Consider the following 57,671-nt stretch of genomic DNA (forward strand, 5'->3'; position numbering starts at 1 on the left):
GAGCCGCTGGCGTGAAGCTCCACTGGCCATCCGCACCGGCGACGGTGCTGCCCAGCAGCGTGGTGCCATTGTACAACTCAACGACCGCATTGGCCGCAGCCAGCCCGCTGAGGGTTGGCGTGGTGTCCTGCGTGCTGGAACCCTCAGGCAGCACTTTCAGCGTGCTGCCGCTGTCATCGGTGATCTCCAGCGTACTGGTAGTTGGCGGCACGCCCGCATTGACGGTGAATTCAACATCGGGGGAGGCCGGGCTGACGTTGCCCGCCGCGTCGGTCAGCGTGACGCTCAGCGAATGGCTACCGTTACTCAGGGTTGGCGTGGTAAAGCTCCAGCTGCCATTGGTGCCCACGGTAACGCTGCCAATCAGCGTGGTGCCGTCATAAATTTTGACGATGGCATTCGCCTCACCGTTACCGGTTAAGGTCGGGGTGTTGTCATCGGTGGTACCGCCTGCGGTGATAGGGCCTGTGGTGCTGCCGACGTTATCGCTGATCACCACATTGCTGGCACCCGCTGGCGCCTGGGTATCAACCGTGAAGGTGATTGGGCTGGAAGCCGGACCGACGTTACCCGCCGCATCGGTCACGGTAGTGGTGAGGCTGTGGTTGCCTTCGGTCAGCGTCGGCGAGGTGAAGCTCCATGTGCCATTGCTGCCGACAGTTGCCGTGCCCAGCACGGTGCTGCCATCACGCACCGTCACAGTGCTGCCCGGTTCGGCGGTGCCGCTGAGCACCGGCGTGGTGGTATTGGTGGCGCCACCGGAAGCGATCGGTTGCAGCGTGCTGCCATCGTTATCGCTCAGCTGTATGCCGCCAGCCGCCGCTGGGGCGACGGTATCGATAGTGATGGAAATTGTCGGCGTTTGCGTCACGTTGCCGCCGGTATCAGTCACCGAGGCGTGAAGAGCATAAGAACCATCAGCCAAAGTGCCTGGAGTAAAGGTCCACTGACCATCACTGCCCGCCACCACGCTACCCAGCACGGTTGTGCCGTTGTACAGCGTGATAAGCGCCCCGGCGGTGGCGAGGCCACTCAGCGTTGGCGTGTTGTCGTGGGTGCTGGCACCGTTGCTAAGCTGCACCAGCGTGCTACCGGTATCATCGGTGATTTCAAATGAGGTGGTGGCTGGCGGAATACCGGCCTGAACATTGACTTCATATGCAGGCGACGCGGGACTGACGTTACCGGCGGCATCAGTCAAGGTAACCGTTAAGCTGTGGCTACCGTTGCTCAAGGTTGGCGTGGTGAAACTCCAGCTGCCATTTGCTCCCACCACCGCCGTGCCGAGCAGGGTTTGCCCGTCATAAACGCTCACCACTGCGCCTGCTTCACCGCGCCCACTCAGGGTTGGCGTATTGTCATCGGTGGAGGAGCCGTTTGGCACATTGCCTGAGTTATTGCCGGAGTTATCACTCAGTGACAGCTCCGTAGCAGCGGCAGGCGCCTGGGTATCCACGGTAAAGGTGATGGTGGTCGGCGTACTGGAATTACCCGCCGCATCGGTGGCAGTGATGCTCAGCGTATGGCTACCCTGGCTCAGCGCTGGGCTGGTAAAGCTCCATGCGCCATTGCTACCGACGGTAACGCTGCCAAGCACCGTATTGCCATCACGAATGGTGATGATGCTGCCCGCTTCTGCGGTACCGCTCAGCTGTGGCGTGGTGTCATTGGTGGCGCCGCCGTTGGTGATCGGCAGCGCAGTAGCGCCGCTGTTGTTCACCACGGACAAACCCGCCACGGCATCCGGCGCTACGGTATCAACGGTGAAACCTACGGGATTTGACGCCGCGCTGGTATTGCCAGCGGCATCGGTTGCGGTCACGCTCAGGCTATGCTGGCCATCCGTCAGCGTAGGCGTGGTGAAGCTCCAGCTACCATCGGCACCTGCGGTCACTGAGCCGATCAGCGTATTGCCGTCATAGATGCGGATGATGGCACCCGCTTCTGCGGTTCCGCTTAACGTTGGCGTATTGTCGTCGGTGATGCCACCTGCACTGATCGTGCCCTGATAGGGGCCAACGGCGTCCGTAACCACCACATCGCTCACTAGGGCTGGTGGTGTGGTGTCGGGATTGGTCGGGTTAGTGGGATTGCCACCGTTATCTCCAGGTGAGGCATTTCCGCCACCGCCGCCAGAGCCAGCAAACAGCGCGCCGATACCGGCCAGCGCTGCACCACCGATACCGAAGGCGGCAATGGTGCCGTCATTGGTGGTGTTTTCCGCTAACAGACCTTCGGTGCTGTCGATAGAGACATACTGGAAACCTTCTGTACCGGGATCTTCCACCCACCACATCGCGCCGCGATCGTCCTGCAGGACCAGATCGCTATCGCCATTCGGGCTATAAAAACCATGAATAACAACCACTTCACCAGACTTTGTGGTGACAACTAAATCATTACCATTGCGTGTGAAAGACTTAATATCAGACTGATTAAGATGCAGCTTCACTACACTAGGAGCGGTTAAATTAACTTGATTTCCACTCAGCTCAGAAGCAATGGTCCCACCTTTGGGGGTTACTGAGATATTATTCATGTTATTGAGATCCCGCGCAGTTCTATAAAAATGCCCGGCATCCGCGGACACCGGCTTTTACAGTGAATAATCAGTGAGATTATTCACTTCTTCTCTGGAGCGACCTCATACAGGCTAATGATGAAATCGCGTTGAGTTTTGTTAAGCCGCCATCCTGATAACGCATTGGTTTTATTTCTTAAAATCACCACGGGAAAAATAGTTTTATTCTCAATCGGCCGGGCAGTAATTACGTGAAACGCGTGCAGCCCAGGCTTTGACATATTTTTCTTCCCCGAGGGATGAAACCAACCCAACTAACATCAGGATTACGCTATAAAATCATTGAGATAGATGCTCTGCCAGAAATAACCCTGCATGCCATAAATTGCTTTACGCGACAGCAGGTCGACCTGTTGTTGATTTTCAACGCCCTCAACAATCACGCCGTTGCATAATTCGTTGAGGTGGTCGAGCAGAATGTCAAAGGTGCGACCGTCGCCAAATTGCCAAAAAAAATCTTTGTCAATCTTGACGATTTCAAATATTCCGCTATCGAGCATGTTCAGGTTGGAATAACCCGGACCAAAGTCATCGAGCCATAAAGGGGCGGGCGTCACTTTCGCGACACCTTTTAACAGCAGCAGATCGGCGCTATTAAAGCGCGCGGTGAAGAATGCGGATATTTCCAGACGCAGCAGCGTCAGTTGAGCCAGTTTTTCTTGTATTTCATCATCTTTAAAGATGCTGGCTACGATATCTCTATCAACATTCACACTGACAATCTGATCAAACCCTTTCTGGTATAGCTGAATAAGTTTTTCGATCTGGTGGAGGAATAACTGCCATTTAATGTCAGCAGAAAGCTGACTGAAGAACCCTGCATCCCTGTTGGGGTTACGCTTATTATTGATATCTGCGTCATCGGCAAAACGCGTTAACAATTCCCTGGCAATCACCTGACCGGATAAAGCGTAAACCGGCTCCAACATGAAGATAAACTTCGGTTGATTGCTCATTTCATGGTCCTTACTGCAACTGCCTGATAGCGCTAAACTGTCAGGATTTCTCATGTAAGAAGTAAGGGAAACATTGATAAAACTTAATGCCTTAACTGAAGGTTAACGTACAACTTACACTTTGAAAAATAGATTTCAGTAAACAGTGCTGACAACTTCAATCGTTTAAACCAATCAATAACGTAAGTAAATTTCTCTAAAGTTCATAAAAACTTCGGATTATTCCTAGAAAAATTTAAGTTAGTACCAGTCTTGACAGATCAAGAAACAACGAAGCATTTGAAATAAAACAAAAATAATTAAATCAATATGGGTTGATTTATATTTTTATCCTAAAATGCGAATTCATTCATTTTAAATCAATGATTCCAAAAGGTGCCAAAAAACGATAATTACAATGGTTACTATTCAACCCTTAATGTTTAAATTTTTATTATACATCCCAATCAATACATAACAGATTGGCTGTCAGATGGTTGATGAATCAGTACTTACTGCAGGGTTATTATTGATAATAGCGATGCCAGCCGGCGGGCTTTCTTAGCAAAAATAAGAAGATAGAGAAGAACCTATTAATGACGTTTTTTGGGTGGGCGGTTATAAATAGGTCAAGAGTGATCATCTTCACAGATTAATTAAATAAGTGGCGATGAAAAAGAAAAAAGGCAGGAATGGTTAAAACCGGGCCTCTGGCGAAGCCCGGTTAATGAGCAGTTAATTACTCATCTTCAAGATAAGTATAACCGTACAGGCCGCTTTCAAATTCTGACAGGAACTGCGCACGCAGCTCTTCATCAATATCGGTCTGCTGTGTGACCTGATCGCGGAACAGCGTCATCAGATCGTTCGGATTCAGCTGCACATACTCCAGCATATCCGCCACGGTATCGCCCTCATCGGACAGCTGCACTTCAACGCTGCCATCCGGGAATGCAAACACATCCACCGCTTCGGTATCACCGAACAGGTTGTGCATATTGCCGAGGATCTCCTGATAGGCACCGACCATAAAGAAGCCGAGCATCGGTGGATTATCGATGTCGTATTCTGGCATCGGCATGGTGGTGGCAATACCGTCGCCATCAACGTAGTGATCGATGGTGCCATCGGAGTCACAGGTGATATCCAGCAACACCGCGCGACGCTTAGGCATTTTGTTCAGCCCTTCCAGCGGCAGCACCGGGAACAGCTGATCGATACCCCACGCATCCGGCATCGACTGGAACAGCGAGAAGTTGACGTAAATCTTATCCGCCATCCGCTCCTGCAGCTCATCAATGATCGGACGGTGCGCACGGTTGCTGGGATCGAGATGCTGCTGAATATAGTGGCAGATGCTCAGATAGAGCTGCTCCGCCCAGGCGCGCTGACCGAGATCGTAAGTTCCTGATGAATAACCCGTATGGATATCGAACAGATCCATCTGGCTATCGTGCAGCCATTCACGCAGCGAACGACGCACATCGGGTTCATGCATCTCTTGCCACGTATCCCACAGGCTCTGGATCGGACGCGGTGAATCGGCATCCGGTGCCACTGGCGTGCTGAATTCGTTTCGTTCCACACCAATGATATTGGACACCAGCACCGTATGGTGCGCGGTTACCGCACGCCCCGATTCAGTGATCACCGTTGGGTGCTCAAGACCGTTCTCTTCACAGGCGTCGCCAATCGCCCAAATCACGTTATTCGCGTACTCGTTCAGGCCATAGTTGACCGAGCAATCGGACTGCGAACGCGTACCTTCATAGTCGACGCCCAAACCGCCGCCGACGTCGAAGCATTTGATGTTAACGCCCAGCTTCGCCAGCTCAACATAGAAGCGCGCCGACTCACGTACGCCGGTGGCGATGTCGCGGATGTTGGACATCTGTGAGCCGAGATGGAAGTGCAGCAGCTGCAGGCTATCGAGACGACCGGCCTTGCGCATGATGTCGACCAGCTGCAACACCTGCGACGCTGCCAGACCAAACTTGGATTTTTCGCCACCGCTCGACTGCCACTTGCCTGAACCCTGCGAGGCCAGACGCGCACGAATACCGAGACGCGGCACCACGCTCAACCGCTCAGCTTCTTCCAGCACCAGGCGCACTTCGGTCATCTTCTCAATCACCAAATAAACTTTGTGACCGAGCTTCTCACCAATCAGCGCCAGACGAATATATTCACGGTCTTTATAGCCGTTACAGACGATCACCGAGCGGGTTTTACCGGCATGGGCCAGTACCGCCATCAGTTCCGCTTTCGAACCGGCTTCTAAACCTAACGGCTCGCCGGAGTTGACCAGCGACTCAATGACACGCTTATGCTGGTTAACCTTGATCGGGTAAACCAGGAAGTAATCGCCTTTATAGCCGTAGGACTCACGCGCACGTTTGAAGGCGGCGTTAATCGAACGCAGACGATGCTGGAGAATCTGCGGGAAGCAGAACAGCGCAGGCAGACGCTGACCGTCGGCTTCGCGCTCTTTAACCAGTTTTGCCAGGTCAACGCGCACTTCCGGCTGATCCGGATCGGGACACACGCTGATGTGCCCCAGTTCGTTGACGTCGTAATAGTTATTTCCCCACCAGGCAATATTGTAGGTACGCAGCATTCTGCTCGCTTCCTGATCGTTCATTGCCACCTCCTGCATGGAGCGGAGTGAACCCTGTTCGCCAGCTGACGAACCCTTGATATTCTTCATGTCGTCAGACATCGCGAACCTCAATTTTCCGTTGAAATATGAAATCGTTACCGCGTTTTGTCATGGTAACGCCAGGTGAAAATTGTCCCATCCTGCTTACTGCCCCTTTAAGGTTGCATGACTCTAAGTGTAAAACACCGCGCCGAAGTCGGTGAAATCAGGGCAATAGCCGGAGATTTGCACGTTCATTAGCGAGTGAAACGCAGTAATAGATGTAGGGATAATTTAACCGATGCTCGTGTCGGGATAATGAACAGAACGTCGACAGGATAAAAGAACAGATGTGGAATGGGAAAGGAGAGCCAGCGCGCCGACACAGCGCAGTGAACCAATGAGAGAGAAAGAGTGGTTCATTACTTTAATCACCTCCATCGCCGGCTAACAGCCTGCGAGAAACGGCTTGGGTGAAAGTCAGAATAAATGACATCTGACGGCGCGACGCACAGTGACGTCATCCTTTACGCTGAAACAGCAGCGGCGTTTTATACAGCCACACGGGTTAAATTGCAAAATCTTTGTCAGGTAACTGCGTGCGGTGTCAGGAAATTATTCCACTTGCGATGTTGCGGAAAATGCGGGAACGGAAAAAGCACTGGAAAAGTGCTCACTGAGTAACCTAGAATAGCCGTCCAGATGGTTTTCCATCTAAACTGATTAACATCCAGGCGGTGTCTGTCTGGCGCATTAAAACTTCTTACTGCTCGTGGCTTTGCCTGAAGGGGCGTTAAGTCGATTTCATCATTAACGCTATGCAGTCGTATTCAAACCATTGTTAAGGTAAAGAACAGAATGGCTAAACACCTTTTTACATCTGAGTCCGTATCAGAAGGACATCCTGATAAAATCGCTGACCAAATTTCCGATGCCGTGCTGGATGCCATCCTGGAACAGGATCCCAAAGCACGCGTGGCCTGCGAAACGTACGTTAAGACCGGTATGGTGCTGGTTGGCGGTGAAATCACCACCAGCGCATGGGTTGATATTGAAGAGATCACCCGTAATACCGTACGTGAAATCGGTTATGTCCATTCCGATATGGGCTTTGATGCGAACTCTTGCGCGGTACTGAGCGCGATTGGTAAGCAATCGCCAGACATCAACCAGGGCGTTGACCGTACCGATCCGCTGGAGCAAGGCGCCGGTGACCAGGGCCTGATGTTCGGTTATGCCAGCAACGAAACCGATGTGCTGATGCCAGCGCCGGTCACCTATGCGCACCGTTTGGTGCAGCGTCAGGCTGAAGTGCGTAAAAGCGGTTCACTGCCATGGCTGCGTCCGGATGCGAAAAGCCAGATCACCTTCCAGTACGATGACGGCAAAATTGTCGGTATCGATGCGGTTGTGCTGTCAACGCAGCATGCTGAAGAGGTGACCACCGCCGATCTGCGCGAAGCCGTGATGGAAGAGATCATCAAGCCGGTTCTGCCGACGGAGTGGATCAACGCCAGCACCAAATATCACATCAACCCAACCGGCCGCTTTGTTATCGGTGGTCCAATGGGTGACTGCGGTCTGACCGGTCGTAAAATCATCGTGGATACCTACGGCGGCATGGCGCGTCACGGTGGCGGCGCATTCTCGGGCAAAGACCCGTCAAAAGTTGACCGTTCTGCCGCTTACGCTGCACGTTATGTGGCGAAGAACATCGTTGCAGCTGGCCTCGCTGACCGTTGCGAAATTCAGGTTTCCTACGCGATTGGCGTGGCTGAGCCAACCTCCATCATGGTTGAAACCTTCGGCACTGAGAAAGTCTCAACCGAGCAGCTGACGCTGCTGGTACGCGAGTTCTTCGACCTGCGTCCATATGGCCTGATTCAGATGATGGATCTGCTGAAACCGATCTATAAAGAGACCGCAGCATACGGTCACTTTGGCCGTGAGCACTTCCCGTGGGAGCAGACCGATAAAGCGGCTCAACTGCGTGAAGCGGCGGGCTTGAAGTAATCGCGGCCTCTACGGGCTGATGCCCTCACCTTGGCCCTCTCCCACAGGAGAGGGAAACGCTGCAAGATGTATGACTGAAAATGAGCTCGCTTAGGCGGGCTTTTTTTATGCCTTTTAATCGTCAGGCGCATTTTTCTATGCCGTCTACACTTCTTACGCTGTGTTTACAACATAGTGATAACGATTACATTTTGAAATCCTTTAACAATCGGCAATTTAGAGATTTTTCAGCGTAGTTATTACTGTGAAAATGCGTTATTTTCAGCGTCGTCTGATAGCCGGTATTTAGTGCAATGTCAGAAACTTAAAGGGTGCTATACCTTACTGGTTACGTAACTATTTCGGGCGGAAAATGCTGGATTGCAGGGTTTCAGCGTGTGTAACCGATTACACTGATGTGATCGCTCTCACTTTTTTCCGCCGACAGGTTTCATAACATTGATAACAACAACGATGGATAAACTTTGGAGGCATCATGCCTGGTAATAATCACAAAAGCAGAACATCAAATAAGGTCATGACCTTGTTTGTCTGCTTTTTAGCGGCCCTGGCCGGCTTGCTGTTTGGATTGGATATCGGTGTTATCGCCGGTGCTCTGCCTTTCATCGCAAAAGATTTTAACGTCACCGCACATCAGCAGGAATGGATCGTCAGCTCGATGATGTTTGGTGCGGCGGTGGGTGCTGTGGGTAGCGGCTGGATGTCATCGCGTCTGGGCCGTAAAAAAAGCCTGATGGCCGGTGCCATTCTGTTCGTCATTGGTTCGCTGTGGTCTGCGGGTGCAACCAGCCCGGACATGCTGATCGCTGCGCGCGTGGTGCTGGGCCTGGCCGTGGGTGTCGCGTCTTATACCGCTCCGCTCTATCTCTCTGAAATCGCGCCAGAGAAGATTCGCGGCAGTATGATTTCGCTCTACCAGCTGATGATCACCATCGGTATTCTGGCCGCTTATCTCTCTGATACCGCCTTCGCCGACGCCGGCGCATGGCGCTGGATGCTGGGCATCATCACCATTCCTGCCGTGTTGCTGCTGATTGGCGTGTTCTTCCTGCCGAACAGCCCACGCTGGCTGGCCGCGAAGGGGGATTTCCGCAGTGCGGAACGCGTGTTATCGCGTCTTCGTGATACCAGCGAACAAGCAAAACGTGAACTGGATGAGATTCGTGAAAGCCTGAAGATCAAACAGTCTGGCTGGCAGCTGTTCCAGAGCAACAGTAACTTCCGCCGCGCGGTGTTCCTCGGCGTGCTGTTGCAGGTGATGCAGCAGTTCACCGGTATGAACGTCATAATGTACTACGCGCCGAAAATTTTCGAAATCGCTGGCTTTGCCAACACCACGCAGCAAATGTGGGGCACGGTGATTGTAGGTCTGGTGAACGTGCTGGCTACCTTTATCGCTATTGGTCTGGTGGATCGCTGGGGCCGTAAACCAACGCTGCTGCTGGGCTTCCTGGTGATGGCCGTTGGTATGGGCGTGCTGGGTACAATGTTGCACATCGGCATCCACTCGCCAGAAGCGCAGTACTTCGCGGTCGCGATGCTGCTGATGTTTATCATTGGTTTTGCGATGTCTGCTGGTCCGCTGATTTGGGTGCTGTGTTCAGAAATCCAGCCGCTGAAAGGCCGCGATTTTGGTATCACGGTTTCCACCGCGACCAACTGGATTGCTAACATGATTGTCGGCGCCACCTTCCTGACCATGCTGAATACGCTGGGCAACGCGCCAACCTTCTGGGTGTACGCCGGTCTGAACGTGTTCTTCATTCTGCTGACGCTGACGCTGATTCCAGAGACCAAAAACGTCTCGCTGGAACACATCGAACGCAATCTGATGTCAGGCAAAAAACTGCGCGATATCGGTCAGAAGTAATCCCGATAAGCGAATTCAAGGGCTGCCTGCTGGCGGCCCTTTTTTGTTTGATTCAACTGTCGCAACCTTTTATTCTGCCCCACATGAAAACACCGCGCCTTCCCATCGCCTTACAACAAGCCGTTATGCGCTCGCTACGCCATTTTTTACAGCTGGCCAACGAGAAGCTGGAGCGCCGCTTTGATGAGCCCTCGCTGATCTACCAGCAGCGCGGCACGGCGGCGGGCACCGCATGGCTGGAAAAGTGGGAAATCCGAATCAATCCGGTGCTGCTGTTGGAAAATCAGCAGGCGTTTGTTGATGAAGTGGTGCCGCACGAACTGGCGCATTTGCTGGTGTGGAAAACCTTTGGCCGCGTGCCGCCGCACGGTAAAGAGTGGAAATGGATGATGGAGAGCGTGCTCGGCGTGCCGGCGCGTCGCACCCACCAGTTTGAAATCGACTCAGTGCGCAGCAATACGTTCCCCTATCGCTGCCGCTGTCAGCAGCACCAGCTGACTGTGCGTCGCCATAACCGCGTGCTGCGCGGCGAAAGCGAGTATCGTTGCGTACACTGCAAATCTCTGCTGCAGCCCGGTGAGTTTTCAGCAACATAGCTCAGCAACATAGTCTAATCTCATATCCCATGCGTCATCATTCTGTTACCCTGCCGCCCTTTTTCAGGACCAGGTTAATTTTTGGAATATGTCTCGCAAAACGCTGCTGTTTCTTACCTTATTAGTTGCCCCACTTAGTGCTTATAGCCTCAGTTTCACTCACTATCATCAAAACAATTTTAATCAGGCCAAAGCCTATGCGGCGCAGATCAACGCCGATGCGCCTGCGGACTTTTACTGCGGCTGCAAAATCAGCTGGCACGGCAAAAAAGGCGTGCCGGATTTATCCAGCTGCGGCTACAGCGTGCGTAAGAATGCCAATCGCGCTGAACGCATTGAGTGGGAACATGTGATGCCAGCGTGGGAATTCGGTCACCAGCGTCAGTGCTGGCAAAACGGCGGACGCAAAAACTGCAGCAAAGACGCGGATTACCGCCGCATCGAAAGCGATTTGCATAACCTGCAGCCGGCAATTGGCGAAGTGAACGGCGATCGCAATAACTTCCAGTACAGCCAGTGGAACGGTGGCGATCAACAGTATGGCCAGTGCAGCATGAAGGTTGATTTTAAGCAGAAGCTGGCGCAGCCGCCCGAGCGCGCACGCGGTGCGATAGCACGCACCTACTTCTATATGCGCGATCAATATCAGCTGCGCCTGTCACGCCAGCAAACCCAGCTGTTTACCGCCTGGGATAAGCAATATCCGGTGACGAAGTGGGAGTGCGAGCGCGACAACCGCATCGCTAAAGTGCAGGGAAATCATAACGCTTATGTACAGCAGGCTTGCCAGCGCTAAAAGCGCTACCCTACACTAGCTTTTTTCGATTGCGCCGTGTCAGCTGACACGGCATAACGCTGGCAGGAACCGCATGCGTATACCTCGCATTTATCACCCCGAATCTCTTGAAGTAAACAGTGAAGTCTTCCTTGATGAGGACGCCGCTAACCATGTCGGGCGCGTGCTGCGCATGACCGCTGGTCAGCAAATTGAGCTGTTTGATGGCAGTAATCTGACTTTTAACGCTGAAATCACCCAGGCTGATAAAAAGCGTGTAAAAGTAAGGGTCCTTGCCAGTCAGGCTGATGACCGTGAATCGCCGCTGCATCTGCATCTTGGTCAGGTGATGTCGCGCGGCGAAAAAATGGAATTCACTATCCAGAAATCGATCGAACTTGGCGTGAATGTGATTACGCCCTTGTTTTCTGAGCGTTGCGGCGTAAAGCTGGATGCCGAGCGACTGGCGAAAAAGATTCAGCAATGGCAGAAAATCGCAATTGCCGCCTGTGAACAGTGCGGCCGCAATCGCGTGCCGGAAATTCGCGAGCCGATGACATTACAAGCCTGGTGTGCGGAAGCCGATGAGGGTTTAAAACTCAATCTGCATCCGCGCGCCAGTCACAGCATTAACACGCTGCCGCAGCCGGTGGAGCGCGTACGTTTGCTGATTGGACCGGAAGGCGGCTTATCCGCCGAAGAAATTGCCATGACGGCGCAACAGGGTTTCACCGATATTTTGCTCGGACCACGCGTGTTACGCACCGAAACTACCGCGCTCACCGCCATTACGGCACTTCAGGTGAGGTTTGGCGACCTCGGTTAAGCGATACTTTTGGTTGAATACCCCTTGAGGAGAGAATAATGATCAAGCTTGGCATCGTTATGGACCCCATTTCGTCCATCAACATTAAAAAAGACACCAGCTTCGCCATGTTGCTGGAAGCACAGCGCCGTGGTTACGAAATTCATTACATGGAGATGAGCGATCTCTCCCTGCGCGGCGGCGTGAGCTATGCGCGCACCCGTCTGCTGAGCGTTGAGCAGAACTACGACAACTGGTACACGTTTGGCAGCGAGCAGCTTATCCCGCTGGCCGATCTCAACGTGGTGCTGATGCGTAAAGATCCGCCGTTCGACACCGAGTTTATCTACGCCACCTACCTGCTGGAGCGTGCTGAAGAGCAAGGCACGCTGATCGTCAACAAACCGCAAAGCCTGCGCGACTGCAACGAAAAGCTGTATACCGCATGGTTTGCCGATCTGACGCCCGATACGCTGGTTACGCGCAACAAAGAGCAGCTGCGCGCCTTCTGGCAGGAACATGGTGATGTGATTCTGAAACCGCTTGATGGCATGGGCGGCGCGTCCATCTTCCGCGTGAAGCAAGATGACCCGAACTTCGGCGTGATCACTGAAACCCTGACCAATCACGGCCAGAACTTCTGCATGGCGCAGAACTACCTGCCGGCGATTAAAGAGGGTGATAAACGCGTACTGGTGGTGGATGGTGAACCGGTGCCTTACTGCCTGGCGCGTATTCCGCAAGGCGGTGAAACGCGCGGTAACCTGGCCGCCGGTGGCCGTGGCGAAGCGCGTCCGTTGAGCGACAGCGATTGGGAAATTGCGCGTCGCGTCGGTCCAACACTCAAAGCCAAGGGGCTGATTTTTGTCGGTCTGGATATCATCGGTGATAAACTGACTGAAGTTAACGTGACCAGCCCAACCTGCGTACGTGAAATCGAGGCCGCGTTCCCGATATCAATCACCGGCATGCTGATGGATGCCATTGAGAAACGCCTGGGCTGATGCCGTCGGAGTGCAAGCTCCGTGAACACCCAAAACCGGCGCTGTCGCGGCTGCGCCGGTTATTTTTGATATACGAGTGATAATGAATTTACAGCATCATTTTTTAATTGCGATGCCGTCGCTGCAGGACCCGCTATTCAAACGCTCCGTGGTGTATATCTGCGAGCATAATGAAGATGGCGCCATGGGTTTGATCGTGAATAAACCGATGGAAAACCTGACGGTCGAAGGCATTCTTAAAAAGCTTAAAATTAGCGCATCCGAACGCGATCCAGCCATCAAACTGGATAAGCCAGTGTTTGCCGGTGGTCCGCTGGCGGAGGATCGTGGTTTTATTCTGCACTCGGCGCAGCGCATTTACTCCTCGAGCATTCGTATTTCTGACACCACGGTGATCACCACCTCGCGTGATGTGCTGGAAGCGATCGGTACTGCCTCGCAGCCAGACAATGTGCTGGTGGCGCTGGGTTATTGCGCCTGGGAGAAAGGTCAGCTTGAAGACGAGCTGCTGGAAAATGCCTGGCTTACCTCACCGGCTAATACCAATATTTTGTTCCAGACGCCTATCGCAGAGCGCTGGCGCGAAGCGGCACGCGGCTTAGGCGTGGATATACACAATATCGCCACCGATGCAGGGCACGCCTGATGGCCAATGAAACCTTATTGGGCTTCGATTTTGGCACCAAAAGCATCGGCGTCGCCATTGGACAGCAGCTCACGGGTACCGCTCGTGCGCTGACGGCCTTGAAAGCGCAAGATGGCACGCCAGACTGGAATCTGATCGAAAAACTGCTGAAAGAGTGGCAGCCCGATTATGTAGTGGTCGGTTTGCCGCTGAATATGGATGGCACCGAACAAGAGCTGACGGCACGCGCGCGTAAGTTTGCCAATCGCCTGCACGGTCGTTTTGGCGTGCGCGTTGAGCTGCAGGACGAACGCCTGAGCACCGTTGAAGCGCGTGCCGACCTGTTTGAACGCGGCGGTTTTCGTGCGCTGCAGAAGGGCCAGGTCGATTCGCAATCGGCAGTGATTATCCTCGAAGATTGGTTCGAGACGCATTAAACCCTTACCAGTTATCTCATCCAGATCTTTCACATACCGTAGCGGCGCGATTTATCGCGCGTATAAATGACGGCACCATGCCTATCCATGCATTGCGCAATAAATTGCGCCGCTACGATTTGTACTCAATCCCACATCAAATCATCCCCGCCTGCTGACGCGCCTGCTCGCTCTGCGCAAAGGTTTGCATCCCGGCCTGCGCGCCGGTTTGTAACACGCCCGGCAACTGGTGCATTTTCCCTTCACGAATGAGGTTTGCCACCGCCGGCGTCGCTACCAGTACTTCAAATAACCCCACGCGTCCGCCCGCTTTTGCCGGCACTAAGCGCTGCGCCAGCACCGCTTTTAAGCTGCCCGCTAATTGGGTGCGCACCAGGTTCTTCTCCTCGGCGGGAAAGACATCCACCAGCCGATCCACCGCCTGGGTTGCGCCGCGCGTATGCAGCGTCGCCAGCACCAAATGCCCGGTTTCTGCTGCGGTAAGCGCCAGCCGGATGGTTTCGCTATCACGCAGTTCACCGAGCAGAATCACATCGGGATCTTCGCGCAGCGCGGCTTTTAGCCCATGTTGAAACGAGGCGCAGTGCGCGCCCACTTCGCGCTGCTGAATCAACGATCGCTGACTGTGATGAACAAACTCGATTGGATCTTCCAGCGTCAGGATGTGCCGCGCCTGCTGACGATTAAGGCTATCCACCATTGCCGCCAGCGTGGTGGATTTGCCGCTGCCGGTGGCGCCGGTGATCAAAATCAGCCCCTCTTCCAGCTGTAATAGCTGGCTCACCACTTCGGGCAAATGCAGGCTGCTAAGATTAGGCGCGCTGCTGGCAATCAGCCGCAGCGCCAACGATAAACCGTGCCGCTGCATAAACAAGTTGGCACGCAGTCGCACGCCGCTGGTCAGCGTAATGGCAAAATCGACATGGCCATTTTCCTCCAGCTCGGCCTGCTGCGACGCAGTGAGCCACTGCTGCATAAAGCTTTCCAGCCAGCCGCCCTCCAGCGCGCTTTGCTGCGGAATCGGCTCCAGCACGCCTTGTCGTCGCCAGTGCGGCAAATGTCCGCTGCAAAGGTGCAGATCGGCGGCGTTATGCTTTACACTAAGGGCCACAATTTCATCCAACTCCATTTAACTTCTCCTGACTATGACTTCCATTGAGCACAACTTACAGCAAGTGCGTGAGCGCATCGCCGCTGCCGCCGCACGTTGCGGGCGCGCGCCAGAAGAAATTACGCTGCTTGCAGTGAGCAAAACCAAACCTGCGAGCGCGGTCGCAGAAGCCATTGCCGCTGGACAGCAGGCGTTCGGTGAAAATTACGTGCAGGAAGGGGTTGAAAAAGTGGCTGAGCTGGCCGCACATCCTGATTTGCAATGGCACTTTATCGGTCCGCTACAATCCAATAAGAGCCGTCTGGTGGCGGAAAATTTTGCCTGGTGCCACACCGTTGACCGGCAGCGCATCGCGCAGCGCCTGAACGATCAGCGCCCGGCGTCGTTGCCGCCGCTCAACGTGTTAATTCAGGTAAATATCAGTGACGAAAACAGCAAATCTGGCATCATGCTGGAGGCGCTGCCCGAGCTAGCGCAATACATCGCCGCGCTGCCACATTTGCGCCTGCGTGGGCTGATGGCCATTCCAGCGCCGGAATCAGAATACGATCGGCAATTGGCGGTCTGCCAGCAGATGGCCAGCGCGTTTCATGCCTTACAGCAGGATTATCCTGACGTCGATACGCTTTCTCTGGGAATGAGTGACGATATGGACGCGGCAATCGCCGCGGGCAGCACCATGGTGCGGATTGGCACCGCCGTTTTCGGCGCGCGGGATTATGCGCGACCTACACAACAATAATTGAGGAACCTCATGTTAACACTGACGTTTTTAGTCAAAACGCTGATCGATTTGTACGTGATGGTGCTGCTGCTGCGCATCTGGATGCAGTGGTCGCGCTGTGACTTCTACAACCCGCTGGCGCAGTTTGTCGTGAAGATCACTCAGCCGATTATCAAGCCGCTGCGCCGTATCATCCCCGCGATTGGCCCAATTGATACCGCTTCGCTGCTGCTGGCGTTTGTGCTCACCACGCTGAAATATCCGATACTGCTGCTGATTCAGGTCGGCGTATTCTCGATTGATCCGACCAATCTGCTGGTTGGCCTGCTGTCGCTGGTGAAGTCCGCCGGTTATCTGGTGTTCTGGGTAATCATCATCCGCTCACTGATGAGCTGGATCAGCCAGGGCCGCGGTCCGATGGATCAGGTGTTGTTGCAGCTGACTGAACCGCTGATGTCACCGATTCGCCGTATTCTGCCCGCGATGGGCGGCATCGATTTCTCTGCCATGATTGTCATTCTGGTGCTGTACGCGCTGAATTTCCTCGGCATGGACCTGTTCCCAGGTCTCTGGTATTTGCTGTAATTCGCTAATCTGGAACTGTTATGCAAAAAGTTGTTCTCGCTACCGGTAATCCGGGCAAAGTTCGTGAACTGGCCGATCTGTTAGCGGCCTTCGGACTCGATATCGTGGCGCAAACCGAACTCGGCGTGGAGTCAGCGGATGAAACCGGCCTGACCTTTATCGAAAACGCCATTCTCAAAGCGCGCCATGCGGCTGACATTACCGGCTTACCGGCGATTGCTGATGATTCGGGCCTGGCGGTGGACGCATTGGGCGGCGCGCCGGGCATTTACTCCGCGCGCTATGCTGGCGTTGACGCCAGCGACCAGCAGAATCTGGAGAAGCTGCTGGTGGCCCTGGAAAATGTGCCGGAGGGCAAACGCCAGGCACAATTCCACTGCGTGCTGGTGTATGTGCGTCATGCCGCCGATCCCACGCCGCTGGTGTTTCACGGCAGCTGGGCCGGTGAAATCACCCGCTCAGCCGCTGGCGAAGGCGGTTTTGGTTACGATCCCATCTTCTACGTACCTGAATTAGGTAAAACGGCGGCAGAGCTGAGTAAAGACGAAAAGCGCGCCGTCTCTCACCGTGGTAAAGCATTGACGCTGCTGCTGGAAGCGATGCGCAATGCCTGAGTTACCTCCGTTAAGCCTGTACATCCATATTCCGTGGTGTGTGCAGAAGTGCCCGTACTGTGATTTCAACTCTCACGCGTTAAAAGGCGAGGTGCCGCACATCGAGTATGTGCAGCACCTGCTGAACGATCTCGAGCAAGATTTGCCGCTCACCGCGGGGCGCGAAGTGCGCACCATCTTTATCGGCGGCGGTACCCCAAGCCTGCTGAGCAGCAATGCGATGCAGATGCTGATGGATGGCGTGCGAGCGCGTTTGCCGCTGGCTGCCGATGCGGAAATCACCATGGAAGCCAATCCGGGCACGGTGGAAGCCGATCGCTTCAGTGGTTATCAGCGCGCGGGGATTAACCGTATTTCGATTGGCGTGCAGAGTTTTAGCCCACAGAAGCTGGAGCGTCTGGGCCGCATTCACGGGCCGCAAGAAGCGGTACGCGCGGCGCAGCTGGCTGAAGGCTTAGGTTTGCGCAGCTTTAACCTCGATCTGATGCATGGCTTGCCGGATCAGTCGCTGGATGAAGCGCTGGATGATTTGCGTCAGGCGATTGCTCTTAACCCACCGCATCTGTCGTGGTATCAGCTGACGATCGAACCGAATACCTTATTTGGCTCGCGTCCACCGAAACTGCCGGATGATGACGCGCTGTGGGATATCTTTGAGCAAGGTCATCAGTTGCTGAGCGCCGCAGGTTATCAGCAATATGAAACCTCGGCCTACGCCAAGCCCGGTTATCGCTGCGAACACAACCTTAACTACTGGCGCTTTGGTGATTATCTGGGCATTGGCTGCGGCGCACACGGCAAGCTGACGCAGCCGGATGGCCGCATCGTGCGCACCGTAAAAACGCGCCATCCACGTGGTTTTATGAAAGGTCATTATCTTGATAAGCAGCACGAAGTGGGCGAAAACGATAAGCCATTCGAGTTCTTTATGAACCGCTTCCGCCTGCTGGAGGCCGCTCCGCGCGCGGATTTCCGTCGCTATACCGGTATGGATGAGCAGATCATTCGCCCGCAAATTGATGCCGCGATAACCGCGGGATACGTGGTGGAAAGTGCTGAATACTGGCAGATTACTGAGAAAGGGAAGCTGTTCCTGAACTCGCTGCTGGAGCTGTTCTTAAGCGAAGATGAGTAAACAGAAGGCCGGGAAACCGGCCTTCTGCGTTGTTAGCCTTTAACGCCCTGCATCAATCCTTTGCGCTGCTCTTCCAGCACGGTGACGCGGTTACACACTTCGTGGCCGAAATTCTGGAAATCCTGCTCCTGCTTATTCCATTCCGCCTGCACCGACTGCTGTAAGCCGCCAAGGTTGCCCATGATGGCCTGCAGCGGATTGCTGCCGCTCGCGGCCTGGCTGCTGCCCATTTCGTTGAGGCTATCCTGCATGATGCCGCCCAATGTGCTCTGCACCAGCTTCTCGCCTTCAGCGCGCACCTGATCGATGGCCTGATGATGGAAGGTTAATCCATCCGGGCGATGCTCAATAATCCGGTTCATTTGCTGCTTGAGCTGGCCGTCCAGCTTGGTCAGACGATTACGCACATTGCTGTTAGCGCCGAGCTTTTCGACGATCACCTTATCCAGCGCCACGCGGCTGCGTTCAAGACGTGAAGTCGCACCGCTATCGATCCATGGCAAGTCGCGACGCAGCGCGGTTTGATAATTGATGGCTTTCTGGCGCGCGGCGTTATCCATGTTGACCTTCTGGCCATTAAACTGCACATCGCCCTGCGGAGTGATTTCGAGGTTGCCGTTGCTGCCCACCACCTGCACGCTCTGCGGTTTAATGATCACATCATCCTGTGGCTTGACGCTGCACTCGTATGCAGCCTGAGCCTGAGTTGCCGCCAGCAGCAGCGCGGCGATAAGTGCCTTACGAACCATGAAATCTCCTGAGCAATAAAAAGGTCGCCATAAAGGTACAAACCGGGCTGATGGGTAACAGTTTGCTCGCTGTAGTCAAAATGTGCTTGCTGCCCCCCATCCCGGCCTTCCCCCGCAAGCGGGGGAAGGAGACGCTGCCACATGCCAATTTAATACTCACATATGGCACATCTTCCTCCCCCGCGAGCGGGGGAGGACCGAGGAGGGGGACAGCCAGCACGGTACGAGGTGGGGAAAAGCCAGCACGTTTTTAACTCGCATCAACCATTAAAGATTAGTCCCACCAAACGTCGAAGAGTTCAGTTACTTGAATATCAGAAAGGTTATGCTGCTCGAGCCACTTACGCACCAGTTCGCGGTGCTCATCGGTGCACTTGCCGGTTTCCTGCAGGCAAACCAGACCTTCCCACACCAGATAGCCGCTGCCATCGTAGGCCAAACCATTCGGCGCGATCACTTCGTTAATGAACTGATCAACAGTCGCATCAATTTGCTGCTCGGTGGTGCCTTCGGCAAAACGCCAGGCCACGGAGAAACCTAATTCCTGAAACTCATCAATATGCAGTTTTTTACGCAAACGACGGCTACGCTGTACGGCCATTATTTCACCCTCTCAAACATCAGATCCCATACGCCATGGCCTAGTCGCTGCCCGCGCTGCTCAAACTTGGTTAACGGACGCGTTTCGGGACGCGGCACGTAATCATTACTCTCCGACTGATTTTTATATCCGTCGATGCTGCTCATCACTTCTAACATGTGTTCGGCGTAGGCTTCCCAGTCGGTTGCCATGTGGAACACGCCGCCCAGCTTCAACTTGCGCATCACCAGTTCAGCAAACGGCACCTGTACGATGCGACGTTTGTTATGGCGCGCTTTGTGCCACGGATCCGGGAAGAACAGCTGCACCATACGCAGCGAGTTGTCCGGAATCATCTTCTGCAGCACTTCCACCGCGTCGTGACACATCACGCGCAGGTTCTCTACGCCCGCTTCCTTAGCCGATGCCAGACAAGCGCCGACGCCCGGAGCATGAACTTCCAGGCCGAGGAAGTTCTGGTGCGGATTGTTCTGCGCCATGGTCACCAGCGAGGCGCCCATGCCAAAACCAATTTCCAGCACGACCGGCGCGTCACGGCCAAACAGCGTCACCAGATCCAGCGGTTCCGGCTGGAACTCAACGCCCATCTCCGGCCATAAATTATCGAGCGCGAGCTGTTGTCCTTTCGTTAAGCGCCCCTGGCGGCGCACAAAACTGCGGATACGGCGTAATGGCCGCCCGTTCTCATCAAATTCAGGGGTGATGACGTCATTAATCATGTTGAAGCCTGCTGGTTAGCCTGTTCTGGGAAACGGGCATTATGCAAAGTTAGAAAGCAGAAGCAAGCCTTTGCAATGTTCCGGTTTACACCCTGATGTCTCTGTGCTGGAATTCCTGCCTGATTGTAGAGTAAACACGGAAAATTTCCTTCTTATGATGCAAGCGCCGATGTTCGCGCAACAAGTGCTGGATTGGTATCAGCGCTTCGGTCGCAAAACCCTGCCGTGGCAGCAGGAGAAGACGCCATACAAAGTGTGGCTCTCTGAAGTGATGCTGCAGCAAACGCAAGTTGCTACCGTCATTCCCTATTTTGAACGCTTTATGGCGCGCTTCCCCACGGTGGCCGATCTGGCCGCCGCGCCGCTGGATGAAGTGCTGCATCTGTGGACCGGCCTCGGTTATTACGCGCGTGCGCGCAATCTGCATAAAGCGGCTAAGCAGGTGGTTGAGCAACACGGCGGCGAATTCCCGCGTAACTTTGATGATGTGGCAGCATTGCCAGGGATTGGTCGATCGACGGCGGGCGCGGTGCTATCGCTGTCGCTGGGTCTGCATTTCCCGATTCTGGATGGCAACGTTAAACGCGTGCTGGCGCGCTGCTACGCGGTCGGCGGCTGGCCGGGCAAAAAAGACGTTGAGAAACGTTTGTGGCAGATCAGCGAAGAGGTCACGCCAGCCGCAGGCGTTAGCCAGTTTAATCAGGCGATGATGGACCTTGGCGCGTTAGTATGTACTCGCTCACGTCCTAAGTGTGAAATCTGCCCACTTAACAACGGCTGCGTCGCTTATGCCAACAGCAGTTGGGCTGACTATCCCGGCAAGAAACCGAAGCAGACTTTGCCGGAACGTAGCGGCTGGATGCTGATGATGCAGGATGGCGATGATGTGTGGTTAGAGCAGCGTCCGCCAGTAGGTTTATGGGGCGGACTGTTCTGCTTCCCACAGTTTACTAGTGAGCAAGCGCTGACTGACTGGCTAAGCGAACGGGGCATTCACGCCCAACCGCAGCAGCTCACGGCGTTTCGTCATACCTTTAGCCATTTCCATTTAGACATTGTGCCTATGTGGCTAGCGTGGCCTTCCTCCGGGTCGCTGATGGATGAAGCGGGCGGTCTCTGGTATAACTTAGCGCAACCACCGTCAGTGGGTTTGGCGGCGCCGGTTGAGCGCTTATTGCATGAATTGCGCCATCCCCAGCAACTGTCACTGCATAAGCATGTGACCGAAGAGGAAGAGTAATGAGCCGCACCATTTTTTGTACTTATCTGCAACGCGATGCTGAAGGCCAGGACTTTCAGCTCTACCCTGGCGAACTGGGTAAGCGCATCTTCAATGAGATCTCCAAAGAAGCCTGGCAACAGTGGATGTCCAAGCAGACCATGCTGATCAATGAGAAGAAATTGAGCATGATGAACCCGGAAGATCGCAAAGTGCTGGAAAAGGAGATGATTAATTTCCTGTTTGAAGGCAAAGATGTGCACATTGAAGGTTACACCCCGCCAGAAAAATAACCGTTCAGGGCTTCCCTTTGAGGCCCTCTTTTTCGAGTCAGGCACGTATTTACAATGAACAAAAAACTGATAGCCCTGCTGGTGATAGCACCCCTTTTGGTTTCCTGCTCCGGACAAAAAAAATCGCCGTTTCATGAAGAGTGGGTCAAGGACACCAACGGATTTGATATTTTGATGGGCCAGTTCGCCCATAACATTGAAAATATTTGGGGAATCAATGAGGTTCTGATCGCTGGACCGAAAGATTACGTCAAATATAGCGACGGATATTACACCCGCAGTCACATCAACTTTGACAGCGGTAGCATCACTATTGAGACCATTTCCGGCACCGACCCGATGGCCAGCCTGCGCCAGGCGATCATCACTACGCTGTTGATTGGCGAAGATCCGGGCAATGTCGATCTCTACTCTGATGCCAACGATATTCAGATCAGTAAAGAGCCGCTGCTTTACGGCCAGGTGCTGGACAATACCGGTCAGCCGATTCGCTGGCAGGGCCGCGCCGGCAGCTTTGCTGATTATCTGATTCAGAACAAACTGCAGAAACGCACCTCCGGATTGCACGTCATCTGGTCGGTGACCATTCCGATGGTGCCGAACCACCTCGATAAGCGTGCCCACAAATATCTGCCGATGGTGCGTAAAGCCGCTGAGCAATATAACGTGGATGCGTCACTGATTCTGGCGATTATGCAGATTGAATCGAGCTTCAACCCCTATGCGGTGAGCCATGCCGATGCGCTGGGACTGATGCAGGTAGTGCAGCATACCGCCGGTGTTGATGTGTTCCGTATGAAGGGCAAAGGCGGCAAGCCGAGCCGTAGCTATCTGCTTGATCCTGAGAATAATATTGATGCGGGCACCGCGTATTTGTCGCTGCTGCAGAGAAGCTATTTGGGTGGCATTCAGGATCCGGTTTCGCGGCGTTATGCGGTGATTACGGCCTATAACGGCGGTGCTGGCAGCGTACTGCGCGTGTTCTCCAGCGATAAAGATCGTGCGTTCTCGTCGATTAACGGTATGTCGCCAGCGGAGGTGTATCAGACGCTGACCACCAACCACCCTTCGGCAGAATCGCGTCGTTATTTGTATAAGGTGAGCCAGGCGCAGCGCAGCTATCGTCGGTTCTAGGACGGTGCGGCTTGGCCCTCATCCCAACCTTCTCCCGCTCGCGGGAGAAGGAGCCGATCCAGCACATGCTTAACAATGCTCACTACCTAAACATTCCCTCTCCCGCGTGCGGGAGAGGGTTAGGGTGAGGGAAATCAGCTCACCATCATATTCGCCACCAGATGCTTACGCCCGCTCTCATCTTCCTCGGTGTAAACCCCTTGCAGCTCAGGCGAGAAGCCCGGCAGAAGATTGATGCCCTCTTCCAGCGCGAGGAAATAGCGCTGCACTGCGCCGCCCCACACTTCGCCCGGCACCACACACAATACGCCCGGCGGATACGGCAACGCGCCCTCGGCCGCGATGCGCCCTTCGGCTTTGGCAATCGCCACCAGCTCCACTTCACCACGAATATAGGCCTGATGCGCATCCTGCGGATTGACGTGCACCGGTGGGAAGCAGGCAGCGCGGAACATCGCTTTCTGCAAATCCTTCACCTCGAAGCTGACATACAAATCGTGCATTTCCTGGCACAAACGACGCAGCGTGTAGCCTTTATAGCGCTCGATATTCTTGCGATAAACGCTTGGCAGCACTTCCGCCAACAGCGCATCCTCTTTCACGTGCTGCTCAAACTGTTCCAGCATCGCCACCAGATGCGCCATTTTCTCCGGCGTTTCCGCTGGCGTCAGCAGGAACAGAATCGAATTAAGATCGCACTTCTCCGGCACGATGCCGTTTTCGCGTAGATAGTTGGCGAGAATGGTCGCCGGAATACCGAAGCGGGTGTATTCACCGCTGGCAGCATCAATGCCCGGCGTAGTCAGCAGCAGCTTGCAGGGATCGACCAGATACTGTTGCTGGGCATAACCTTCAAAGCCGTGCCATTTCGCCCCGGGTTCAAGGCTAAAGTAGGCTGGATCGGCGGCAATGGCTTCCGTTTCGGCCGATTGCCACAGCTTACCGTGCACTTTTTCCGGCAGGAACGGTTGGATCATTTCACAGCGTTCCAGAATCGCTTTGCGCGCATCGATACCGATGGTGACGCAGTCGTGCCACATGCTACGTCCGGCCTCACCTTTGTGCATACGCGCGTTAATATCCAGCGCGGCAAACAGCGGATAGAACGGGCTGGTCGAGGCGTGCAGCATAAAGGCGTTGTTCAGGCGTTTATGCGGACAGAAACGCTTTTGCCCACGGATGTGATTGTCTTTCTTATGAATTTGCGAGGTCTGCGAGAAACCGGCCAGCTGTTTGTGCACCGACTGCGTAACAAAAATACCGGGATCGTTCTCGTTCAGCTCCAGCGTCAGCGGCGAGCAGCCAGCCATCAGCGGGATAAACTGCTCATAACCCACCCACGCCGAATCAAACAGGATGTAATCACACAGATGACCGATGCGATCGACCACCTGACGCGCGTTATATACCGTGCCGTCGTAGGTGCCGAGCTGAATGATCGCCAGGCGGAAAGGACGCTGATCCTTCGCGCGGTGTGGCGCGACTTTCTCAATCTGCTCACGCAGATAGGCATCGTCAAAGCAGTGCGCATCAATGCCGCCGATAAAGCCAAACGGATTACGCGCCGCTTCCAGATACACCGGCGTCGCGCCCGCCTGAATCAGCGCACCGTGGTGATTGGATTTATGGTTATTGCGGTCAAACAGCACCAGATCGCCGCGCGTGAGCAGCGCATTGGTCACCACTTTATTGGCGCTGGAGGTGCCATTAAGCACGAAGTAGGTTTTGTCGGCGTTAAACACTTTGGCGGCAAACTTCTGTGCATCTTTGGCTGAACCTTCATGGATCAGCAGATCGCCAAGCTTAACGTCGGCGTTGCACATATCGGAACGGAAGACGTTCTCGCCGTAGAACTCATAGAACTGACGTCCTGCCGGATGTTTACGGAAGAACGCGCCGCCCTGATGTCCCGGACAGGCAAACGTGCTGTTCTGCATATCGACATAGCGCGTTAGCGTGTCGAAGAACGGCGGCAGTAACTCGGATTCGTACGCCTGCGCAGCGTCCTCCAACGCGGCCCACTCTTCAGGCGCGCCATTGATTTCCCCGCTCACGCCCGGCAACTTCAGCACCTCTTCATCGAACGCATGAGCGACAAACACCGGCAGATTGAAGCCGGTTTGGCGCAACAGTGTCAAAACGCCGCTACGGGTGTCCGATAGGGAGATAACCACCGCTGCCACATCGGTAAAATCAGTATTGTCCAGCGTCACCACGTCGCGCGCGGTGTTCAGGCTGAGGTTTGGCGCTACAGCAACGCTGGCAGCAATTTTCAATGGGTTCATAACACAAATCCCTGAGAGAGGATGAGTGGGTGCCGATGGCACAGCAATGAGGAGGTTTCCTCGGCGAAAGTCATAAGGGAGTTGATCACTGACTGGGGCGCAATCATGTCATCTTTTTTTTGCAGGAACAACCGTGCCCTCACCCTAACCCTCTCCCGCAAGCGGGCGAGGGAACCGATCCAGCAGATTTCGAATTTGGTACTCAATATTTAGCCACCGCACGGACGGCCCCCTCGCCCGTTTACGGGAGAGGGAACCGATCCAGCAGATTTCGAATTTGGTACTCAATATTTAGCTACCGCACGGACGGCCCCCTCGCCCGTTTACGGGAGAGGGCTGGGGTGAGGGAAAAAAAGGAGTACTATTACCCTACTTTCCTCAACCAGCCGGAGGCTGCATGTTCAAGGCATTGGTCATTGAAAATGATGAACAGGGCTATCGCACCACCCTGCAAGATCTGTCAGAAAAACAACTGCCCAATCAGGATGTCACCCTCGAAGTAAGCTACTCCACACTCAACTACAAAGACGCCCTCGCCATCTGCAACAAAGGCCCGATTGTGCGCCAATTCCCGATGGTGCCGGGCATCGATTTTGTCGGTCGTGTCATCAATAGCCGTCATGCCGAATGGCAGCAGGACGATGTCGCACTGCTCACCGGCTGGGGCGTAGGTGAAAAACATTGGGGCGGACTGGCGCAGAAAGCCAGCGTCTCGGGCGACTGGCTGGTGAAAGTGCCCTCTGCGCTGAGTCCGCTGCAAACCATGGCGATTGGCACTGCAGGCTTTACCGCCATGCTGTGCGTGCTGGCGCTGGAAAAACAGGGCATCACGCCACAGCACGGTCCGGTGTTAGTTACCGGCGCGAGCGGCGGCGTGGGCAGCTTTGCCGTCAGCCTGCTGGCACGCCTCGGCTTCGAAGTGGTGGCCTCCAGCGGGCGCGCCAGCGACAGCGACTACCTGCGCAACACGCTTGGCGCCGCGTCGATTATCGATCGCGCAGAGCTGAGCGATCCCGGCAAACCGCTGGCCAAAGAGCGTTGGGCCGCAGCGATTGATAGCGTCGGCAGCCACACGCTGGCCAATGTATTAGCGGGCATCAAGCGCGATGGCGTGGTAGCGGCCTGCGGCATGGCGCAAGGGTTGGATCTGCCAACCAGCGTCGCGCCGTTCATTCTGCGCGGCGTGGTGCTGGCCGGTGTGGATAGCGTGATGTGCGCGAAACCGCTGCGTCAACAGGCATGGCAACGTCTGGCGGAGCTGGTGGATGGCGAGCTGCTGCAGCAGTTAACCAAAGTGATTCCGCTGGCGGAAGCGCGTGAAGGTGCCGAGCAGCTACTGGCGGGGAAAGTGCGTGGACGCTTGATCGTCGATTGCCGCTAATCGCACCATCACGTAGCGGCGCAATTTATTGCGCATCTTTTACAGAGCGCGATAAATCGCGCCGCTACGGTGTCAGGCGCGCAGTTGAATCTGCGGCCTGCCCTTTTCATCCTTTATCACCACGTCCAGCTCCGCCTGATACCAGCGCGTTAGCGTGCGCTCGGTCATCACCTCCTGCGGTGCACCTTCCGCCACCAGCTTGCCCTGATGCAGCAGCAACACACGATCCGACCACAGCGACGCGAGATTCAGATCGTGCAGCACGGTGCAGACGCTGAAGCGCCCGTTGCGCGTTAAGCGGTGCAGTAAACGCAAACTGTGCTGCTGCCAGAACAGATCGAGTGCCGACGTCGGTTCGTCGAGAAACAGCCAGCCGCGCGGCCCATCGTCGTGCCACAGCTGCGCCAGCACGCGCGCCAGCTGCACGCGCTGCTGCTCCCCGCCGGAGAGCGAGCGATAATCGCGCCTGGCCAGTTCAAGGCTGCCGGTGATGTGCATCACCTCTTCGATAACCGCTTTTGATTGACTGCTCGGCCAGGGCGCACGTCCCATTGCCACCACCTCGGCGGCCGGTAACGGAAAGGTGACGCTGTTTTGCTGACGCATCACCGCGCGGCGCTGCGCCAGCGGCTCACGCGGCCAGTCGTTTAAGGGGCGATCGCCGAGCCAGCATTCGCCGGCTTGCGGCGTAAGAAAGCCGGTTAGCAGACGCAGCAGGGTAGATTTTCCGGCGCCGTTCGGACCAATCAGCGCGACCATTTCACCCGGCTGTAAGCTAAGCGAAACGTCATCGATTAACGCGCGCGAGCCGTGGCTAAAACGCAGGCCGCGCGCCTGCAGGCAATCACTCATTCATCCCCCTTGGGCTCACGCAGAATCAGCCAGAGAAACCACGGGCCGCCGAGCAGGCTGGTTAACAAACCCACTGGCATCTCCGCCGGCACCACCACCGTGCGCGCCAGCGTATCCGCCAGCAGCAGCAAAATTGCGCCCGCCAGCGCCGAGCCCGGCAGCATCCAGCGATGATCGCTGCCGAGGCAGAAACGCATCAGATGCGGTACCACTAAGCCGACAAAGCCAATAATGCCGCTCACCGCCACGGCGGTGCCAACCAACAAGGCGCTCAGCACCAGCAGCTGACGCTGGGTACGCTTTACATCGATGCCCATGTAATGTGCGTCTTCCTCGCCGAGCTGCAGCAAGTTAAGGCGACGCGCGCGCAGCTGAATGGCGATCAGCGCGGGCAGAATCAGCAGCGCGCACACGGTCAGGCTTGGCCATTGCGCCGCACTCAAACTGCCCATGCCCCACAGCGCCAGCTGACGCAGCTGTTGATCGTTACTCAGCCAAGACAGCACGCCGACCGCCGCGCCGCACAAGGCATTAATCGCAATGCCAACCAGCAGCAAGCGTGACAAATTGCCCAGCGCCAGGCGGCTAAAGCTGAAGATCAGCAAGGTGACGACCAGGCTGCCGCCAAAGGCAGCGAGGGTCGGCAACCATAACGCCAGCAGCGGCGGTAAGCTCAGCGGAATCACAATCGAAATCGCCACCGCCAATCCGGCACCGCTGCTAATACCGAGCAAACCGGGATCGGCCAGCGGGTTACGAAACAATCCCTGCATCACCGCGCCGGAGACCGCCAACGCCATGCCGAGCAGCACCGCCAGCAGCACGCGCGGCAGGCGGATGTTGATCCAGATTTGCCACGCCATATCGCTCAGCGAGGCGCGCCACAAGGTGCGCATCGAAAGCGGCATCGCACCGAAGTTGGCGGCCATCAGCATGCATATCACCATGCTGATGCCCATTACACACAGCCAGCGCAGCACGGATGCATTCGTCATGTTTTTTCCCCTAAATAATTCAAGATGCAGGAAGGCAGCAAGTGTTCGAATCCCCAGGAGCTTACAAAAGTAAGTGACTGGGGTGAGAACACGCAGCTAACGCGCCTGCGGCTTGAAGTATGACGGGGAAGCTGCTTCAGCGGCACGACGCAACTTGACGATAGTGCCTGGCGTATCGAGGCCAAAGCTCAACAGCGCCATCTCATCCACCACCAGCAAGGCGCGATGCTGACCGGCTGGCGTCAGCGCCAATCCTGGCAACGACCACACTTTATCTTCGCCACCCAGCGTGCGCAGGCCATCTTCGCCCACCACAATCAACTCCGGCGCCGCCGCGACCACGCCTTCCTGCGACAGCTGCTGATAGTGCGGCACCGCCGCCATGGCGTTGATCAGCCCGGCGCTGCGAATGGCACCGTCCGCGCCGGTTTGCGCGCCAGCCGCCTGGGTGCGCATGCCGCCATGCGCCATGATGAACAGCACTTTAATCGGCAACGGTTTTTGTGGGATCTGCGCGCGCTGCTTGTTCACTTTTTCGATCAGCGCGTTGGCGGCCTCTTCACGATGCAGCGCCTTGCCGATAGTGGCGATTTTTTCCGCGATAGCATCGAGGCTGTTTTTGCCGGTGACATCCACCACCTTCACGCCAGCTTGTGCCACCTGCTGCAGCACCAGCGACGGTTTGGCCAGCTCGCTGCTCAGCACCAGCGTCGGCTTCAGCGCCAGAATCCCTTCGGCGTTCAGCTGCCGCATATAACCCACATCCGGCAGTTTGTTGGCCTGCGCCGGATGCTGGCTGGTGCTGTCGCGCGCCACCAAATCCTGCTGCGCATCCAGCGCATAAATGATTTGCGTGACGTCGCCGCCAATGGAAATGACGCGCTCCGCCGCGAAGGTTGGCAGCGCCAGCGCGCTGAGCAGCAACAAAAGTTGTCTCATGCTGATGCTCCTGCCGCTGTCAGTGAGGTCACCTGCTCGCGCCAGCGTGCCTGCTCCGGCGTGCCTTCGCTGCGCTGGCCGTACAGCTGGGCGATCTGCGTGCCGTCGGCGGCAAACAGCTCGAGGCTGGTGACGAAGCCGTCACCGCTCGGTTTGCGCGTCACCCAGCTTTCACTGATGCGATCCGCCATCAAATGCAGCGTGAAGGTGGGATTGAAGATGTTGATCCAGTTATCCATCGGCATCAGCTTCTGCACCGCGCCGGTGAAGATCTGCGTGCAGCCGCGGTTACCGATGAAAATCATGATTTCATTGCCATCCTGCTGCGCCAGATTCAGCAGCTGCGCCAGTGAATCATTACTCACCTGACGTGCCAGATCGTCTGCCACCGCGCGAAACGCCTGCGGGCGCGCAAGGTTATGGCGCTTGAGCAGACCAAAGAACTGATGCACATCCGTCATCGCGCGCCATTCCGCTTCCACTTTGCTGGCGTCAATTGCACTGCTGTATTGCGGCGGGCTGGCAGGCTGTGGATCTAATGCCGCTGCACTCTCCACCACAAACTCGGCAAGCAGCGCATCCCAGGCGGCGATATCGGTGTTGTCGGTGGCGTAAATTTTCAGTACTGCATCAGCGTGACGATCAAAAATCTGGATGCTTTGGCGTTCGCCGTGCGCGGTCTGCTCACGCAGAAAGAACGCGCTGTGCCACTGATTGGGAAACAGGCGCTGATCGAGCGCGCGCGGATTAAGAATCAGCCCGGCATGCTCGCCGAGGTGCAGGTTTTCATATTTGCCGACCTGCTCGTGTACCGCATACTCATTGCGCGTGATGCTTTTGGTTTCGCCGACGGCGGCCAGTGCTGCCAGCAGCGCGGGGAAATCGGCTTTTAACGCCCTGGCATCCTGGCCAACGCGCGCTTCGCACAGCTGTGCTTCGCCAATGCCCATCAGCGCGGCGAGATCGCGCGCGTACTTTTTCGGATGTTCGCCTTTCAGTGCCAGATAGTGATCGTAACGTGGGTTCATTGCGCTTGCTCCATGAAAAGGCCCTGCGCTGCCGCAGGGCGAAAAGAGGTTAGAAATCGACGTTAACACCTAACTGAAAGGTGCGGCCTGGCATCACCGCCAGATTAATGTCGTTGCGTTCCTGGTCATTGCTGCTGGTCAGCGTGCGGCTGCTGGTGTAATCCCAGTATTTGCGGTCGGTAATGTTGTAGATGCCGCCGCTCAGCTTGACGTTTTTCGTCGCCTGCCAGTAAGCCGTCGCATCAACCATGCCATAACCCGGAACACGCATATATTCCGTGGTGGAATCGGTGATCGGCGTGCCAGCATTGGCATAGCTTTCGCGGTTGGTGGCCGTCGCCTGCTTACCTTTCACGAAGGTGGCGGTCAGCGCTGCGCCGTAGCCGCGCGCTTTGTCATCCCACGCCAGGCCGACAATCGCCTTCAGCGGTGCGACGCTATCGAGATCGATGTATTTGTCACCGGAGTAGCTGGACTTGGATTTCCCTTCGTTATAACCCAGCGCGAAGGTGCTGCTCAGGCCATCCACCTGCGAGAACCAGGTGCCGTAATTCACTTTGGTGGAGATCTCAGCACCATAAATGTAGGCCTTATCGCGGTTTTCAGCCTGATAGCTGGTGTAGATGTTGCTCGGTACGTTGACGAACATCTCCGGATTGGTGGCACGACGATAGCGGGTATAAGCGATAAAGTTTTTATACTGGTTGTAGAACACCGACGTGTTAACCGTTACGCCTTCGGTGGCCTGACCTTTCAGGCCCCACTCGAAGTTGTTGCTGGTTTCGGTTTTCAGATCGGTATTACCAATCAGCGCATACTGCGCGCTACCGGCATAGCTCGAACCCAGGTTCCATGAACCGTACAGCTGGCTGGTGGTAGGGAACTGCACGCCGCGTTTGTATTGCAGATAGGTGGTCAGCGCGGGCGTCAAATCGTACTGGAAGGTCAGCGATGGCAGCACCTGAGTATCAGAGTTGGTTTTGCCGTACAGCGCATCAACCTGCTCTTCGGTCAACACCGCGCTGCCATTGGTAAGATCGCCCAGATCCTTCGGTTTAGTGCTTTGATACATCACGCGTACGCCGGGAATGATCGCGAAGTTGTGGCTATCAAGATCGAAGTTGATCTTATCCTGCAGATAACCGGCCACGGCAAACGTGCGGCTGTCTGACTGCGGCTGGGTAATGGCGCTGAAGGTGCTCGGCGTCGGCGCCTGACGGAACGGGCGCTCGCTGTTATCCAGACGCGTGTTAATCCCGGCACTCAGCTCATGGCGCCCCAGCGTTTTGGTGCCGCGCGTATCGAAACCGTAGGTATCAACGTTGAAATCAGAATAAACAAAGCCGTACTGGCTGGCGCTGGTCGGCAGCCAGGTATTGTCATGCGCCTGGGTTTGCTGCCAGTACAGGCGCGTGGTCAGCGTGTCGATGAAATCGTTGTACGGCGTCCACTCATCCGCCAGATTGATGCCCCAGCGGCGCGTATCACTTTGCTGCTGCGCGGTGCCCCACACGGTGTTGCCGCTGGTGTCCCAGGTATCGTAGTGGCTGTGATTGGTTTTGTGATAGTAATCGAAGGTGGCACTCAGCTTGTGCTGATCGTTCGGCTGCCAGATGCCCGACGTCATAAAGGCATCGGAGTGCCAGTTGGCCGGATAAGCCTCTTTGACGCCGCTGTTGTTCTCGGTTTCCTGACCATCACGACGGCTGTAAACAAACAGGCCGCGCAGCTCATCATCGCCTACGGCAGCGGTGATACCGTTGTGCCAGCTTCGGTTCGATGAGTCGTAACCGCTCTGATAGCCAAAGTAGGTATTTTTATCGCTGCTGAGGTAATCATCGGCGGTTTTGTTGTGGAACGAGACGTTGCCGCCGATCGACGTATTCGGCTGATCCACCGCAGTAGCGCCCTTCTCAATGTCGACGCTGCCGAACATATAAGGGTCGATGTAATCGCGGCCGATACCAAAGGTATTATTGCCGGTGCGGCTGACGTAAGGACGTCCGGTGGCATCCGGAATCGGAATGCCGTCGATATCCATGCCGACGCGGTTACTCTCCAGGCCACGAATGTTGTAACCGGTGTAACCCGCGCGGTCGAAGCCACTTTTACCGGCAGATGAACCACCGCTGGAGCCGGTCGCGCTGATCAGCGGTTCATACCGCATGATCGAACCGAAATCATTGGCGCCACGTTTTTGCAGCTCTTGCGCGGTGATGGTGGTTTTATTGCCGGCCTGCTGCTTCGGCGCGGTGACGGTGAGTACCGGCTCATTGCTGGCGTTATCGCTGGCGGCAAAGCTGCAAGCGGCATGAATAGCCGAAGATAAGATGGCAACTTTGAAAAGACGCTGCTGGTTTAATCCCTGAAAGAGTGAAGACATGCGCGAAATACCTGGTTAATTGTTAGTATTCGCTCACTTGCTTGCTACCAGAAAGTACGGACTTTGAAGCAAAGACCGTAAAAAGTTGCGGACTTATTTTATGTAATAAATGATTGCGACAGAAATGTAATGCAAGTGGTAATCATTATCAATAGCATTTACATTAAGATGTATCTTAGAGCGCACAATTTGTTAACTTGTTTATTATCAATAATTAAGCAGAGACACCTATGACTCAGAAACCTGCCATCACCATTCACTACTGTACTCAATGCAACTGGCTGCTACGTTCTGCGTGGATGGCGCAGGAGTTACTGCATACCTTTGCCGAGGATTTGAGTGCGGTAACGCTTAAGCCAGGCACCGGCGGCGTGTTTGAGATTCAGATTGATGGGCTGGTGATTTGGGAGCGTAAGCAGGAAGGCGGATTCCCGGATGCGGCCGCGTTGAAGCAGCGCGTGCGCGATGTTTGCTGGCCGGATCGCGCATTGGGGCATGTGGACAAGAAGAAGAGCTGATCTGCTCTCCGTACGGTTATCGGAACGGTCGCCATAAATGGCGACCCTACGGGTGGAACTGGCAACCACCTAACTCCTGGCGATTTTCTCCGCCGCTTCGTGCAGCGCGTTAATCACCATCTCCAGCGCCTCTGGCGAAATATCTTCCTGCGCCAGACGATGATTCAAGGTGTGCTTGATCAAATGAATCGCCTGCTCAACCTGCGGAATGCTGCGGTTATTCACCAGAATCGCCAGCGAAGTTAAGCGCTCGATAATCGCCTCCACATTGTCACGATTATCCGCCAGCAGCGCCGCGCCGCTGTCATTCAGCGCATAGGCTTTACGTGATGCCTGCGCATCCACCACGCGAATCGCATCCATCTCTTCAAGCAGCGTCAGGTTGGGATAAATAATGCCGGGACTGGGGGAGTATTCCCCCTTGGAGAGCTCTTCGACTGATTTGATCAGCTCATAGCCGTGCGCAGAGCTGTTCGCCAGAAAGTGCAGCATTAACAGGCGGATATCGCTGGCATCCAGCATTCGCTCCCGGCGCTTTTTACGTGCGCCTGCACAGATGGCACGCGGTGCGTGGTCGGACTGCCATGGAAAATCCCGCTGCTGTTTCATTGCCTTCCTGAGCGTCAATTTGGGGAGGTTGATAGTAGTCTGCCACCTGGCAAAATTCAACACAGGCGGCAGCGCGCGGGGAAGTGTCGGTTATTTCTGATGCCAGTAGGCCACAGCGCGCACGTAATCGGTGTGTGCACCGCGTCCCTGGGTAAAGTAATCGCTGAGCTGTTTCACCGCTTCGCCCTCACCCGTCAGCCAGATGAAGTAATCATCGGCGGGCAAGGCAATGTTATCCAGCTGCGCGGTGATGGCGGCAAGGTTAGCGGCCTGCATGGTGCCGCTGCCGAGCCAGGTCACCTGCACATTGGGTAAATCCCCCAGATAATCGCGCCCTGTCGCTTCATCCGCATACGCCAGCAGATGAATCTGCTGTGCCTGCATCTCAGCATAACGGCGCTTAAAGGCCGGCAGACCGGTCTCGTCGCAGACGTAAATCTGACAGGCATAATCAGCGGGTACGATAAGCGAACCGCGCGGGCCGCCCATGGCAATTTGGTCGCCCGGCTTAGCGTCATTGGCCCAGCTACTGGCCACGCCGCCATCGTGCAGGTAGAAATCGATGGTCAGTGAATCAACGCCGTTGAACTCCAGCGGCGTGTAATCACGCGCGGCAGGACGTACGCCGCCCGGCCAGACAATGCCGTCATCCGTCATTTGTGGCAGTGCCAGCGCGCTGCCGGCGCTGTCCGGGAAGAACACTTTGATGTGATCGTCAAACGACGGCGAATTGAAGCCTGCCAGATCGCTGCCGTTGAAAACAATGCGCCAGAATTCACCGGCAATCAGCGTTTTGCTCACCACGGTGATGTGACGGAAACGCAGTTCATTTCGTACGCGACGCGGTATGCGTGCGGTAGGGGTAGTTTGCAAGCGTTGTCTCCCTAAAAGATAGTGAAAGTCATTCTCATCTGATGGGCAAAGATTAGCTATGATATATCTTCGATGCAATGCCGAAAAATGCTATTGGGAGAATCATAAGGTCAGATTAGCGCGATAAATCGCGCCGCTACGGTGAAGTGCGGTCGGGGATGTGGAGCTAATTAAAGGCAGGAATGGTAGCGGCGCAATTTATTGCGCAATGCAGAAATGAGGATTAATGCCGAGACCGTGCATGGGTTGCGACGGTCTGGATCGGAATTAAAAGGGTATTAAGCCTGATGGTTACCGCAGGTGACGAAGCTACCCTCATCCTGGGTATGATTCGGCAGCACATTGTCGCCAAGAATTTCATGTTGCGCACAATGTGGTTGATGCGGGTGCAGGCCGCCCGGCGGTGAAAAAGGCTCGGCCATCTGCGCACTTGCCAGCGAAGAAAACGCTACAAGCGCTGTCATTAGGTACAACGGTAAAAGTCGCATAATTTTTTATCAATTCACTATAGCGGTCCGGAATGGACCAGGAATGCAGGTGATTATCCAGCCTGATGTGTGGCGGCTGGTGATTTACGCGGCCAATCAGGTTTCGATGAAGAATTTTACGCCAATTATGGCAATGAGTTTATAAAATCGTGCGGTTTGTCACGGTTTACCGCACGAATTATGCATTAGTTATCCGCCACCGGAATATAGAACGTGCCCTGTAGCAGATCGGGCGTGCTGTATTTCAGATCGAGCTTAAGCAGATCTTTGCCCGTACGTCGTGCCACGCCCAGCGCAGGCAGATGGTTGTAGTAAATCTCGGCGGTAAAGGCGTTGATCTCTTCCGGCGTACCGTGCCAGTCAATCTCCGCGTACAAGCCCTTTTCACCGGTCCAGTTCTGTACGTTGCGCGGCAGCACATCGGCGTACTGACTCTCCAGCGCCTGGAACAGACTAATGTGCTGCTGGTCGGCAGAATTTAAACCCGGACTGAACTGAAAGCCCAGCCAGCCGCGGCTCACGTGTTGGCCGGCAAAGGCGATAAAATCACGCGTGTGCTGCGCCACTACATGGTGGTGATGATCAATATATTCGCCAAAGCGGCATTCCCACTCAATCACTTCACCGCACAGCTGAATCTCCGGCTTCTGCGCCAGACGCGCATTCACCCACTCGCGCTGCGTTGAGATACGACTGTGGAAATCCTTCATCAGCATGTCCGGGATGCGGCGATAAGCACCCGGCGTCATCGAGAAGTGACTTTTAAACACCCGCGTAAAATTCTGCTGATTATCAAAGCCAAAGCGCACGGCAATATCGATCAGCGGCATGCTGGTGAGACGCAGCGCCATCGCCGCCATCGTCAGACGACGCTTACGCGTGTAGGACGCCAGCGTTTGCCCGGTCATCTCTTTGAACATGCGCTGCATGTGCCACTTGGAGTAACCGGATTTCAGGGTGATCAGATCGACATTAAGCTCGTCGGTCAGATTCGCCTCGATCCAGTCCACCAGATCAATGATGTACTGTTTTTTCAGATTCAGACTGAGCATGATTTTGATGGTCGAGTGAAGGGGTTGAAGGTAATGAATATGCGTTATTCGTCACATAAATATAACAAAAACGTATTACTAACGTAAGGAAGAGTAAACGTACCGAAGCGGGAAAAGCATTAATTGCTTAGGTTACTAACGTTTTTTAGCTCACAAAAACAAAAAAGGCCGCCACGAATGGCGACCTAGGGCATAGCGGACCTGATTTGTAGGGTGCGCATTGCTGCGCACCTCCGTGCAGATGCTCAGTGCGAGCGCATGCCCGCTGCCGTCATCATCATACGAAACAGTGATGCCACCACACCGAGTGCCAGCACGCTTGCGCCGTAAATAACAACCAGCCACATCACCTGCTTCCACCACGGAATCTTCGTTTCAGTGTGAGTTTTCATGCTGCTGACCTCGGTTTTCATATCAATGGTATCCTTCGTCTGCTTTGATTTTTCCGCGGAATACGTAGTAACTCCAGAAGGTGTAACCCAGAATTACCGGAATAATCAGCAAGCCACCCACCAACATAAACGCCTGGCTGCTGGCCGGAGAAGCGGCCTGCCAGATGGTGATTGACGGTGGAATGATGTTCGGCCAAATGCTGATGCCCAAGCCCGAGAAGCCAAGGAAAATCAGCGCCAGCGTCAGGATGAACGGCGAGTAATGCGCTTCGCGTTTAATCGCACGTACAATCCCCCACGAACACAGCACCACCAGCACCGGAACCGGCAGGAACCAGAAGAGGTTTGGACGCGTGAACCAGCGCTGCGCGATATCCGCATGCGTCAGCGGCGTCCAGATGCTGATAATCCCCACCACCAGCAGCAGCGTCAGCGTCAGCGGCGTGGCCAGCGCAGACATTTTACGGTGCAGATCGTGTTCGGTTTTCATGATCAGCCAGGTACAACCCAGCAGCGCATAGGCGATGACCAAACCGACACCACAGAACAGCGGGAACGGTGCCAGCCAGCTCATCGCTGAACCGGCATATTCGCGGCCAACCACCGGGAAGCCATTCAGTATCGCGCCAACCGCCACGCCCTGGCTGAAGGTCGCCAGCAGTGAACCGGCAATGAACGACTTATCCCAGAACGCGCGATGTTCCAAAGTGGCTTTGAAACGGAACTCAAAAGCAACGCCACGGAAGATCAGGCCAATCAACATCGCCGTTAACGGAATCGACAGCGCATCCAGCAGAACTGAATACGCCAGCGGGAATGCGCCATACAGCGCCGCGCCGCCCAGCACCAGCCAGGTTTCGTTACCATCCCATACTGGCGCAACGGTGTTGACCATCATGTCGCGTTCGATGGGATCTTTATTGAACGGCAGCAGCAGGCCAATGCCGAGGTCGAAGCCATCCATCACGATGTACATCAGGGTGCCGAATACGATGATGGCAAACCAGATAATTGAAAAGTCGATCATCTTAGTGCTCCCCACTCTTTTCGCTATGGGTTTTCGCCGCCGACAACGGACGCGCTGGCGTGTGATGCTGACCCGGACCACCGTGATCAACCTCTTTACCTTCGCCGGTCACCGGACCCTCTTTGATCAGACGCATCATGTAGAGATAGCCGACGCCAAATACCGATGAGTAGACCAGAATAAACGCCAGCAGGCTGATACTCATGTGCATATCGCCATGCGCGGAGACCGCATCAATGGTGCGCTGCACGCCATACACCACCCACGGCTGACGACCAATTTCGGTAGTAAACCAGCCGGCCAGAATGGCGATCAAACCCGATGGCCCCATCAGCAGCGTGAACCACAGGAACGGACGCGAGTGATACAGGCGACCTTTGAAACGCAGCCACAGGCTAACCACGCCCAGCGTAATCATCAGCAGGCCCAGCGCCACCATCACGCGGAATGACCAGAAGATGATGGTTGAGTTCGGGCGATCTTCTTTCGGGAAACTCTTCAGCGCAGGAATCTGCTTATCGAGGCTGTGCGTCAGAATCAGGCTGCCGAGATACGGAATCTCAACGGCGTACTTAGTACGCTCCTGATCCATATCCGGCACACCGAACAGAATCAGCGGCGACGCTTCACCCGATTTATTTTCCCAGTGACCTTCAATCGCAGCGATTTTCGCTGGCTGATGCTCAAGGGTGTTCAGACCGTGCGCATCACCAATCAACGCCTGAATCGGTGCCACGATCAGTGCCATCCACAGCGCCATCGAGAACATCTTCCGAATCGCTGGATTGTCATTGCCGCGCAGCAGATGCCACGCGCCCGATGCACCAACAAAGAAGGCGCTGGCAAGGAAGGCACCAACCGACATATGGAACAGGCGATAAGGGAATGAAGGGTTGAAGATGATTTTCAGCCAATCTTCCGGCACCACAATGCCGTTCTGAATGATGTAGCCCTGCGGCGTATGCATCCAGCTGTTTGAGGCAAGAATCCAGAAGGTGGAGAAGATGGTGCCGAGCGCCACCATGCAGGTCGCGAAGAAGTGCAAGCCAGGACCGACGCGGTTCCAGCCAAACAGCATCACGCCAAGGAAGCCCGCTTCGAGGAAGAAGGCGGTTAATACTTCATAGGTGAGCAGCGGGCCGGTAATACTGCCGGCAAACTGCGAAAAACCACTCCAGTTGGTACCGAACTGGTAGGCCATCACCAGACCGGATACCACGCCCATACCGAAGTTAACGGCGAAAGCTTTCGACCAGAAATGGTAGAGATCGCGATAGGTCTCGTTACGGGTTTTCAGCCACATCCCTTCAAGCACCGCCAGGAAACTGGCGAGACCGATGGTGATGGCTGGGAAGATAATATGGAAGGAAACAGTAAAGGCGAACTGTACCCTTGCCAGATGAAAGGCATCTAATCCAAACATTGCTTACCTCATTGCCACAAATTACACCGAAATTTTTACTTATAATTAACAAGCAGAGCGCAGCGCGATATTTCGCCGTGCTTAAAGAAATGTCGCACCAATGTAAAAGCAAGCGATGCGAACGAAAAGAAACAGTGGAAGTCGGTAAAACTATAACAGTGTTTTTTGATTTCGATCATTGTTTTCAGTAGAAACTAATACTTTAAAAATCACCACGTTAAGGTTAATCACCCTCATTCATTGTGACAATATTGTTATTATTTGCGGCATATTCCCGCTGTGCTTATCAGGTAAGCACTTCATTTATTTATTTTTTAGTGCGGAGAAAAAATGGATTATTTATCAGCCGGCATTTTGGCATGTAAATATTTCCGGACACATAAACATGATCTTAATTGTTAATTAAAAGATAACTATTTTAGAACAAAAAGATATATTCCTGATGCTTATTAGTGACGTGATGTAAAGCCCGCGGCGTTAACCTGGTGCTGCATGGCATTTGCCAGCGACGGCAAGCTGTGCTTTTTTAGAGCAGTAATCAACCAGTTAAAACAGCGAAGGAGAGGTTATGGCCCGTCTTACCGCACAGGATTTCCCTCAGGAACTGCTCGAGCTTTACGATTACTACGCCCACGGAAAAATCAGCAAACGCGAATTCATCTCGATGGCGGCAAAATTCACCATTGCCGGGATGACGGGTGCCACGTTGTTAAGCGCAATGAGCCCGAACTATGCGCTGGCTCAGCAGGTGGAATTTACCGATCCGGCGATCAAACCCGAATACATTCACTATCCCTCGCCACAAGGGCACGGCGAGGTGCGCGGTTATCTGGTACGTCCGGCCAACGCAACAGGCAAAGTGCCTGCGGTGGTGGTGGTGCACGAGAATCGTGGCCTGAATCCTTATATCGAAGATGTGGCACGACGCGTGGCAAAAGCCGGTTATATCGCACTTGCGCCGGATGGCTTGAGCTCGCTGGGCGGCTACCCGGGCAACGATGACGAAGGCAAAACCATGCAGGCCAAAGTCGATCCCACCAAATTGATGAATGACTTCTTCGCCGCGATTGATTTCCTGATGCATCACGAGGAAGGCACCGGCAAAGTGGGCATTACCGGCTTCTGCTACGGCGGCGGCGTGGCGAATGCCGCAGCGGTGGCATTTCCCGATCTAGCCTGCGCCGTGCCGTTTTACGGACGTCAACCTAAAGCCGAGGATGTGCCGCGCATCAAAGCGCCGTTGCTGCTGCACTATGCCGCGCTGGATAAAGGCATCAATGAAGGCTGGCCCGCCTATGAAGAGGCGCTGAAAGCCAACCATAAAGTTTATGAAGGCTATGTGTATCCGGGCGTGAATCATGGCTTCCATAATGATTCGACGCCGCGCTATGACAAAGCCGCCGCCGAGTTGGCCTGGAGCCGCACACTGGGCTGGTTTGAGAAGTATTTGCATGCCTGATGCCTTTATGGTCGCCATGAACGGCGACCCTACAGGCGTTACAGCGATGGTGATCTAGAAAAACGCATGGATGCTGCAGCGCGGGTGTTGAGGCGACATCCCAACCCGCTGAGCGAGTGAGGGATTCCAGGGCGAGCCGCAGGGATGCGGCGAGAGGCGGCGCTGAGCAGGAGCGAATCGCCGCCGGTCCGTCAGGAATCGAGAAGGAGTGAAGGTACCGCGAAGCGGCGGGATGGGCTGGCGCAGGGCCCGGAGTGCAGAGGGCGTGGCCAGACGCCCTTTGCTCGGTCGCCGCACGGCAGAGCTGAAACTGCCCCCAGCCGATGGCGAACGAAAGTTGCTCAGCGCTTAACTAATCGGCATTACGCCATTCATGGCGACCATGTTAATGAGCAGGCTTCAGAATCCGATGCACATTGCTCTCCAGCCAATCTGCTAGCCCGGTCACCTGCCCTTCCACTTCGCGGCCTAGCGATGTTAAGCGATATTCCACATGCGGCGGCACCACTTCATAGGCGATGCGCTCAACAAAACCATCCTCTTCCATATAGCGCAGCGTCTGCGCCAGCATGCGTTCGCTGACGCCACCAATCTTGCGACGCAGTTCGCTAAAACGCAGGGTGTCTTCGCGCAGCGCCAGTAAAATCAGTACGCTCCAGCGACTGGTAATGCGTTTTAGCACTTCGCGCGAAGGACAATTGACGTTAAGCAACTCGCCGCGCGTAAATTTTTCACTCATCTTTTCAGACATTTATCTTGCCTTCTGCAAACTAACAAATCTGTAAGTACTTACTATAAGTTAGCTTATCCCGTAGGCTGTTTTCATTCCAGCTGAACCTGAAGGAGAACATCATGATTGCGATTACCGGCGCCACTGGCCAACTGGGCCGTTTGGTGATTAACGAGTTATTGAAAAAAGTGCCCGCCAGCGACGTCATTGCAGCGGTGCGTTCACCTGAGAAAGCGACCGATCTTCAAGCGCTAGGCATCACGCTGCGTGCGGCGGATTACAGCAAACCGGAAACTCTGCAAAGCGCATTTGCCGGTGTTGATAAGCTGCTGCTGATTTCATCCAGTGAAGTCGGCCAGCGTGAAGCACAGCACAAAGCCGTGATCGATGCGGCCAAGGCTGCGGGCGTGAGCTTTATCGCTTACACCAGCTTGCTACATGCCGAGACTTCACCACTGGGTTTAGGCGTTGAGCATCGCGCTACTGAAGCGCAGCTGAAAGCGTCAGGCATTCCGTTTGCGCTGCTGCGCAATGGCTGGTACACCGAAAATTATGCCGCGAGCATTGCCCCTGCGCTGGCGCATCATGCCTTTATTGGTGCGGTGGGCGAAGGTCGCATCTCATCGGCTGCGCGTAGTGATTATGCGGCCGCAGCGGCTGAGGTGATGAGCCGTGACGATCAGGCTGGCAAAGTGTATGAGCTGGCCGGCGACGACAGCTACACGCTGGCGCAGTTTAGTGCCGAGATCGCCAAACAGTCTGGTGAGCCAGTGGATTACATCAACCTGCCGCAGGCGGAGTTTGCCGCCGCGCTGAAAGGCGCCGGGCTGCCGGATGGATTGTCCGAGATGCTGGCGGATTCCGATGCCGGTGCCGAGAAAGGCGGATTGTTCGATGATAGCCATACCCTGAGCAAACTGATTGGCCGCCCAACCACGCCGTATGCGGATGTGATTAAAGCCTCGTTGAAGAAGTAAGGTGCGCTTGGTCCCTCAGCCCTCTCCCGCAAGCGGGCGAGGGAGCCGATCGAGTTCGCTTCAGCCCTAAACATTCCCTCTCCCGCAAGTGGGAGAGGGTTAGGGTGAGGGAAAAACCGCTCAACTCCCGCTGCGTTTGCCATAAATTGATCAAGCCATCCCGCCCTTTTTCACGCCAATATTAGCGATTTTCTTAATTACAGATAATTCTGTGCAGTTATTTAAACATCCATCCTAAAAGCCGCTTTCAATTCCTGAAATATAGTCCGTTGTAATCGCTGAAAAATCGTAAAAACCCGCGATCCATCGACATGATTTATTACGTTCATAGATAATTCGCATTGTTGTTTCGCCCGTTCAGAGCTCTATAATTTGTTCTTTACGCATTCAAGAATTTACCAGGAGGCTGCTATTAATACTAACCAACAGCAATATAACGCTTTCGAGGATCGACGCGCAGATGCTGAACTGGAGTATCAATATAATCCTCATGAATTTGTCCGCGAAGGTATGCAAGATTCGGAGCCGGAACCTGAGCTGATCGAAGGTCTTCCCGCGCCGGATGCGCTGACGCCTGCCGATCGCTACATGGAACTGTTTGAGCAGGTGCAGACTTCGCACATATTTGCCGACAGCAAAACCTTCCCGGACTGTGCGCCTAAATTCGACCCGCTGGATATTTTAATCCGCTTTCGCCGGCGTAAACGTGCAGCGGATTTTGATCTGGAAAAATTCGTGCACGAACATTTTTATTCACCGCAGGTGAATGAGAGCTTTTATGTTTCTAATCCGGATAAAACCTTAACGGAACATATAGACGACCTGTGGCCAGTGTTAACCAAAATGCCGCAGCAACATTTAGCGCATTCCTCGCTGCTGCCGCTGCCAAAACCTTATGTGGTGCCGGGCGGTCGATTTGGAGAAACCTATTACTGGGACTCCTACTTCAGCATGCTTGGCCTCGCCGATGCGGGACGCGACGATCTGCTGCGCCATATGGCGGACAACTTCGCCTGGTTGATTGATAACTACGGTCACGTGCCAAACGGCAACCGGACTTACTATCTCAGCCGTTCGCAGCCGCCGGTGTTTGCGCTGATGGTGGAACTGTTCGAAGAGGATGGTATTCGCGGCGCGAAACGCTATCTCGATCAGTTAATGAAAGAGTACCAATTCTGGATGGATGGCGCGGGCGAACTGATGCCGCATCAGGCCTATCGCCACGTGGTGCGCATGCCAGATGGTTCGCTGCTGAACCGTTACTGGGATGACCGCGACACGCCGCGTGATGAGTCATGGCTGGAAGATATTGAAACCGCGAAAAAATCGGGACGTCCGGCGAACGAAGTGTATCGCGATCTGCGTGCCGGTGCCGCATCAGGCTGGGATTACTCTTCACGCTGGCTGCGCGACCCGCAGCGTCTGGCGAGTATTCGCACCACACAATTTATCCCGATCGATCTCAACGCGTTCCTCTACAAGCTGGAACTGATGATTTCGACGCTGTCGCATGCCAAGGGCGAAGAGCTGACGGCGCTGGCATGGCAGAAAAAAGCCGATGCGCGTAAGCAGGCAATTCACCGCTACCTGTGGGATAACACCGCCGGGGTTTATCGTGACTACGACTGGCGTCGCGAGCGCTTTGGCGCCTTCACCGCCGCTGCAGTGGTGCCACTGTTCCTCGGCCTCGCGTCGCCCGAACAGGCGCACCTGCAGGCCGTGGCGCTGCGTCATTTGCTGTTGACGCAAGGCGGCTTGTTAACGTCGATGGTGGAAAGCGGCGAGCAGTGGGATAAACCAAATGCCTGGGCTCCGCTGCAGTGGATGGCGGTGGTCGGATTGAATCATTACGGCGAAGAGACGCTGGCGACGGAAATTGCCGTTAACTGGCTGAATACGGTGAATAATTTCTATACGCTGCACCATAAGCTGGTAGAGAAATATGACATCAGCGGCGATCGTGCCCGTCCGGGCGGCGGCGGCGAATATCCGCTGCAGGATGGTTTCGGCTGGACCAACGGTGTTACCCGCCGGTTAATGACGATGTATGGGCATTTACTGGCGGATTGAGATGGTGCGCTGATGCCCTAAATGCCCCTCACCCTAGCCCTCTCCCGCAAGCAGGAGAGGGAATAATTAGGGGTGAGAAGATTAAATATTGCAGCAGACAGTCATAACGTATTCGCTGGATTAGTCCCCTCTCCCGCCTACGGGAGAGGGTTAGGGTGAGGGAAAAACCACGCCTTACTTCTGTAGAAACGCCAACAAATCTGCATTCAGCTGATCCTGATGCGTCACCGCAAAGCCATGCGGGCCGTTCTCGTAAACCTTCAATTCCGAACCTTTAATCAGTTCATGCACCAGTTTACCGGTGGCTTCAAACGGCACGATCTGATCGTTACTGCCATGGATCACCAGCGTTGGCACATCAACCTTAGCGATATCCGCGCGGAAATCGGTCTCGGAGAAGGCGGTCACACAATCAATAGTGCCTTTCAGCGATGCCAGCAGCGCAATATTTAGCGTCTGCGTCAGCACGCCGTCAGAAACTGTTTGCCCAGCGTTGATGCCATAGAACGGCGTAGCGAACTCTTTGATAAACTGCGCCCGATCTTTACGTAAGCCATCTTTAATGCCATCAAACACCGACTGCTCAACGCCCTCAGGATGATCGGCGGTTTTACCGAAGATAGGCGTGACCGCGCCCAGCAGCACCAACCCTTTCACTTTCTCCGTACCGTAACGCCCGATATAGCGCGACACATCGCCGCCGCCCATTGAGAAGCCCACCAGCGTCACCTCATTCAACTGCAGATGCTCAATCAGACCCTGAATATCATCGGCAAAGGTATCGTAGTCGTAGCCTTCCCACGGCTGCTCGGAGCGACCAAAGCCGCGACGGTCAAAAGCAATGACGCGGTAGCCACGTTCAGCCAGAAAATTCAGCTGGCTATCCCACATATCGGCATCCAGCGGCCAGCCGTGACTAAACAGCACCGGTTGACCTTTACCCCAATCTTTAAAATAGAGGTTAACGCCGTCTTTCGTCTTGAATGTGCTCATGTTTTTTGCTCCGTAAGTGAGTGATGTTGTGTCTGCCAATCAAACTACATCGAGCGAGGGGAAAAACCTAAAGCAGAGATTTTGACAACTTGTTCAATCTTTTTTGCGGCTCAAGCGCTGTTAAAAAAGCCTGGACAAGTTGATGGATTTTTTCCGCTATCAAGCAGACTGCAGGCTTCGTAAGGTGCTTACATCGCACTCTTACAGGAACATGATGATGAGCCAGCCCCAATCAGCCACGCCGCGCAGCGGTGCCTTCTCTCCCTTCGGTTACGGACTATTCGCCCTGATCTGGACCGCCTCGGTACTCGGCAATACCGGCAGCTTTATCCGCGATGTCGCCAGCGCCTGGCTGGTGACCGGCTTATCGGATAACCCCACCGCCGTGGCGCTGATGCAAACCGCTGCGACCTTGCCGGTGTTCCTGCTGGCGCTGCCCGCGGGCGTGCTGTCAGATATTGTTGACCGCCGCCGCTTGCTGATTGTAGTGCAAATATTAATGGCCAGCGTCAGCGGCACCCTGCTGCTGCTGTCGCATAACCACTGGCTGACCGTCGAATGGTTAATCGGGCTGACCTTCGTCGGCGGGATCGGCGCGGCGCTGTTTGGTCCTGCCTGGCAGGCGATTGTGCCGGAGCTGGTACCGCGTCATGAGTTGAAAAACGCCGTGGCGCTCAACTCGCTCGGCATCAACATCGCGCGCGCCATTGGTCCGGCTACGGGCGGATTGCTGCTGGCCAGTTTTGGGGCGATGGCGGCCTACGGAGCGGATGTGGCGAGCTACTTTTTCGTTATCGCCGCGCTGCTGTACTGGAAGCGTCCGGCGAAAGCCAAAACCGAGCTGAATGAACACTTCTTCGGCGCGTTCCGTGCTGGCTTGCGTTACGTGCGCGCCAGCCACGATCTGCACCGCGTGTTATTGCGTGCCGCGCTGTACTTCGCCTTCGCCAGCGCCATGTGGGCGTTACTGCCGTTAGTCGCCCGCAACATGCTGCAAGGCACCGCTGGCTTCTACGGCTTGCTGCTCGGCGCGGTGGGCGGCGGTGCCATTGCCGGCGCGCTGCTGCTGCCGCGTCTGCGCAGCGCAATGAGTCATGATGGCCTGCTGCTGCTCTCTGCGGTGCTGAGCGCGCTAGTGATGCTGGGATTAGCCATGAGTCCGCCGCAGTGGCTGGCGCTGCTGCTGATGCTGGTATTGGGCGTGGGCTGGATTATCGCGCTCACGACGTTGAACGGCGTCGCGCAAGCGGTGCTGCCCGATTGGGTGCGCGGTCGCGGTTTAGCGGTCTATTTGATGGTGTTCAACGGCACGCTAGCGGGCGGCAGCCTGGCATGGGGCTTAATCGCCCAACATATCGGCCTGGCCAATACGCTGCTGATCGCCGGAGCGGGCCTGATTATCAGCGCGCTGCTGCTGAAACGTCTAGTGTTGCCAGCCGGTGAAGCCGATCTGCAGCCGGCGCTGCACTGGGTGGAACCGCAGGTGGATGCCAACCTCGATGTGCGTCAGGGGCCGGTATTGATTCAGATTCGCTATCGCGTGATGCCAGAAGATCGCGCCGCGTTCAAACTGGCTATTCATAAGCTGGCGCAGTCACGCCGCCGCGATGGCGCTTACTCATGGGGATTGATGGCGCAAACTGACGACCCCAACGCGCTGCTGGAGTGGTTTCTGGTGGAGTCGTGGCAGGAGCATTTGCGTCAGCACCAGCGCGTTTCCCACGCTGATGCTGCGCTGCAACAGGCGGTGCTGCAATATCATCAGGGCGAAGATGCCCCGCAGGTCAGCCACCATATCGCCATCTGATTACGCGGGCAGGTAGATATCATGCAAACCTGGCAGCGTGAGGAGATGCTCACGCCACCAGGTGGCGGCATTACCGCAGGCGCTTTCGTTCCATGCCAGGTACGCCATATCGCGACGGCATTCGCTATCCAGCTGGCGCGCCACCAGCGCCCCACTTGCCAGATGTGGACGTGCCAGATAGAGCGGCAAATAGCCGCAGCCAAGGCCATCCAGCTGCGCCTGCAGCTTGGTGGGGAAATCGTGCACGCTCAAGGTTTTCTGTTCATCCAGCACGCGTAAATCAACGCCCGCCCCGTGACGCGAGGAGTCGTGCACGGTGACGGCGCGATACTGGCGAATCAGTTCGCGCTGCAGCGGCTCCGCTGCACTGGCTAACGGATGCCCGGGCGCAACCGCGAACACGTATTCCAGCCAGCCCAGCGGTTGGCAGACGATCTCTTTGCGCGTGGCGGGCTCTTGCACCGCGCCAAAGACAATGTCCGCTTCGCCATAGTTTAGCGCTTCCCAGCAGCCGGAGAGCACGTCCTGACGGAACTGCAGCTGGGTATGTGGATGCTGCTGATAAAACGCATCAATCAACGGCGTCAGCAGGCTAAACGGCACGGAGGCATCTACGCTTATTACCAGCTGGCTTTCCCAACCGCTCTCCACGTAGCGCGCCTGCTGTTCCAGTTCATTCACCGCGCGCAGCAGCGTGCGCCCTTTATCGAGCATCAGGCGCCCGGTCGGCGTAAAGGTGGCGCGATGACCAGAACGATCGAGCAGCGTGATTTTCAGGTCGCTCTCCATCTTCTGCACGGTGTAACTCAATGCCGAGGCGGTTTTGAATAGTCGCGCGGCCGCCGCCGCAAAGGTGCCGTGGCGATCCAGCGCGTCCAGAATCAACAGCGCCTCAAGGTTTAAACGCATTGCCCCTCCTCCCCAAAAATTGTTGAACAACAAGCCAAAAACAATCCGTTATCAATAACTGCTCTCATTTCGTATTTTTTTAACCAACGAAGCAAGCGCTTTAACACTGACTCAGCCACGCAATGCGAAATCTTTTGGAGAAAAACCATGACAACGGCCTCACTGATTTTCACTAACGGCAAGTTCCACACGGTAGATCGTGCCAATCCGCTGGCCACAGCGGTGGCGATTAAAGACGGCAAATTTCTCGCGGTCGGCAGTGAAGCCGAGGTGATGCGCTTCGCCGGAAGTGACACACAAATTATTGATGCCAAAGGTCACACCGGTATTCCTGGCCTCAACGATTCGCATCTGCACCTGATTCGCGGCGGGCTGAATTACAATCTTGAGCTGCGCTGGGAAGGCGTGCCGTCGCTGGTGGATGCGTTGCGCATGCTGCGTGACCAGGCGCTGCGCACGCCGTCGCCGCAGTGGGTGCGCGTGGTCGGCGGCTGGACCGAGTTCCAGTTTGCCGAACGCCGCATGCCGACGCTGGATGAGATCAACGCCGCCGCGCCTGACACGCCGGTATTTATCCTGCACCTGTACGATCGCGCCCTGCTCAACCGCGCCGCGCTGCGCGTGGTGGGTTACACCAAAGACACGCCGAACCCGCCGGGTGGCGAGATTCAGCGCGACAGCAACGGCAATCCAACCGGGATGCTGATCGCCCGTCCTAACGCCATGCTGCTGTACGCCACGCTGGCGAAAGGTCCAAAACTGCCGCTGGAGCAGCAGGTGAACTCGACGCGTCAGTTTATGCGTGAGCTAAATCGCCTCGGCCTGACCAGCGCTATCGATGCCGGCGGTGGTTTCCAAAACTTTCCAGATGATTACGATGTGATTTCCGAACTGCATGCCAAAAAGCAGCTGACGGTGCGCATTGCCTACAACCTTTTCACCCAGAATCCCGGCCATGAACTGCAGGATTTCGAACGCTGGACCGATATGCTGAAGCCCGGCCAGGGCACCGATTTCCTGCGTCACAACGGCGCCGGGGAAATGCTGGTGTTCTCAGCCGCCGATTTTGAAGATTTTCTCGAACCGCGTCCGGATTTAGCGCCCGGCATGGAAGATGAGCTGGAGCGCGTGGTGCGCCATTTGGTGGAACACCGCTGGCCGTTCCGCCTGCATGCCACCTATAACGAATCGATTAGCCGCATGCTCGACGTTTTCGAGAAAGTGAACCGCGATATTCCGTTCAACGGTTTGCACTGGTTCTTCGACCACGCGGAGACCATCACTGAAGCCAATATTGAACGCGTGAAGGCGCTCGGCGGCGGCCTGGCGGTGCAGCATCGTATGGCGTTTCAGGGCGAATATTTTGTCGATCGCTACGGCAAAGAGGCAGCAAAACAGACGCCGCCGGTGGCGCGCATGCTGGAAGCCGGGGTGCCGGTAGGATTGGGTACCGATGCCACGCGTGTCGCCAGCTACAACCCGTGGACCGCGCTCTACTGGCTGGTGTCCGGTCGCACCGTCGGCGGCATGCAACTGTACGATGATAATGCACGCATTGACCGCGAAACCGCGCTGATGCTGTGGACCAAAGGTAGCGCCTGGTTCTCCAATGAGCAGAGCGCTAAGGGCGAGATCAAAGTCGGCCAGCTGGCGGATCTGGTGCTGCTGTCGAAAGATTTCTTCAGCGTGCCGGAAGAGGAGATCAAAGGCATTGAATCGGTGTTGACGCTGGTGGATGGCGAAGTAGTTTATGCCGCGGGTGGCTTCACGCCGCTGTCACCGCCGCCGGTGCCGGTGCTGCCCGAGTGGTCACCGGTGGTAACGGTGCCAGGCCACTATCGCAGCGCCCCGCCGCAGGCCAATGGCCGCGCTGCGATGATGCCGAAAGTGCATCAGTGCAGCGGACCGTGCGGCGTGCATAGTCACGCGCACGATGTCGCACGCCAGTCATCGGTGCCGGTGTCGGATAATAATGCGTTCTGGGGCGCGCTAGGCTGTTCGTGTTTTGCGTTTTAGTCCTCTGCGGGCTGGTGCCCTCACCCTGACCCTCTCCCACAGGGAGAGGGAAACGCTGCCACATGTAATAACGTATTCGCTCGGTCTGTTCCCTCTCCCGCTTGCGGGAGAGGGCCAGGGTGAGGGCATCAAAGCGCAGAGGATGCCAACCCAAACCCCTGCTTACCGTTCTTCTTAATCTGATACATCGCCTCATCGGCACGCGTCAGCGCATCATCAAAACCGTCACGCTCCTGCACTTGGGTAATACCAATCGACGCGCCAATCTGCGCGTGACCGTTATCAATATCAAACGGCGTCAGCGCCGCATCCAGCACCGCCTGCAGCATAATTCGCACTTTGGGATAGTCGATAAGAAACGGCATCAGCAGCACAAACTCATCGCCGCCCAGGCGGCCAATCACCACGTTCGGTGGCACCACGTCGATGATGCGCTGGCTAAGCTGAATCAGCACCTCATCGCCGCTGCGGTGTCCCAGCGTGTCGTTAACATGTTTAAAGTTGTCGAGATCAATAAACGCCACACACAGCGGTCCCAACGCTTTCAGCTTGCTGAACTGCGTGTGCAACGCGTGGCGGTTGGTCAGCCCGGTCAGCGGATCGTGATGCGCCAAAGACGAGAGCTGCGCTTCGTACTGCTTCTCTTTGGTCATATCAATGTGCGTGCCGGTGACCTTGATCGGGTTGCCTGCCTCGTCCCATTCGGTGACGCGCCCGCGATCCAGCACCCATTTAATCTGGTCATTCTTGCCCAGCATGCGGTGCAGCGCTTCGTAGTAAGGCGCGCGCCCTTCAATGTGATCGTAAAAGGCTTTCAGCACTTCGTCAGCGTCGTCCGGATGCAGGCGTTCGCGCCACACGTCGAACTGCGCTTTGGTCTCTTTCGGCTGGAAACCCAGCATTGCGCCCCAGCGACGATTAAAAATCACCAGCTTGCCGCTGGGAATATCCAGCTGCCACAAACAAAGACCGGTTCCGTCCAGCGCTGCACTCAGCTTGTTACGCGCGTCATGCGCTATACGCTTCAATCGCGCATTATGCTTTTTCAGGTTTTGAATCTGCTGACGCAGCGCTTCTTCGGACATGATTGGCTGAGGGAGAGGAAATAAGCGCTATTTTGCCTGCCAGGAAGTTTCTGTAAATAAAACAAATGAAAAGCCGATTAGCAGCGGTAAATTGCGCCGACTTCAGGAGTAACGTCGAAACTATGCAGCAAAAACAGCTGACTTAACTTAATTAAGTACCAGCCAAAAGTACATCACTTCCCCTTCTCGTGCGCGGCTGCGCTTTTTCATAACAAACCGTCCTAAGGCGCAACTAAGAAAATTCTTAGTTTTATTTAATTATTGTTGTGCTGCGTGCCGCTGTGAGAAGTCATCTGGCGCATTGAAGTCGCGTCGATAGGCTGCACCGCCACGCTGGCCGTGCATGACGCAGGCATTGATGACTGAGAACTGATTCGTGGGCAAACGCATTCTAAGCATGATTTTTCTATTGGGCTTTTCCCTCTCTGCCTGGAGTGCATCCCCGCTCAATTTCACACCGCGTTATGGCTTAGTGGCGCCGGAAGTCACCCTGAATCCTGCCAGTCAGCAATGGCAAACGCGCCATAAGGTGTTACGCGTTGGCATCTGGAGCCACTCGTTGCCGCCCTATTCGGTTGAGCTGGAAAAAGATGCCTTCGAAGGCTTATCGGCCGACTATCTCGCCATCATCGCCAAAACACTGAACCTGCCGGTAGAGATCAAAAAATTCGATAGCCGCTTAGAGCTGGTTGATGCACTGAATAATCAGCAAGTCGATTTAATTCCTTACTACCCGCAGTCCGCCAATCACCAGACCAAACTGGCGCTCAGCATTCCCTATTCGCTGGCGCAAAGTGTGTTGATTAGCCGTCGCCAGGCAAAGTTTGATCGCGAGTTGAAAGATAGCCGCTATCAGCTGATGTACTACGGCGATGACGAACTGAAAGCGCTGCTGCACCAGCGCTATCCGCGGGCGACGTTAATCCCCGCCTCGCCCCCGTTGTGGGCCTACACCGATACCGCCTTTAAACAAGACGCGGTGTTCTGGAGCAATTCCGCTACCCAGCGCTATTTGTCACAGCGCGGCCTGCAGAACATCATCGAAGCACACAGCACGCCGTATACCAATGATGTCGACGCGCGCTTTGCCACCCGCGCCGGCAACGAAGCGCTGATCGCCGCGATCAACGAAATCCTGATCAATATCCCGCTGCGCAATGCGGTACAAATCGCCGAAGCCTGGGGGCTGGATTATCAATCCGTAGTGAAAAATCATCCGCTGGATCTGACTGAAGCAGAAGCCCGCTGGCTGGCGCAGCATCGCGATATCACCGTCAAATACGATCCCATGCATCTGCCTTTCACCTTTCTTGATGAAAAGCAGCGCGTGGCGGGCTTGAGCGTCGATCTGCTGAAACTGATCTCGCAGCGTACCGGCATCCGTTTTCACTACCAGCCGATGCAAGGCCTGGCCAACATGCGCGATGCGCTGGTTAATCAGCGGGATTCATTGATTGTGGTCAGCGATGCCGCCTCGCAGCAAAGCCAGCACATCAGCTACACCCGCTCTTATATCTATTCTCCCTGGGTGGTGATGACCCGCAGCGACAGCCATTGGCGCAGCTTTGATGAGATGGCGGGCAAACGTATTGGCATTTATGAGCGCTCTTACTATCGCTTTGACCTGCGTCGTCGCTGGCCAGAGATCGATTTCAATGAAAACGCCGTCTCGATTGATTCACTCGGGCAACTGCAGGAGAAGCAGGTAGACGGCTTTATCGTGCCGTATGAGTCGGCGCAGTATCTACTCAACAATCACTTTAACGATCGCTTCAAAGTGGCATTTGTGGCGCCATTGCCGATGTTTCGCATGGCGATGGCCACCAACGCGGCGGATGAGCACTTGATTGCCATCCTCAATAAAGCGCTGTCCGATATTCCCCAACCCACGCTGCAGTCGCTGATGGAGCGCTGGATTAAATACACGCCGCCGGCCACCAGCACCTCGTGGCAAAGCTATCGCAGCTACATATTACGCATTGTCGCGATAACGGGTGCTTGCCTGCTGTTTTTCCTGTGGCGCAACCATTTACTCAAATCTTCGCTGGCGAAACAGCGTCAGCACGAGCGGGAAATCAGCAACCAGCTGCATTACATCGAAACGCTGCTGGATGATGTACGTAAAGCGAAACGAGCGGCGCTGCGTGCCAGCGAAGCCAAAAGTACCTTCCTTTCGCACATGAGCCATGAAATCCGCACGCCGCTCGCCGCCCTGATTGGCCTGCTGGAGATCGAACATTTGGGTCAAAGCGATCAACAGCAAAGGCAGAAGAATATCGATCTGGCGTGGCAATCCTCGCGTTCACTGCTGTCGCTGGTGGGCGATATTCTCGACCTGGCGAAAATCGAATCCGGCCACTTCAGCATCCGCCTGATGCCAATGTCCTTGAGCGATGTGGTGTACGACACCGAAGCGCTGTTCCGCCAGGTTGCGCACAATAAAGGCCTGGCACTCAAGGTGATGCTGGAGATCGATCAGGATTGCGTGCTGTTCGATGCGGTGGCGCTAAAGCAGATTCTGGCGAACCTGGTGAGTAATGCCATTAAGTTTACCGCGCAGGGCGAAGTGGAAGTGGCGCTGTATCAGGCTGATATCAGCAAACCCGAGTACGTGCTGGAAGTGTGTGACAGCGGCGTTGGTCTCACGCCAGAACAGCAGCAGGCGATTTTCGAACCCTTTATTCAGGTCGATCAGGGTACGAATCGCGTGAGCGGTACTGGACTTGGACTGAATATCTGTCGCCGCCTGGCGGTAATGCTGGGCACCGAGCTGCACGTGGAGAGCGAACCCGATGCCGGCAGCGTCTTTATGCTGCGTTTCACCGCTCAACCCACCACGATAACTGCAGCCGAGGCAGAAACGCCGCAGGTGGATTCGAGCGCTCAGGTTGCCCTGCGCATGCTGATTGTGGATGACAACGCCACCAACCGCATGCTGCTGTCCCAGCAGCTGCGTTACGCCGGACATCATGTGCTGGTGGCCGACGGCGGCGAAGCGGCGCTGGCCCTGTGGCGCGAACATGAACTCGATCGGGTGATCACCGACTGCAACATGCCCGGCATGGATGGCTTCGCCTTTACGCGTCAGCTGCGCGCCGAGGAGAAATTACTCAATCGTCGTGCCGTGCCGGTTTACGGCCTGACGGCGATGGCGGAGGAGCGCGTCGCGCAACTCGCTACCCAAGCCGGTATGAATGGCTGCCTGTTTAAACCGCTGGAGCGTACGCAACTGCTGCAGGTGGTGACGGGCGCGCCAACGCATCAACCCCGCCATGACACCTTGTTGACGCTGGAAAATCTGGCGGCCAACGATCCGCAAGCCTGGCGCGATCTGGTGATCACCGCCCAGCAGCAAAATGCGCGCGACCTCGCTCAGTTACAGCAAGCAGTAGAAGAAGAGGATTTCGCCAGCGCGCGTCATGCCGCACATCAACTGCTCGGCAGCGCCAAACTGTTACATGCCGAAGCCCTACAGCACAGCTGCTACGCCAGCGAACAGGCAGCAGAACAACACGACAGTGCGCAACTACAACACCATCTGCCCGCGGTTGTCACCGCAGTGGCAGAGCTGAATACGTTGTTCCAGCGCGCATTAGAAAACAATGACAATGAAGAGGTGAACTCATGAAAGAAGGTGCAATCTGGCAGGTGGCGGTTTTAGACGATCATCCGCTGATCGGTAAAGCCATTCAGTATCGTCTGGCGCAGGAGGCCGATCTGGACCTGGCGGGTGCTTTCTCCCAGCGCCAGCAGCTGATGGCGTTTTTGCAGCGCCATACGGTTGATGTGCTGGTGCTTGACTACATGCTCGGCGAGGACGAGCTCGACGGCCTGCAGATGGTTAAACAACTGCGCGTGCGCTATCCCGAACTGAAAATTCTGGTCTCCTCGGCGGTGGAGAAACCGGCCATCGTGCAGCTGCTGCTGAAAGCCGGCGTGCACGGCTTTGTCGGTAAAAGTGAAGACCAGGAAGTGTTGATTACTGCGCTGCATCAGGTGTGTCGCAACAAGCGTTTTCTCACCGCAGATATGTTGATGGAGATGGATAAGTTCCACGAAAGCGATCGCGAAATGCATGATTACCTGCTGCCGCGCCAGATGGGTGATGAGATCACGCTGATCTTGCGCGAGCTGAGCCCTCGTGAACTCGAAGTGATCCGCTGCTATCTGGATGGCTTAAGCGTCACGCAGATCGCAGTCAAATATGCGCGCAGTCGCAAAACCATCAGCGGACAAAAACAGACCGCGCTGCGCAAATTAGGCTTACGATCCGATCTGGAGTTGTTCAAATACAAAGATCATTTCAATGATCTGGTGGTGCAGCATTAAGGCTCTACCGGCGGGGATAAAGTGTGTTCTGTGACGCGGATCAAGGCATATTCCATGCGTCACGCTGTCATGATGTTTACTAGAATGGTAGTTTATCAGTTATCACAGACACGATAACGGTGGATGACATTATGCAACTGACAATGCGTTGGTTTGGTCCGAAAGAAGATAAAGTTTCGCTGGAATATATTCGCCAGGTGCCGGGCGTACGCGGCGTGGTTGGCGCACTGTACGACGTGCCGGTGGGTGAAACCTGGCCGGTCGATAAGATCAACGCGCTGGTTGAGCAGGTGCATGCCGCCGGATTAACCGTCGAAGTGATCGAAAGCGTTAACATTCACGACGATATCAAAATTGGCCTGCCGAGCCGCGATCGCTATATCGAAAATTATAAGCAGAGCATCCGCAACCTGGCGGACGCCGGCGTAAAAGTGATCTGCTACAACTTCATGCCGGTGTTCGACTGGATGAAGACCGATATGAACTACGTGCTGCCAGACGGCTCGCTCACCATGGCTTTCGAGAAGAAAGGCATTGATAAGAGCCTCGATGAAGTGGTGCAGGAAGTGTTAGGCAACTCAAACGGTTTCGCCCTGCCGGGCTGGGAACCTGAGCGTCTGGCGAAAGTACAGGATCTGTTTGCGCAATATAAAGATGTGGATGACAACAAGCTGCGTGAAAACCTCGCTTACTTCCTGCAAGCGGTGATCCCGGTGTGTGAAGAGGTTGGCGTGAAGATGGCGATTCATCCGGACGATCCACCGTATTCGATCTTCGGCCTGCCGCGCGTGGTGAAAAACCGCGACGATCTCGACTGGATCTGTAACGTGGTGGATTCTGAAGCCAACGGCATAACGCTGTGCACCGGATCGATAGCGGAAGATCCGAACAATGATGTCTACGCCATTCTGGCTGAGTTCTCGCGCCGCAAACGTATTCCGTTTGCCCATGTGCGCAACATCAAGATTATTCAGGACAAAGATTTCTACGAGTGCGCGCACCCAACCGAGTATGGCTCGCTGGATATGTATAAAGTGCTGCAGTCGATGCATGACAACGGTTTCGATGGCTACATTCGCTCGGATCACGGCCGCTTTATCTGGGGTGAAACCGGACGTCCCGGTTATGGTTTATACGACCGCGCGCTGGGCACCACCTATTTGCTGGGACTGTGGGAAGCGCTGGGTAAGCGCTGAGTTTGGTGCGTTTTTCCCCTCACCCTAACCCTCTCCCGCCCGCGGGAGAGGGAACCGACCACGCCCCATCTAACCTTATCTAACTCCATCATTACACCAGCACCTCCCTCTTCTACGCGGATAAGGGCACTTTTTGCTCCCTCTCCCTGTGGGAGAGGGCTGGGGTGAGGGCATCAGCACGCAGCAGGCTCTATTCGCAGCAAACTCCGCACATAGCACAACATAACTAACACCCCTTCCCCCGCTTACCGTTAAATATATACAGTTTAACTGTATATATTCAGAGGGGAATCAGCATGTCAGAACAGAACAAAGCCGTGGTGCGCCGCTTCAACCAGCAGGTGATTGCCGACGGCGATCGCCAGGCGTTCGAGCAACTCGTCGCAGAAAACTTTATCAACCGCTCCGCACCTGCCGGCGCGCCTAACGATCGCGAAAGCCTGTGGCACACTTTCGATCAGATCCTGCGCCCTGCTTTCTCAGAACTACAGGTGCAGATTGAGGATCAAATCGCCGAACGTGATTGGGTCACCACGCGTAAAACTATTCGCGGCATACACAGCGGATCGCTGATGGGGATCGCACCCACCGGTCTAGCGGTGACGATCGCGGTGATCGATATGGTGCGGATCGAAGCGGGGAAATACGCCGAACATTGGGGCATGAACACGCTGCAGGCGGTGATCAATCAG

Annotated in this window: 50 protein-coding genes (2 of these 50 only partly in view); 26 read left to right on the plus strand and 24 right to left on the minus strand. The window is 55.3% G+C overall.

What is annotated here, in order from left to right; all coding sequences use genetic code 11:
* From WH298_RS05735 to speA, 3 genes are all read right to left on the minus strand, one after another.
* Positions 1-2,539: the 5' end (the start) of an Ig-like domain-containing protein gene (locus WH298_RS05735; protein WP_180822420.1), read on the minus strand. 12,584 nt of this gene lie to the left of the window's left edge; the window shows 2,539 of its 15,123 coding nt (coding positions 1-2,539); it begins with the start codon at positions 2,537-2,539; its stop codon lies off the left edge, out of view.
* A gap of 308 nt (positions 2,540-2,847) precedes the next feature.
* The gene (locus WH298_RS05740; protein ID WP_007890311.1) at positions 2,848-3,537 is read right to left on the minus strand and encodes an EAL domain-containing protein; all 690 of its coding nucleotides are present in this window, start codon (positions 3,535-3,537) and stop codon (positions 2,848-2,850) included.
* 718 nt (positions 3,538-4,255) lie between these two features.
* Positions 4,256-6,235, minus strand: a complete 1,980-nt coding sequence (gene speA, locus WH298_RS05745; RefSeq protein WP_049850709.1) for a biosynthetic arginine decarboxylase — start codon at positions 6,233-6,235, stop codon at positions 4,256-4,258.
* A 777-nt stretch (positions 6,236-7,012) separates the two neighbouring features.
* Here speA and metK point away from each other — a divergent pair.
* From metK to ruvX, 8 genes are all read left to right on the plus strand, one after another.
* Complete coding sequence (gene metK, locus WH298_RS05750; protein ID WP_007890313.1) at positions 7,013-8,167, plus strand: methionine adenosyltransferase; 1,155 nt, start codon at positions 7,013-7,015, stop codon at positions 8,165-8,167.
* A gap of 475 nt (positions 8,168-8,642) precedes the next feature.
* Positions 8,643-10,037 carry a sugar porter family MFS transporter gene (locus tag WH298_RS05755; protein ID WP_007890314.1) on the plus strand — a complete coding sequence of 465 codons (1,395 nt, stop codon included), beginning with the start codon at positions 8,643-8,645 and terminating at the stop codon, positions 10,035-10,037.
* Positions 10,038-10,120: 83 nt separating this feature from the next.
* Positions 10,121-10,633, plus strand: coding sequence for a SprT family zinc-dependent metalloprotease (locus WH298_RS05760; protein ID WP_049850722.1), 513 nt, complete (start codon positions 10,121-10,123; stop codon positions 10,631-10,633).
* Between the two features lie 88 nt (positions 10,634-10,721).
* Positions 10,722-11,429 (plus strand): deoxyribonuclease I, encoded by a 708-nt coding sequence (gene endA, locus WH298_RS05765; RefSeq protein WP_007890316.1) that lies wholly within the window; start codon positions 10,722-10,724, stop codon positions 11,427-11,429.
* A 73-nt stretch (positions 11,430-11,502) separates the two neighbouring features.
* Positions 11,503-12,234 carry a 16S rRNA (uracil(1498)-N(3))-methyltransferase gene (gene rsmE, locus WH298_RS05770; RefSeq protein WP_007890317.1) on the plus strand — a complete coding sequence of 244 codons (732 nt, stop codon included), beginning with the start codon at positions 11,503-11,505 and terminating at the stop codon, positions 12,232-12,234.
* Between the two features lie 38 nt (positions 12,235-12,272).
* Positions 12,273-13,217 carry a glutathione synthase gene (gshB, locus tag WH298_RS05775; protein ID WP_007890318.1) on the plus strand — a complete coding sequence of 315 codons (945 nt, stop codon included), beginning with the start codon at positions 12,273-12,275 and terminating at the stop codon, positions 13,215-13,217.
* Positions 13,218-13,299: 82 nt separating this feature from the next.
* Positions 13,300-13,863 carry a YqgE/AlgH family protein gene (locus WH298_RS05780; protein WP_007890319.1) on the plus strand — a complete coding sequence of 188 codons (564 nt, stop codon included), beginning with the start codon at positions 13,300-13,302 and terminating at the stop codon, positions 13,861-13,863.
* Positions 13,863-14,279, plus strand: coding sequence for a Holliday junction resolvase RuvX (gene ruvX, locus WH298_RS05785; RefSeq protein ID WP_007890320.1), 417 nt, complete (start codon positions 13,863-13,865; stop codon positions 14,277-14,279). The genes WH298_RS05780 and ruvX overlap by 1 nt, the downstream gene beginning before the upstream one ends.
* Positions 14,280-14,415: 136 nt before the next feature.
* Here ruvX and WH298_RS05790 read toward each other — a convergent pair whose 3' ends face one another.
* A complete protein-coding gene (locus WH298_RS05790; protein WP_180822421.1) occupies positions 14,416-15,408 on the minus strand; it encodes a type IV pilus twitching motility protein PilT in 993 nt (330 codons plus the stop codon).
* 16 nt (positions 15,409-15,424) lie between these two features.
* Between WH298_RS05790 and WH298_RS05795 the strand changes: the two genes are divergently transcribed.
* The 4 genes from WH298_RS05795 to hemW are packed head-to-tail and all read left to right on the plus strand — an operon-like array spanning position 15,425 to position 18,448.
* Positions 15,425-16,132, plus strand: a complete 708-nt coding sequence (locus tag WH298_RS05795; protein WP_049850707.1) for a YggS family pyridoxal phosphate-dependent enzyme — start codon at positions 15,425-15,427, stop codon at positions 16,130-16,132.
* A 12-nt stretch (positions 16,133-16,144) separates the two neighbouring features.
* On the plus strand, positions 16,145-16,699 hold the full coding sequence (locus tag WH298_RS05800; protein ID WP_007890323.1) for a YggT family protein: 555 nt from the start codon (positions 16,145-16,147) through the stop codon (positions 16,697-16,699).
* Positions 16,700-16,719: 20 nt separating this feature from the next.
* On the plus strand, positions 16,720-17,313 hold the full coding sequence (locus WH298_RS05805; protein WP_180822422.1) for an XTP/dITP diphosphatase: 594 nt from the start codon (positions 16,720-16,722) through the stop codon (positions 17,311-17,313).
* Positions 17,306-18,448 (plus strand): radical SAM family heme chaperone HemW, encoded by a 1,143-nt coding sequence (gene hemW / locus WH298_RS05810; protein ID WP_180822423.1) that lies wholly within the window; start codon positions 17,306-17,308, stop codon positions 18,446-18,448. Before WH298_RS05805 ends, hemW begins: the two co-directional genes overlap by 8 nt.
* A gap of 32 nt (positions 18,449-18,480) precedes the next feature.
* Here the strand turns inward: hemW and WH298_RS05815 are convergent, their stop codons facing one another.
* The 3 genes from WH298_RS05815 to trmB form a co-directional block, all read right to left on the minus strand.
* The gene (locus WH298_RS05815; protein ID WP_180822424.1) at positions 18,481-19,197 is read right to left on the minus strand and encodes a YggN family protein; all 717 of its coding nucleotides are present in this window, start codon (positions 19,195-19,197) and stop codon (positions 18,481-18,483) included.
* 274 nt (positions 19,198-19,471) lie between these two features.
* Complete coding sequence (locus WH298_RS05820) at positions 19,472-19,798, minus strand: YggL family protein (protein WP_049850703.1); 327 nt, start codon at positions 19,796-19,798, stop codon at positions 19,472-19,474.
* Entirely contained in the window at positions 19,798-20,517 is a 720-nt protein-coding gene (gene trmB / locus WH298_RS05825; RefSeq protein ID WP_007890328.1) for a tRNA (guanosine(46)-N7)-methyltransferase TrmB, read from the minus strand. Before trmB ends, WH298_RS05820 begins: the two co-directional genes overlap by 1 nt.
* A 154-nt stretch (positions 20,518-20,671) precedes the next feature.
* On the opposite strand from trmB, the gene mutY reads away from it, so the two are divergent.
* From mutY to mltC, 3 genes are read left to right on the plus strand one after another with little or no spacing between them, the layout of a single operon-like run.
* Entirely contained in the window at positions 20,672-21,757 is a 1,086-nt protein-coding gene (gene mutY / locus WH298_RS05830; protein ID WP_180822425.1) for an A/G-specific adenine glycosylase, read from the plus strand.
* A complete protein-coding gene (locus WH298_RS05835) occupies positions 21,757-22,029 on the plus strand; it encodes an oxidative damage protection protein (RefSeq protein ID WP_007890330.1) in 273 nt (90 codons plus the stop codon). The genes mutY and WH298_RS05835 overlap by 1 nt, the downstream gene beginning before the upstream one ends.
* 54 nt (positions 22,030-22,083) lie before the next feature.
* Positions 22,084-23,163, plus strand: coding sequence for a membrane-bound lytic murein transglycosylase MltC (gene mltC, locus WH298_RS05840; protein WP_007890331.1), 1,080 nt, complete (start codon positions 22,084-22,086; stop codon positions 23,161-23,163).
* A 134-nt stretch (positions 23,164-23,297) separates the two neighbouring features.
* On the opposite strand, the gene WH298_RS05845 is transcribed toward mltC, so the two are convergent.
* Positions 23,298-25,448, minus strand: coding sequence for an ornithine decarboxylase (locus tag WH298_RS05845; RefSeq protein ID WP_007890332.1), 2,151 nt, complete (start codon positions 25,446-25,448; stop codon positions 23,298-23,300).
* A 397-nt stretch (positions 25,449-25,845) separates the two neighbouring features.
* Here WH298_RS05845 and acuI point away from each other — a divergent pair, with 397 nt between their 5' ends.
* Positions 25,846-26,829, plus strand: a complete 984-nt coding sequence (gene acuI / locus WH298_RS05850) for an acrylyl-CoA reductase (NADPH) (protein ID WP_180822426.1) — start codon at positions 25,846-25,848, stop codon at positions 26,827-26,829.
* Between the two features lie 72 nt (positions 26,830-26,901).
* Here the strand turns inward: acuI and WH298_RS05855 are convergent, their stop codons facing one another.
* From WH298_RS05855 to WH298_RS05875, 5 genes are all read right to left on the minus strand, one after another.
* Entirely contained in the window at positions 26,902-27,681 is a 780-nt protein-coding gene (locus WH298_RS05855; protein WP_049850699.1) for a heme ABC transporter ATP-binding protein, read from the minus strand.
* Complete coding sequence (locus WH298_RS05860; RefSeq protein WP_180822427.1) at positions 27,678-28,676, minus strand: FecCD family ABC transporter permease; 999 nt, start codon at positions 28,674-28,676, stop codon at positions 27,678-27,680. The genes WH298_RS05855 and WH298_RS05860 overlap by 4 nt, the downstream gene beginning before the upstream one ends.
* Before the next feature lie 96 nt (positions 28,677-28,772).
* Positions 28,773-29,615 carry a heme/hemin ABC transporter substrate-binding protein gene (locus WH298_RS05865; protein WP_180822428.1) on the minus strand — a complete coding sequence of 281 codons (843 nt, stop codon included), beginning with the start codon at positions 29,613-29,615 and terminating at the stop codon, positions 28,773-28,775.
* Positions 29,612-30,643 carry a hemin-degrading factor gene (locus tag WH298_RS05870; RefSeq protein ID WP_180822429.1) on the minus strand — a complete coding sequence of 344 codons (1,032 nt, stop codon included), beginning with the start codon at positions 30,641-30,643 and terminating at the stop codon, positions 29,612-29,614. Before WH298_RS05870 ends, WH298_RS05865 begins: the two co-directional genes overlap by 4 nt.
* 49 nt (positions 30,644-30,692) lie before the next feature.
* Complete coding sequence (locus WH298_RS05875; protein ID WP_180822430.1) at positions 30,693-33,026, minus strand: TonB-dependent receptor domain-containing protein; 2,334 nt, start codon at positions 33,024-33,026, stop codon at positions 30,693-30,695.
* A gap of 230 nt (positions 33,027-33,256) precedes the next feature.
* Here WH298_RS05875 and WH298_RS05880 point away from each other — a divergent pair, with 230 nt between their 5' ends.
* A complete protein-coding gene (locus WH298_RS05880; protein ID WP_007890340.1) occupies positions 33,257-33,544 on the plus strand; it encodes an Rdx family protein in 288 nt (95 codons plus the stop codon).
* Between the two features lie 69 nt (positions 33,545-33,613).
* On the opposite strand, the gene WH298_RS05885 is transcribed toward WH298_RS05880, so the two are convergent.
* The 7 genes from WH298_RS05885 to WH298_RS05915 form a co-directional block, all read right to left on the minus strand.
* Positions 33,614-34,153 carry a PadR family transcriptional regulator gene (locus tag WH298_RS05885; protein WP_152929106.1) on the minus strand — a complete coding sequence of 180 codons (540 nt, stop codon included), beginning with the start codon at positions 34,151-34,153 and terminating at the stop codon, positions 33,614-33,616.
* Between the two features lie 90 nt (positions 34,154-34,243).
* On the minus strand, positions 34,244-35,026 hold the full coding sequence (locus WH298_RS05890) for a siderophore-interacting protein (RefSeq protein WP_180822431.1): 783 nt from the start codon (positions 35,024-35,026) through the stop codon (positions 34,244-34,246).
* A 278-nt stretch (positions 35,027-35,304) separates the two neighbouring features.
* Positions 35,305-35,490, minus strand: coding sequence for a hypothetical protein (locus tag WH298_RS05895; RefSeq protein WP_238344413.1), 186 nt, complete (start codon positions 35,488-35,490; stop codon positions 35,305-35,307).
* A gap of 209 nt (positions 35,491-35,699) precedes the next feature.
* Positions 35,700-36,566, minus strand: coding sequence for a helix-turn-helix domain-containing protein (locus tag WH298_RS05900; protein ID WP_180822433.1), 867 nt, complete (start codon positions 36,564-36,566; stop codon positions 35,700-35,702).
* 245 nt (positions 36,567-36,811) lie between these two features.
* Positions 36,812-36,979 carry a DUF2474 domain-containing protein gene (locus WH298_RS05905; RefSeq protein ID WP_007890345.1) on the minus strand — a complete coding sequence of 56 codons (168 nt, stop codon included), beginning with the start codon at positions 36,977-36,979 and terminating at the stop codon, positions 36,812-36,814.
* A gap of 1 nt (position 36,980) precedes the next feature.
* Entirely contained in the window at positions 36,981-37,985 is a 1,005-nt protein-coding gene (gene cydB / locus WH298_RS05910; RefSeq protein WP_007890346.1) for a cytochrome d ubiquinol oxidase subunit II, read from the minus strand.
* 1 nt (position 37,986) lies between these two features.
* Positions 37,987-39,408 carry a cytochrome ubiquinol oxidase subunit I gene (locus WH298_RS05915; protein ID WP_180822434.1) on the minus strand — a complete coding sequence of 474 codons (1,422 nt, stop codon included), beginning with the start codon at positions 39,406-39,408 and terminating at the stop codon, positions 37,987-37,989.
* Positions 39,409-39,976: 568 nt separating this feature from the next.
* Here WH298_RS05915 and yghX point away from each other — a divergent pair.
* Positions 39,977-40,867: a YghX family hydrolase gene (yghX, locus tag WH298_RS05920; protein WP_180822435.1), complete on the plus strand. Its 891-nt coding sequence runs from the start codon at positions 39,977-39,979 to the stop codon at positions 40,865-40,867.
* 385 nt (positions 40,868-41,252) lie between these two features.
* On the opposite strand, the gene WH298_RS05925 is transcribed toward yghX, so the two are convergent.
* Positions 41,253-41,618, minus strand: a complete 366-nt coding sequence (locus WH298_RS05925; RefSeq protein WP_049850690.1) for a winged helix-turn-helix transcriptional regulator — start codon at positions 41,616-41,618, stop codon at positions 41,253-41,255.
* A 101-nt stretch (positions 41,619-41,719) separates the two neighbouring features.
* On the opposite strand from WH298_RS05925, the gene WH298_RS05930 reads away from it, so the two are divergent.
* Complete coding sequence (locus WH298_RS05930; RefSeq protein WP_180822436.1) at positions 41,720-42,574, plus strand: SDR family oxidoreductase; 855 nt, start codon at positions 41,720-41,722, stop codon at positions 42,572-42,574.
* 411 nt (positions 42,575-42,985) lie between these two features.
* Positions 42,986-44,644: an alpha,alpha-trehalase TreF gene (gene treF / locus WH298_RS05935; protein WP_052013369.1), complete on the plus strand. Its 1,659-nt coding sequence runs from the start codon at positions 42,986-42,988 to the stop codon at positions 44,642-44,644.
* Positions 44,645-44,818: 174 nt separating this feature from the next.
* On the opposite strand, the gene WH298_RS05940 is transcribed toward treF, so the two are convergent.
* Positions 44,819-45,637 carry an alpha/beta fold hydrolase gene (locus WH298_RS05940; protein WP_180822437.1) on the minus strand — a complete coding sequence of 273 codons (819 nt, stop codon included), beginning with the start codon at positions 45,635-45,637 and terminating at the stop codon, positions 44,819-44,821.
* Positions 45,638-45,854: 217 nt separating this feature from the next.
* On the opposite strand from WH298_RS05940, the gene WH298_RS05945 reads away from it, so the two are divergent.
* A complete protein-coding gene (locus WH298_RS05945) occupies positions 45,855-47,444 on the plus strand; it encodes an MFS transporter (protein WP_180822438.1) in 1,590 nt (529 codons plus the stop codon).
* Here WH298_RS05945 and WH298_RS05950 read toward each other — a convergent pair whose 3' ends face one another.
* Positions 47,445-48,353 carry a LysR substrate-binding domain-containing protein gene (locus WH298_RS05950; protein WP_180822439.1) on the minus strand — a complete coding sequence of 303 codons (909 nt, stop codon included), beginning with the start codon at positions 48,351-48,353 and terminating at the stop codon, positions 47,445-47,447. It abuts the gene before it with no gap.
* A gap of 147 nt (positions 48,354-48,500) precedes the next feature.
* Here WH298_RS05950 and WH298_RS05955 point away from each other — a divergent pair, with 147 nt between their 5' ends.
* Positions 48,501-50,369 carry an amidohydrolase gene (locus WH298_RS05955; protein ID WP_180822440.1) on the plus strand — a complete coding sequence of 623 codons (1,869 nt, stop codon included), beginning with the start codon at positions 48,501-48,503 and terminating at the stop codon, positions 50,367-50,369.
* A gap of 128 nt (positions 50,370-50,497) precedes the next feature.
* Here the strand turns inward: WH298_RS05955 and WH298_RS05960 are convergent, their stop codons facing one another.
* Positions 50,498-51,454, minus strand: a complete 957-nt coding sequence (locus WH298_RS05960) for a sensor domain-containing diguanylate cyclase (protein ID WP_180822441.1) — start codon at positions 51,452-51,454, stop codon at positions 50,498-50,500.
* 397 nt (positions 51,455-51,851) lie between these two features.
* Here WH298_RS05960 and WH298_RS05965 point away from each other — a divergent pair, with 397 nt between their 5' ends.
* The 4 genes from WH298_RS05965 to WH298_RS05980 form a co-directional block, all read left to right on the plus strand.
* Positions 51,852-55,082 (plus strand): transporter substrate-binding domain-containing protein, encoded by a 3,231-nt coding sequence (locus WH298_RS05965; protein ID WP_191322098.1) that lies wholly within the window; start codon positions 51,852-51,854, stop codon positions 55,080-55,082.
* Complete coding sequence (locus WH298_RS05970) at positions 55,079-55,783, plus strand: response regulator (protein ID WP_180822443.1); 705 nt, start codon at positions 55,079-55,081, stop codon at positions 55,781-55,783. Before WH298_RS05965 ends, WH298_RS05970 begins: the two co-directional genes overlap by 4 nt.
* 131 nt (positions 55,784-55,914) lie before the next feature.
* The gene (gene uxuA / locus WH298_RS05975; RefSeq protein WP_036622076.1) at positions 55,915-56,979 is read left to right on the plus strand and encodes a mannonate dehydratase; all 1,065 of its coding nucleotides are present in this window, start codon (positions 55,915-55,917) and stop codon (positions 56,977-56,979) included.
* 296 nt (positions 56,980-57,275) lie between these two features.
* Positions 57,276-57,671, plus strand: the 5' portion of a protein-coding gene (locus WH298_RS05980; protein WP_180822444.1) for an ester cyclase. It continues 27 nt past the right edge of the window; only the first 396 of its 423 coding nucleotides appear in the window; its start codon is at positions 57,276-57,278; its stop codon lies off the right edge, out of view.

It is taken from the genome of Pantoea nemavictus, from assembly GCF_037479095.1.
GTDB classification, from domain to species: domain Bacteria; phylum Pseudomonadota; class Gammaproteobacteria; order Enterobacterales; family Enterobacteriaceae; genus Pantoea; species Pantoea nemavictus.

What these genes read in the sequence shown, in the direction of transcription:
- WH298_RS05740 (WP_007890311.1), bottom strand. Translation starts at nt 3,537, where the DNA reads ATGAGCAATCAACCGAAGTTTATCTTCATGTTGGAGCCGGTTTACGCT.
- speA (WP_049850709.1), bottom strand. Translation starts at nt 6,235, where the DNA reads ATGTCTGACGACATGAAGAATATCAAGGGTTCGTCAGCTGGCGAACAG.
- metK (WP_007890313.1), top strand. Translation starts at nt 7,013, where the DNA reads ATGGCTAAACACCTTTTTACATCTGAGTCCGTATCAGAAGGACATCCT.
- WH298_RS05755 (WP_007890314.1), top strand. Translation starts at nt 8,643, where the DNA reads ATGCCTGGTAATAATCACAAAAGCAGAACATCAAATAAGGTCATGACC.
- WH298_RS05760 (WP_049850722.1), top strand. Translation starts at nt 10,121, where the DNA reads ATGAAAACACCGCGCCTTCCCATCGCCTTACAACAAGCCGTTATGCGC.
- endA (WP_007890316.1), top strand. Translation starts at nt 10,722, where the DNA reads ATGTCTCGCAAAACGCTGCTGTTTCTTACCTTATTAGTTGCCCCACTT.
- rsmE (WP_007890317.1), top strand. Translation starts at nt 11,503, where the DNA reads ATGCGTATACCTCGCATTTATCACCCCGAATCTCTTGAAGTAAACAGT.
- gshB (WP_007890318.1), top strand. Translation starts at nt 12,273, where the DNA reads ATGATCAAGCTTGGCATCGTTATGGACCCCATTTCGTCCATCAACATT.
- WH298_RS05780 (WP_007890319.1), top strand. Translation starts at nt 13,300, where the DNA reads ATGAATTTACAGCATCATTTTTTAATTGCGATGCCGTCGCTGCAGGAC.
- ruvX (WP_007890320.1), top strand. Translation starts at nt 13,863, where the DNA reads ATGGCCAATGAAACCTTATTGGGCTTCGATTTTGGCACCAAAAGCATC.
- WH298_RS05790 (WP_180822421.1), bottom strand. Translation starts at nt 15,408, where the DNA reads ATGGAGTTGGATGAAATTGTGGCCCTTAGTGTAAAGCATAACGCCGCC.
- WH298_RS05795 (WP_049850707.1), top strand. Translation starts at nt 15,425, where the DNA reads ATGACTTCCATTGAGCACAACTTACAGCAAGTGCGTGAGCGCATCGCC.
- WH298_RS05800 (WP_007890323.1), top strand. Translation starts at nt 16,145, where the DNA reads ATGTTAACACTGACGTTTTTAGTCAAAACGCTGATCGATTTGTACGTG.
- WH298_RS05805 (WP_180822422.1), top strand. Translation starts at nt 16,720, where the DNA reads ATGCAAAAAGTTGTTCTCGCTACCGGTAATCCGGGCAAAGTTCGTGAA.
- hemW (WP_180822423.1), top strand. Translation starts at nt 17,306, where the DNA reads ATGCCTGAGTTACCTCCGTTAAGCCTGTACATCCATATTCCGTGGTGT.
- WH298_RS05815 (WP_180822424.1), bottom strand. Translation starts at nt 19,197, where the DNA reads ATGGTTCGTAAGGCACTTATCGCCGCGCTGCTGCTGGCGGCAACTCAG.
- WH298_RS05820 (WP_049850703.1), bottom strand. Translation starts at nt 19,798, where the DNA reads ATGGCCGTACAGCGTAGCCGTCGTTTGCGTAAAAAACTGCATATTGAT.
- trmB (WP_007890328.1), bottom strand. Translation starts at nt 20,517, where the DNA reads ATGATTAATGACGTCATCACCCCTGAATTTGATGAGAACGGGCGGCCA.
- mutY (WP_180822425.1), top strand. Translation starts at nt 20,672, where the DNA reads ATGATGCAAGCGCCGATGTTCGCGCAACAAGTGCTGGATTGGTATCAG.
- WH298_RS05835 (WP_007890330.1), top strand. Translation starts at nt 21,757, where the DNA reads ATGAGCCGCACCATTTTTTGTACTTATCTGCAACGCGATGCTGAAGGC.
- mltC (WP_007890331.1), top strand. Translation starts at nt 22,084, where the DNA reads ATGAACAAAAAACTGATAGCCCTGCTGGTGATAGCACCCCTTTTGGTT.
- WH298_RS05845 (WP_007890332.1), bottom strand. Translation starts at nt 25,448, where the DNA reads ATGAACCCATTGAAAATTGCTGCCAGCGTTGCTGTAGCGCCAAACCTC.
- acuI (WP_180822426.1), top strand. Translation starts at nt 25,846, where the DNA reads ATGTTCAAGGCATTGGTCATTGAAAATGATGAACAGGGCTATCGCACC.
- WH298_RS05855 (WP_049850699.1), bottom strand. Translation starts at nt 27,681, where the DNA reads ATGAGTGATTGCCTGCAGGCGCGCGGCCTGCGTTTTAGCCACGGCTCG.
- WH298_RS05860 (WP_180822427.1), bottom strand. Translation starts at nt 28,676, where the DNA reads ATGACGAATGCATCCGTGCTGCGCTGGCTGTGTGTAATGGGCATCAGC.
- WH298_RS05865 (WP_180822428.1), bottom strand. Translation starts at nt 29,615, where the DNA reads ATGAGACAACTTTTGTTGCTGCTCAGCGCGCTGGCGCTGCCAACCTTC.
- WH298_RS05870 (WP_180822429.1), bottom strand. Translation starts at nt 30,643, where the DNA reads ATGAACCCACGTTACGATCACTATCTGGCACTGAAAGGCGAACATCCG.
- WH298_RS05875 (WP_180822430.1), bottom strand. Translation starts at nt 33,026, where the DNA reads ATGTCTTCACTCTTTCAGGGATTAAACCAGCAGCGTCTTTTCAAAGTT.
- WH298_RS05880 (WP_007890340.1), top strand. Translation starts at nt 33,257, where the DNA reads ATGACTCAGAAACCTGCCATCACCATTCACTACTGTACTCAATGCAAC.
- WH298_RS05885 (WP_152929106.1), bottom strand. Translation starts at nt 34,153, where the DNA reads ATGAAACAGCAGCGGGATTTTCCATGGCAGTCCGACCACGCACCGCGT.
- WH298_RS05895 (WP_238344413.1), bottom strand. Translation starts at nt 35,490, where the DNA reads ATGACAGCGCTTGTAGCGTTTTCTTCGCTGGCAAGTGCGCAGATGGCC.
- WH298_RS05900 (WP_180822433.1), bottom strand. Translation starts at nt 36,566, where the DNA reads ATGCTCAGTCTGAATCTGAAAAAACAGTACATCATTGATCTGGTGGAC.
- WH298_RS05905 (WP_007890345.1), bottom strand. Translation starts at nt 36,979, where the DNA reads ATGAAAACCGAGGTCAGCAGCATGAAAACTCACACTGAAACGAAGATT.
- cydB (WP_007890346.1), bottom strand. Translation starts at nt 37,985, where the DNA reads ATGATCGACTTTTCAATTATCTGGTTTGCCATCATCGTATTCGGCACC.
- WH298_RS05915 (WP_180822434.1), bottom strand. Translation starts at nt 39,408, where the DNA reads ATGTTTGGATTAGATGCCTTTCATCTGGCAAGGGTACAGTTCGCCTTT.
- yghX (WP_180822435.1), top strand. Translation starts at nt 39,977, where the DNA reads ATGGCCCGTCTTACCGCACAGGATTTCCCTCAGGAACTGCTCGAGCTT.
- WH298_RS05925 (WP_049850690.1), bottom strand. Translation starts at nt 41,618, where the DNA reads ATGTCTGAAAAGATGAGTGAAAAATTTACGCGCGGCGAGTTGCTTAAC.
- WH298_RS05930 (WP_180822436.1), top strand. Translation starts at nt 41,720, where the DNA reads ATGATTGCGATTACCGGCGCCACTGGCCAACTGGGCCGTTTGGTGATT.
- WH298_RS05940 (WP_180822437.1), bottom strand. Translation starts at nt 45,637, where the DNA reads ATGAGCACATTCAAGACGAAAGACGGCGTTAACCTCTATTTTAAAGAT.
- WH298_RS05945 (WP_180822438.1), top strand. Translation starts at nt 45,855, where the DNA reads ATGAGCCAGCCCCAATCAGCCACGCCGCGCAGCGGTGCCTTCTCTCCC.
- WH298_RS05950 (WP_180822439.1), bottom strand. Translation starts at nt 48,353, where the DNA reads ATGCGTTTAAACCTTGAGGCGCTGTTGATTCTGGACGCGCTGGATCGC.
- WH298_RS05955 (WP_180822440.1), top strand. Translation starts at nt 48,501, where the DNA reads ATGACAACGGCCTCACTGATTTTCACTAACGGCAAGTTCCACACGGTA.
- WH298_RS05960 (WP_180822441.1), bottom strand. Translation starts at nt 51,454, where the DNA reads ATGTCCGAAGAAGCGCTGCGTCAGCAGATTCAAAACCTGAAAAAGCAT.
- WH298_RS05965 (WP_191322098.1), top strand. Translation starts at nt 51,852, where the DNA reads ATGATTTTTCTATTGGGCTTTTCCCTCTCTGCCTGGAGTGCATCCCCG.
- WH298_RS05970 (WP_180822443.1), top strand. Translation starts at nt 55,079, where the DNA reads ATGAAAGAAGGTGCAATCTGGCAGGTGGCGGTTTTAGACGATCATCCG.
- uxuA (WP_036622076.1), top strand. Translation starts at nt 55,915, where the DNA reads ATGCAACTGACAATGCGTTGGTTTGGTCCGAAAGAAGATAAAGTTTCG.